The sequence below is a fragment of the Mumia spirodelae genome (genome assembly GCF_050632745.1).
In the GTDB taxonomy this organism is placed as follows: Bacteria; Actinomycetota; Actinomycetes; order Propionibacteriales; family Nocardioidaceae; genus Mumia.
In genome coordinates this window covers 610118-662927 of record NZ_JBODSD010000001.1, presented here as the reverse complement: position 1 = coordinate 662927, position 52810 = coordinate 610118, and the positions used below count along the sequence as shown (strand labels likewise).

Below are 52810 nucleotides of genomic sequence, written 5' to 3'. Positions count from 1 at the left end.
CGAGACCGCGAGCGCGTGCGGCGCCTCGTACGCGTCGACCGCGAGGTCGAGGTGCGCCTGCTGCGGCACACCGTCGGGCCACTGCGGCGGCTCGTGGTCGTCGACGCGCTGGAACGACAGGACGGACCCACCGCCCTCGAGCTCGGCCCACGCGTCGGTGCTGTGCTCGGCGACCCGGACGCCGAGGAGGCTCGCGTAGAAGTGCGCCAGCGCGAGCGGGTCCGGGCAGTCGAGCACGTACGCGCCCAGGCGGACGCCGGTGAGGCTCATACAGCGCAGCCCATCGCACGCGACGGGCGCAGCTTCGCGCCGGCACGGACCGGCCGGCGGCGGGTCGCGGCGCCGTCGCGGTCGACGGAGTCGCGGGCGGCGCGGGCCCGGCGGTGACGCTCCTCGCGCTCGAGGTTGTCCTGGGTGATCAGGTACGCGGCCCACGGATGCATGACGGCCTCCTCCATCGGTAACTGTCATCCACATTTTGCCAGTTACGGCCCTGGGGTGCAACCGGTGAACGAGTTATGGTGGTTGCATGAGCGAGTACGACGACGCCGGCGCGGATCCTGCCGACCGGGTGGTCGCGTTCCTCAACACGCTCGACGTGGAGGACGGCATCGACCAGCTGGCGACGACCGAGTCCTTCGCGACCTGGTCCGGCCGCCGGCAGAGCGACGCCGACGTCGCCGCGGCGCGCCAGCTGCGCGACCACCTGCGGGCCCGGGCCGCGGGCGAGCCGCCGGCGGGCGGGCCGCTGCGGGTGGGGGTCGACGTGGTCCTCGACGACGGCGCCACGCTCGCCGGGACCGACGTCGTGGCCGAGGTCGCCGCGGCCGCTGCCCGGCTCGCGATCGAGGGGCGGCTGGAGCGCGTGAAGATCTGCCCGGCCGACGACTGCCGGTGGGCGTTCTACGACCGTTCGAAGAACCGGTCGCGCCAGTGGTGCTCGATGGAGGTCTGCGGCAACCGCGCGAAGGTCCGCACGCACCGCGAGCGCAGCACGGAGGGGGTACGGGGCTGACGCCCCGCACCCCCGGATCCGTCCGCGGCGTCCAGGAGAGCCGGGTCGGGCTCACGGGCGACGCGGTCGAGCAGGGAGTCCGGGCTCACGACACGTCCGCGTGCTTCCGGACGCCCGCGACCACCTGGTCGAACCGCCCGCGGTCGAGGACCGCACCCTCGCGACGGACCTTCGCAGGGTCGACGGTGATCAGCCGGTCCAGCCGCACCTCGCTGGGACGCCCCTGCCGGTCCCAGCCGCCGGAGCCGATGTCGAGCCAGTAGCGGCCCCAGCGCGCCTCGTCGGCGGCGTCGCGGTCGTGGTCCTTGCTGGTGAGCGTCACGGCGAGGAGGGCTGCGCCGCGACGCCCGACGATCAGCACCGGCCGGTCCTTGCCCTGGCGCGGGTCGTCCTCGTACGGGACCCAGGTCCAGACGATCTCGCCCGGGTCGGGCTGCCCGTCGGGCTTCGGGGCGTACGTCATGTCGAGCCCCGTCGTCCTGCGCGAGGGGGTCAGCGTGGAGACGAGCCGGGTGAGCAGGTCGCGGGTCCTGGGCATGGCCCGAAGCGTAGTGCGGGTCGTGCCGGCCACCGGACTACCGTGGGAGGGATGACGACGCCCGACGCCACCCCGCGCACGCTCGCGGAGGACCTGCGCGCCCGCAGCGACGAGGCGCTGCAGGTCCTCCTGCGGGCGCGGCCCGACCTCGGGATGCCGCCGCCGGCGGACGTCGGCCAGCTCGCGTCGCGTGCCGCGTCGCGCCCGTCCGTGGCGTGGGCGCTCGACCGGCTCGACACCGCCCACCTGTCCACGCTGGCCGCGATGGCGCTCCTCGAGCCGCCGGTGACGCTGGACGCGCTGCGCCGGCAGGTGGACGCCGACGACGCCCGCATCGCCGCGATCGTCGCGCGTCTGCACGCGAGCGCGCTCGTCTGGGGGCGCACGGACGGCTGGAACGTCGTCAGGGAGGCGCGCGACGCGCTGCGGGCGTACGGACCTCGTGGACCGTACGCCGGTCCGCCGCCCGTCCGGACCCGCGAGGTCGACGACCGGCGGCGGCGCAACGCGAGCGCCGGCACGGTGATGGAGGTCCTGCAGCGGGTCGAGCACCTCCTCGGGTCGTGGGGAGACGCACCGCCGCCGGTCCTGCGCTCCGGCGGGCGCGGCGTCCGCGACGTGCGCAACGCCGCCACGTCGCTCGGGGTCGACGTGGAGCACGTCGAGTTCCTGCTGGGGATCGCCGAGGCGGCCCGGCTGCTCGGCCGAGCGCCCGACGAGGCCGCGGGCGAGGTCTGGGCACCGACGACACGGTTCGACGCCTGGCGGGACAGCCCTCCCGCCGTCCGGTGGGTGGAGCTCGCGAACGCCTGGCTGGGGGCCGCCGGACGCCGTGTGCGCAGCCAGGTGCTGCGCACGCTGTCCTCGCTCGACGGCGCGGCGTACGTCGACGTGGAGGAGGTCGTCGACGCCGTCGCGTGGGCCGTCCCCCGCGCCGACGAGGAGCGCGACGCCCTCGTCCGCCGCACGCTCGAGGAGGCGACCTGGCTGGGCGTCGTCGCGCTCGACGCGCTGAGCCCCGCCGGCGCCGGTCTCGGGCTGCCCGACGCGAGCGCGGTCGTGGAGGGCCTCCTCCCCTCGCCGGTCGACCACGTGCTGGTCCAGGCGGACCTCACCGCCGTCGCGCCGGGTCCGCTCGAGCCGTCGGTGCGCGACCGCCTCGAGGACGTCGCCGACGTCGAGTCCCGTGGCGGGGCGACCGTCTACCGGTTCACCGCCGAGTCCGTCCGCCGCGCGCTCGACCGCGGGTGGCCGGCGAGCGAGATCCACGCCTTCGTCGAGCAGGTGTCGGTGACGCCGATCCCCCAGCCGCTGACGTACCTCGTCGACGACACGGCCCGGCAGCACGGACGTCTGCGGATCGGCGACGCGACGGCGTACCTGCGCTCCGACGACCCCGCCGAGCTCGACGCGCTGCTGGCCGACCCCGTCCTCGGGCCGACGTTGCACCGGATCGCGCCGACGGTGGCGGTGAGCACCGTCCGCCACGAGGTGCTCGCGGAGCGGCTCGCGACGGCGGGACACCGGCCGGTCGGCGAGGAACCGGGCGGCGGCCTCCGCGTCCGCCGCCGCGACCAGCGCCGCGCCGAGGTCGTCGACGTCGACGTCCGGTCGATGACCGACCCCGCCGACGCCGTACGCGCGATCCGCGCCGGCGAGCTGGCTGCGTCGCTGCGTCCGCCGGAGGGTCGCGACGAGCAGCGCGGCTCCCTCGCGACGATGGCGCAGCTGCGCGAGGCCGCCGACGCGCAGCAGCGGATGTGGGTCGCCTACATGGACCAGGCGGGCACCCGGACGGAGCGGGTCGTCGAGCCGCTGCGGGTCGACGCAGGGTGGCTCACCGCCTTCGACCACCGGACGCAACGGGTGCAGCGCTTCGCGGTGCACCGGATCGTGCAGGTAGCGTCCGCTCCGTGAGCGAGCGCACCGACCTGCCCGATCTTCCCGACCTCCCCGCCGAGAGCTTCTACGTCCGCGAGGACGACCGCGCCTTCCGGTCGACCGCGGCGACCGAGAGCCCGTGGGACCTGCGGGCCCAGCACGGCGGACCACCCGCCGCGCTGCTCGCCAGGGCGATCGAGGAGGCGGTCGGCGACGAGCCCCTCGCCGTGGCGAAGGTCGACGTCGACTTCCTCGGCCCGATCCCGCAGGGGGTGTGCGAGGTGGCGGTCACCACGCTGCGGCCGGGGCGGCGGGTGCGCCTGATGGAGGCGACGCTGACCTCGAGCGGGCGCCCCGCCGTCGCTGCTCGCGCGTGGCTGGTGTCCCACGAGGACGGCCGGGCGCCGAGCACCGGGGCGCCGGCGCCCGCGCCGCCGCTGCCCGGGCCCCAGCCGCAGCTGCCGATGCCGGGCGCCCCGCCGGAGTGGGGGTACGGCCTCGCGATCGAGTGGCGCTACGTCAGCGGCGGGCTCGCCGGGCAGGCTCCGCGCGCGGAGGACGGCGCGACGCGGGTGTGGATGCGCGTGCGGGTCCCGCTGGTCGCGGGCGAGGAGATCTCGGGGCTGGAGCGGCTCATGGTCGTCGCCGACTCCGCGAACGGGATGAGCGCGAACCTGCCCTTCCGCGACTGGCTCTTCATCCCGCCGGGGCTGGGGGTGACGCTCCAGCGGCCTCCGGCGTCGGAGTGGGTGCACCTCGAGGCGGCGTCGTGGACCCAGCCTCGCGGGACGGGTGTCGCGCACGCGGTCGCGACCGATGCGGAGGGCCTCTGCGGGTTCGTCGCGCAGCCGCTCCTCGTCGCGCCTCAGGCGTGAGCCGGGGCTTGACGTGCATCACCCTCGCCTGGTCGGGGGGAACTTCAGCGAGGGTGACGACGCCGTAACGAGCATCTCTGCTGTTACTGATTACATCCTACCGACGGTTCCGTCATGTCCAAAGTGATCTGCGACTCTTACACGTCATCGGGGCGCCGGTACGATGGCGGGATGGATTTCGTCGGCTACGCCGAGCGCGCCGCCGTGCTCACCAACGCCTCGCTCGGCTCCCTCGAGGAGGTGCGGGGCTACCTCGCGGAGCGCGAGTGGCTGGTGCCCCAGGTGACCGACGCCGACGTCCGCAGGCTCCAGCGGTTCCAGCGCCGTCTCCGTCCCGTCTTCGAGCACGGCCGCGCGGGGCAGGGTCGCGAGGCGATCGCGGTGCTCAACGCCCTGCTCGCCTCGCACCGGATCACGCCGCTGATCGTGCCGACCGACGACGCCGGCACCGACGTCGGCGGGACGGCGAGCGGGTGGCGGCTCCACGTCGCCGACCGTGCCGCCTCGGTGGCGGACCTGGTGGTGGCGGAGTCCCTCATGGGTCTGGCTGTCCTCGTCTGCGACCTCGCGCCGGGCCGGCTCGGCGTCTGCGCCGCCCACGGGTGCACCAACGCGTTCGTCGACCTCTCCCCCAACTGCTCGCGACGCTACTGTTCCGAGCGGTGCTCCTCGCGGGCCAACGTCGCGGCCTACCGGGCGCGCAAGAAGGCCGGCTCCACCAGCGAAGGAATCGCATGACCGACGGACCTCTCATCGTCCAGTCCGACAAGACGCTGCTGCTCGAGGTCGACCACGAGCAGGCAGCCGCGTGCCGACGCGCGATCGCACCGTTCGCGGAGCTGGAGCGCTCGCCGGAGCACATCCACACCTACCGCGTCACGCCGCTGGGCCTGTGGAACGCCCGCGCCGCGGGCCACGACGCCGAGCAGGTCGTCGACGCCCTCATGGACTACTCGCGCTACCCGGTGCCGCACGCGCTGCTCGTCGACATCGCCGAGACCATGTCGCGCTACGGCCGGCTCCGCCTGGAGAACCACCCGGTGCACGGGCTCGTGCTCGTCACCACCGACCGTCCGGTACTCGAGGAGGTCGTCCGCGCGAAGCGGATCCAGGGCATGCTCGGGGGCCGCATCGACGACGACACGGTCGCGGTGCACCCGAGCGAGCGGGGCGCCCTCAAGCAGGCGCTCCTCAAGGTCGGGTGGCCTGCCGAGGACCTCGCCGGGTACGTCGACGGCGAGGCACACGCGATCAGCCTCTCCGACGGCGAGTGGCACATGCGGCCGTACCAGGCGGAGGCCGTCGAGTCCTTCTGGCACGGCGGCTCGGGCGTCGTGGTCCTGCCGTGCGGTGCCGGCAAGACGATCGTCGGCGCCGGCGCGATGGCCCAGGCGCAGTCGACGACGCTCATCCTCGTCACGAACACCGTGTCCGCACGGCAGTGGAAGGACGAGCTGCTGCGCCGTACGACGCTGACCGAGGAGGAGATCGGCGAGTACTCCGGCGCCAAGAAGGAGATCCGGCCCGTCACCATCGCCACGTACCAGGTGATGACGACCCGGCGGAAGGGCGTCTATCCCCACCTCGAGCTCTTCGACGCCCGCGACTGGGGCCTGATCGTGTATGACGAGGTCCACCTGCTCCCCGCGCCGATCTTCCGGATGACCGCCGACCTGCAGGCGCGGCGCCGCATCGGCCTCACGGCGACGCTGGTCCGCGAGGACGGCCACGAGGGCGACGTGTTCAGCCTGATCGGCCCGAAGCGCTACGACGCGCCGTGGAAGGACATCGAGGCCCAGGGCTACATCGCGCCGGCGGACTGCGTGGAGGTCCGCGTGACGCTGAGCGACTCCGAACGGATCGTGTACGCGACCGCGGAGGCCGACGTGCGCTACCGCCTGGCGGCCTCGACCGAGCGCAAGACCGACGTGGTCCAGCGGCTCGTCGAGGAGCACCGCGGGGAGCCGACGCTCGTGATCGGCCAGTACATCGACCAGCTCGACGAGCTGGCCGAGCGGCTCGGAGCCCCGGTGATCAAGGGAGAGACCTCGGTCAAGGAGCGCGAGTCCCTCTTCGCCGCCTTCCGCTCCGGCGAGATCGACCTGCTCGTGGTCTCGAAGGTCGCGAACTTCTCCGTCGACCTGCCGGAGGCGTCGGTCGCCATCCAGGTGTCGGGCTCGTTCGGGTCCCGCCAGGAGGAGGCTCAGCGGCTCGGCCGGCTGCTGCGTCCGAAGGGAGACGGGAGGACCGCGCGGTTCTACGCCGTCGTCGCGCGCGACACGGTCGACGCCGAGTTCGCCCAGCACCGGCAGCGGTTCCTCGCCGAGCAGGGCTACGCGTACCGGATCGTCGACGCGGCCGACGTGTAGCGCGACCGATGAGTTCGCCGGCGGGCCCGAGTCGACCCCGCATGGACACCCTCATCGACCTCCGCCCACCCGTCCACAACGTGTGCGCGCTCGTCGGCGCCGTCACCGACGAGGACCTTTCGCGCCCGACGCCGTGCCAGTACGACGTGGCGACCCTCCTCGACCACCTGGACGGTCTCGCGCTCGCGTTCACGCTGGCCGCGGCGAAGTCCGACGATCCGCGCCTCGCCGCTGCTCCGGCCCCGTCGGGCGGCGCCCTGGCTCCGGGCTGGCGCGAGCGGGTGCCGCAGCGGCTCACCGCGCTCGCGGAGGCCTGGCGCGATCCTGCCGCGTGGGAGGGCATGGCGACCGCCGGAGGAGTGACGATGCCGGCCGAGGTGGCGGGCGTCGTCGCGCTCGACGAGGTCGTGCTCCACGGCTGGGACCTCGCGCGCGCCACCGGACAGCCGTACGACGTCGACGCCGACACCCTCGCCGCGGTGCACCGCTTCGTCGAGGAGAGCGCGCAGCCCGAGCAGGCGGAGGCGCGCGAAGGGTTGTTCGGCCCCCCGGTCGCCGTCGGGGAGGACGCCCCGCTCCTCGACCGCGTCGTCGCGCTCGCCGGCCGGTCCCCAGCCTGGCCCGGCTGAGTCCCGACACCTGCCTCCGAAGCCTCCGGTGTCGCCTATCGGACGCCGACGAATGGCTTCCCTGTCCACGGGCTAACGGCAGGGACAGTCAGGAGTCCATCGCTTCGAGAGGAAGAAGACCATGACTCGACAGGCTGTTCACCGTGGCCTCGCGCTCGGCGCCGCGGCGCTGCTCGGAGCCACCACGCTCGGCTTCGCCGGCGCCTCGGCCGGAGCTGCCGCGGCACCGACCTGCCACGGCTTCCGCGCCACCATCGTCGGGACCAGCGGCGACGACGTGCTTCGCGGCACCAGCGGCCGCGACGTGATCGTCGGGCTCGGCGGAGACGACGAGATCTTCGGGCTCGGCGGCAACGACGTGATCTGCGGAGGTGCTGGAGAGGACACGATCGAGGGCGGCCGCGGCAACGACCGCATCTGGGGCGGCGCCGACGACGACGACATCGAGGGCAACGCCGGCCACGACCGCATCTGGGGCGGCGCGGGCGACGACGACCTCGAGGGCAACCGCGGCAACGACTGGATCTGGGGTGGCCGTGGCGACGACGACATCGCCGGCAACCGCGGCAACGACCGGCTGTGGGGCGGCCCCGGTGCCGACGAGCTCCGTGGCGGCCCGGGCCGCGACGTGCTCCGTGGCGGTCCTGGCCGTGACGTGCTGATCGGCGGACCCGGCCGCGACGTGCTCCGCGACTAGCGTCGCGAGCGCGCGCACGCGACCATCGGGGCATGGGTGAGCGGGAGAGCGCGGTGCACGTCGTGGTCCGAGGGCGTGTGCAGGGCGTGTTCTACCGCGCGTCCGTCCGGGAGCGCGCCGAGGCGTCCGGCCTGCGCGGGTGGGTCCGCAACACCGACGACGGTGCTGTCGAGGCCCTCCTGGCAGGTCCGGCCGACGCCGTGGAGGAACTCGTGACCTGGATGCAGCAGGGGCCGCCGGACGCGACCGTCTTCGACGTCGTCACGGAGCCGGCCGACGACCCGGGCAGCGGGTTCGCGGTCCGGTGAGCGGGGTCAGCCGACGAAGGTCGTGAGCCCGTGAGCGCGGAACTGGTCTCGGACGCGCGCGACCAGCTCGGCGCTCGGCGGCTCGGTGTCGGCCAGCGGGTACCAGAGGCCCAGACGGCCCCACTTGTCCCGCGCCATCTGGTGGAAGCGAAGCACCTCGACCCTGCTCACCTGGGGCCAGCGCTCGACGATCGCCGCGACGTTCTCGACGTTCTCCACCGCATCGGTGAGACCCGGCACGAGGACGAACCGCACCCACACCTCGGTCCCCCGGGCGGCGAGCCGGTCGCCGAAGTCGAGCGTCGGCTGCAGCGCCCGCCCGGTCGTACGGCGGTAGGCGTCCTCGTCGCCAGACTTCACGTCGAGGAGCACCAGGTCGACGTCGTCGAGCATCGCGTCGGTCGCGGCGCGGCCGAGGAAGCCCGAGGTGTCGATCGCGGTGTGGATCCCGCGCTCCTTCGCGCCGCGCAGCACCTTCGCGACGAACGCCGGCTGCATCAGCGGCTCGCCGCCCGAGAGGGTGAGCCCGCCGCCGGTCGCCGCGAAGACCCGACGGTAGCGGTCGACGCGTCCCAGGAGCTCCTCGGCCGTCACCGGGTCGCCGTCGCGCATCTGCCACGTGTCGGGGTTCTGGCAGTACAGGCACCGCAGCGGGCAGCCGTTCAGGAAGGCGGTCAGGCGCGTCCCGGGTCCGTCGACGGCGGTGACGAGCTCCCACGAGTGCATCGACCCGAGGTCGCCCGACCGCACGAGCGCGAGCCGCTCGCCGTGGTCGAGGCCGTCGCGGGCGGCGATGCCGGCGAGCGCCGCAGTCATCAGACCGCTCCGTGGAACGTCCGCGAGAGGACGTCGAGCTGCTGCTCCCGCGTCAGCCGGACGAAGTTCACGGCGTAGCCCGAGACGCGGACGGTGAGCTGCGGGTAGTTCTCCGGGTGCTCCATCGCGTCCTCGAGCGTCGCCCGGTCGAGCACGTTGACGTTCATGTGGAACCCGTCGGACCCGGTGTACGCGTCGAGGAGCCCCACGAGGTTCGTCACCTGCTCGTCCTTCGTGCGCCCGAGCCCCGCCGGCACCACCGTGCTGGTCAGCGAGATGCCGTCCTGAGCGTCGTCGTACGGCAGCTTCGCGACCGAGAGGGCGCTCGCGAGCATCCCGTGGGTGTCGCGCCCGTTCATCGGGTTCGCGCCGGGGGCGAAGGGCTCGCCGAGTCGGCGGCCGTCGGGGGTGTTGCCGGTGGCCTTGCCGTAGACGACGTTCGACGTGATCGTGAGGACCGACTGGGTGTGCAGCGCGTCGCGGTAGGTCGGGTAGGCCCGGACCTTCTCCATGAAGCGCCCCACCAGGTCGCGAGCGATGTCGTCGACGCGGTCGTCATCGTTGCCGAAGGTCGGGAAGTCGCCGGTCGTCTCGTAGTCGACGACGATCCCGCGCTCGTCGCGGACCGGGACCACCGTCGCGTACCGGATCGCCGACAGCGAGTCCGCGGCGACGGAGAGCCCCGCGATCCCGCAGGCCATCGTCCGCAGCACGTCCGAGTCGTGCAGCGCCATCTCGAGACGCTCGTAGGCGTACTTGTCGTGCATGTAGTGGATGACGTTGAGCGCCTCCACGTACGTCGCCGCGAGCCAGTCCATCTCGGCGTCGAAGCGGCGCATCACGTCGTCGAACACCAGCGGACCGTCGCCGACCGGGGCGGTGGCCGGGCCGACCTGCTTGCCCGTGATCTCGTCGCGGCCGCCGTTGATCGCGTACAGCAGCGTCTTGGCGAGGTTGACCCGAGCACCGAAGAACTGCATCTGCTTGCCGACGCGCATCGGGGAGACGCAGCAGGCGATCGCGGCGTCGTCGCCCCAGTGCTCGCGGATGTGGTGGTCGGACTCGTACTGGATCGCGGAGGTGTCGATCGAGACCTGGGCCGCGAAGCGCTTGAAGCCCTCGGGCAGGCGGTCGCTCCAGAGCACCGTCAGGTTCGGCTCGGGGGCCGGTCCGAGGTTGTAGAGGGTCTGGAGGTAGCGGAAGGTCGTCCGCGTCACGAGGGGCCGTCCGTCGTCGCCCATGCCGGCCAGCGACTCCGTGACCCAGGTCGGGTCGCCGCTGAACAGGGCGTCGTACTCGGGGGTGCGCAGGAAGCGGACGATCCGCAGCTTGATGACGAAGTCGTCGACGAGCTCCTGGGCCTCGGACTCGGTGATCAGGCCACGGGCGAGGTCGCGCTCGAGGTAGACGTCGAGGAAGGTGGCGGTGCGGCCCAGCGACATCGCGGCGCCGTTCTGCTCCTTGACCGCCCCGAGGTAGGCGAAGTAGGTCCACTGGACCGCCTCGCGCGCCGTCGACGCCGGTCCGGAGATGTCGAAGCCGTACGAGGCCGCCATCGCGACGAGCTCGCGCAGCGCGCGGATCTGCTCGCTGTTCTCCTCGCGGCTCCGGATGACGTCCTCGCTCGCCTGCTGCATGTCGAGGCCGGCACGGTCGACCTGCTTGGCCGCGATCAGAGCGTCGCCGCCGTACAGGGCCACGCGCCGGTAGTCGCCGATGATGCGGCCGCGCCCGTACGCGTCGGGGAGGCCGGTGATCACGTGCGACGAGCGTGCCGCGCGGACCGACGGGGGGTAGGCGTCGAAGACGCCCTGGTTGTGCGTCTTGCGGATCTCGGTGAAGACCTTCTTGAGGACCGGGTCGACCGGGTAGCCGTACGTCTCGAGGGCCGTCTCGACCATCCGCCAGCCGCCGTTGGGCATCATCGCGCGCTTGAGCGGGGCGTCGGTCTGGAGGCCGACGACCACCTCGCGGTCGCGGTCGAGGTAGCCCGGCGCGTGCGCCGTGATCCCGGCCGGGGTCTGCCAGTCGACGTCGTAGACGCCCTTCTCGCGCTCCTCGGGGAACATGGCGCTGAGCTGGCCCCAGAGCGCGGTGGTCCGCTCGGTCGGCCCGGCGAGGAACCCGGCGTCACCCTCGTACGGGGTGTAGTTGCGCTGGATGAAGTCGCGCACGTCGATGCCGTCGCGCCAGGGTCCGTCGACGAACCCTTCCCAGGCGCTGACCGCCGTGCTGTCGAGCTGGCTGTCGGTCGTGGTGGTCATGCCCATCCCCCTTGATGGCTGTTTCCCTCTCTTCCCAGTCAACTCCGGACATTTGTTGTTTGCACCACCAAATCGTGTCTGTTTGACCACACTGCGTTCTCGTCGCACGGATGTCGGGGCCCATCTGCGGCTGACCGGAACCCCCCGTATTTTGGACAGGTGCACCCCCGCATCCGGCTCGAGCTGGCGAAGCGCTGGTCGGAGCCACACCGCGAGCATCACGACACGGACCACCTGGCAGAGGTCATCCGCGCCGTGGACTCCCTCGCGTCGTCGGGCCTGGACTTCGACGTCGACGCCGTCCACGCCGCCGCCTGGTTCCACGACGCGGTCTACGACGTCCACCGCGCCGACAACGTCGAGCGCTCAGCCGCGCTCGCGCAGCACTGGCTCGGCGCGGGAGAAGGAGACCGGGTGGCCGAGATCGTGCTGGCGACCCGCGACCACGTCGCGCCCCCGGGCGACCTCGAGGCCGCCGTGCTCTGCGACGCCGACCTGAGCATCCTCGGCGCGGCCCCCGACCGCTACGACCGGTACGCCCGCGCGATCCGCACCGAGAACGCGCACGTGCCCGACGCGGAGTACCGACGGCTGCGCTCGCGGGTGCTGACCCGCTACCAGGCCCGGCCGCATCTCTTCGTCACCTCACCCGCCCGCGCCTGGTGGGAGTCACGCGCCCGGGCCAACACGACCCGGGAGCTGATCCAGCTCGGGCGGCCCGTCGCGGTGTAGCGCTTGGCCCGTCCGCTTAACCTGGACGCCGTGACGGAGTTCCTCCTGGAGGCGCGCGCGCGAGTGCTGCACGACCTCGACGCGTGCCGCATGGCCGACGCAGCGGCCGTCTCCGTCCTCGAGGAGGCACTGAGCCAGCGCGGCTGGTGGGTTTCGCAGTGGCCGGACGGTGCGCCGTACCTCGTCGGCCTCGTCGCGCAGGACGTCCAGGACGCCCTCCTCGACTCCGGCAGCCGGTGGCCCCGCTGCCAGGCGTGCGAGGAGACCGCCGAGCACACGCTCGGCGTGGAGCCCGAGCTCGGGGAGGACCCTCACTGGGTCTGCACCGAGTCGGGCATCGAGGTCGCCCCGCTCGGCGCCCTCCGTGCGCTCGACCAGCCGGCCGGCTGAGTCAGCGCCGGACCCGTCGCACGACCCACCAGACGATCGCGAGCGCGATGCCGCCGACCACGATCCGCGAGCCGTACCGGCGGGCGATCACCGGCAGCACCGTCGCCCCCAGGTCGAGCTCGGCGGCCTCCGAGGCGAGCGGATCGCCGGACGGCCCGCCGACGGGGCCCGGGGCCGGCACCGCCCGCGGAGGGGCGGACGGCTCCCGCACGTCCGCGGCGTGGCGCCCGGGCTCCGGCTCCGCCTCCGCGGCCGGCACCTCCTCCGGCGTCTCCTCCTCCGGAGGGGACGTCGCCGTCAGCCGGTCGCTGATGCACCCGACGAACTGCGACAGCAGCTTGTCGCTGACGTCCTGGATCACCCCGCGGCCGAACTGCGCCGGCTTGCCGGTGATGGCGAGCTCCGTCTGGACCTCGACCCGCGTCCCCTCACCGTCGGGGAAGAGCCGGGCGGTCACCTTCGCCCCCGCCGTGCCCTGCCCCCGCTTGTCCTTCCCCTTCGCGTCGATCACGACCCGACGCTCGGCCTCGTCACGCTCGACGTACGTCCCCGACCCCCCGTACACCAACGAGATCGGCCCGAGCTTGATCTTGATGGTGCCGGTGAAGTCGTTCTCGTCGACCACCTCGACGGTGGCCCCGGGCATGCACGGCGCGATGGACTCCAGGTCGTTGAAGGCGGCCCAGGTCGTCTCGATCGGTGCAGGGACGGTGAAGGTGTGCGTGAGGTCCATCAGGCACCAGCCGCCCGCACCACGGCCCGCCGAGTCAGGACGCGCGCGAGGTGGCGCCGGTAGTCCGCCGACCCGTTGAGGTCGTCCGGAGGCGTCGTGCCGTCGGCGACCGAGGCCACGGCAGCCTCGACCTCCTGGTCCACGGGGGCGACGCCGATCAGGGCCTGCTCGACGGACGTCGGACGGACGGGCGTGGATCCCATGTTGGTCAGGCCGAGGCGCGCCTCCGCGATCGTGCCGCCCTCGACGCGCACGGTCGCCGCGACCGCCACGATCGACCACTGCTGAGCGACGCGGACGAACTTCTCGTACGCCGCCGTCCACCCGGTGCGCTTCGGCACGCGCACGGCGGTGAGGATCTCGTCCTCGCCGACCGCGGTGGTGAAGAGGTCGACGAAGAAGTCCTCCGCGGCCACCGTCCGAACGCCCGACGGCCCGGCGATCTCGAACGACGCACCGAGGGCCAGCGCCGGCGCGGGCATGTCGCCCGCCGGGTCGGCGTGGACCAGCGCACCGCCGAACGTGCCACGGTGACGCACCTGCGGATCGGCGACCGTGCCCGCAGCCTCGGCCAGCAGCGCCGCGTGCTCGCGGACCAGACCGCTCGTCGCGACCTCGTGGTGCGGCGTCATCGCCCCGATCACCAACGCGTCGCCGTCCTCGCGGATGCCGCGCAGCCCGTCGATGCGCCCGAGGTCCACGATCAGCTCGGGCCCGGCAAGCCGGAGCTTGAGCACCGGGATGAGGCTCTGACCACCGGCCAGGACCTTGACGTCGTCGCCGCCCTCCGCGAGGAGCCGCACGGCGTCCTCGACGGTGCTCGGTGCCTCGTACTCGAAAGCTGTCGGAATCACTGCCCATCCCCCTGGTTCGTCGGACCCTCGTCCGTACCCGTCTGGACTGCGCCCGTCGACGCGACGTCGCGCTCGGCGACCTCGGGGCTGTTGACCGTCGGTGCGGCGGCCTCGGCCCCCCGGCCCTTGTCCGCTCCTTGCAGCGCTGCCCAGACGCGGCTGGGCGAGCATGGCATGAGGATGTCATCGACTCCGAGATGCCGCACGGCGTCGATGACGCCGTTGACGATCGCAGGCGTCGACGCGATCGTCCCCGCCTCGCCCACTCCCTTGACGCCGAGGACGTTCGTCGTCGACGCCGTCTCGGTGCGATCGGTGACGAACGACGGGAGGTCGGCCGCGCTCGGGACGAGGTAGTCGACGAAGGACCCGGTCACCAGCGTCCCGGCGTCGTCGTGAACCGCCTCCTCGAAGAGCGCCTGCGCGATCCCCTGCACCAGCCCGCCGTGGACCTGCCCCTCGACGATCAGCGGGTTGATCACGTTGCCGATGTCGTCCACGCAGACGTACTTGCGCAGCTTCACCTGCCCGGTCTCGGTGTCGACCTCCAGGGCCGCGAGGTGCGTGCCGTGGGGGAACGAGAAGTTCTCCGGGTCGAAGGTCGCGTCGGAGTCGAGGCTCGGCTCGATCCCGTCGGGGAGGTTGTGGGCTGCGAACGTCGCCAGGGCGATGTCTCCGAGCGCCACGCCCTGGTCGGTCCCGCGGACCGTGAACTTGCCCTCGGCGAACTCGAGGTCGTCCTCGGACGCCTCGAGGAGGTGGGCCGCGATGACCTTCGCCTTCGCGATCACCTTGTCGGCCGCCGCGACGACGGCCATGCCGCCGACCGCGAGCGAGCGGGAGCCGTACGTGTCGAGCCCGCGCTGCGCGATCGCCGTGTCCCCGTGGAGGACCTCGACGTTCTCGAACGGGACGCCGAGCCGGTCGGCGACGATCTGGCTCCAGGCCGTCTCGTGACCCTGGCCGTGCGGGCTCACACCGGTCACGACCTCGACGTTGCCGGTCGGGAGCATGCGGACCTGGGCGTACTCCCAGCCGCCCGCCCCGTAGTCGAGGGAGCCGAGCACCCGCGACGGCGCGAGGCCGCACATCTCGGTGAACGTGGAGATCCCGATGCCGAGCTGGACGGTGTCGCCCTCGTCGCGGCGCCGCTTCTGCTCGGCGCGCAGCTCGTCGTACCCGAACAGCTCGAGCGCCCGCGCGGTCGCCGCCTCGTAGTTGCCGCTGTCGTACTCGAGGCCGCAGACGCTCGTGAACGGGAACTCCTCGTGCGGGATCCAGTTCTTGCGACGCAGCTCGATTGGATCCATGTCGAGCTCGGCCGCCAGGTCGTCCATGAGGCGCTCGATCGCGAAGGTCGCCTCTGGCCTGCCGGCGCCGCGGTAGGCGTCGGTCCACGCCTTGTTGGTGAACAGGTTGGTGCACTCGAAGCGGTACGCCGGGATCTTGTAGATCGCGGGGAACATGAAGGCTCCGAGGATCGGCACGCCCGAGGTCACGAGCCCGAGGTAGGCCCCCATGTCCGCGAGCAGCTGCACCTTGAGGCCGGTGACCTGGCCGTCGCGCGTCGCGGACAGCGAGAGCCGCTGCACCTGGCCGCGGCCGTGGTGGGCCGCCATCAAGGACTCGGAGCGGGTCTCGGTGTACTTGCAGGGCTTGCCCGTGCGGCGCGCCACGATCATCGTGACGACCTCCTCCGGGGTCACCTGGAGCTTGCCGCCGAAGCCGCCGCCGACGTCGGGCGCGATCACCCGCACCTTGGACTCCGGGATGCCGAGCGTGAGCGCGAGCATCAGGCGGAGGATGTGCGGGACCTGGGTAGCCGACCACATGGTGGTCTGCTCGCCGGTCGGGTCCACGACGGTCGAGCGGGGCTCCATGAACGCCGGGATCAGGCGCTGCTGGTAGTAGGTCCGCTCGATCAGGACCTGGTCCTCCGCGCCGGCTGCCGCGAGCGCGTCCTCGACGTTGCCGCCGGTCCCCGCCTCGCCGGAGTCGAAGACCCAGAACGCCGACTTGTTGGTGCCGAGGTCGGGATGGGCGAGCACCTCGTCCTTCTCCGCCTCCTCCAGGTCGAGCACGACGGGAAGCTCGTCGTAGTCCACGTCGACCAGGTCGGCCGCGTCCTGGGCGGCGGTCTTGCTCCGCGCGACGACGACGGCGACGATCTCACCGGCGAACGCCACGTGGTCCACCGCGATAGACGGGTGGTGCGGTGACTTCTGCTCCGGCGTGATCGGCCACGCGTTGGGGAGCGTGCCGCACAGGTCCTGGATGTCGGCGCCGGTGTAGACGGCGACGACTCCGGGTGCCGAGGTGGCGGCACTGGTGTCGAGGTTGGTGATGGTGGCGTGCGCGAACGGGCTGCGGACCATCGCGAGATGGAGCATGCCCGGGAGCACGATGTTGTCGGTGTAGCGGGAACGCCCCGTGATCAGGCGCTGGTCTTCCTTGCGCTTGCGCGGGGTCCCGATCTCGGTGACGGTCATGCCGCACCTGCCTCGGACGAGCCGCCGGCCATCTCGCGGGCGCCGGCCTGGACGGCCTTGACGATGTTCTGGTAGCCCGTGCACCGACAGAGGTTGCCTTCGAGGTTCTCGCGCACCGTCGCCTCGTCCGGGTCGGGATGCTCGTTGGCGATGTCGATGGACTGCATGATCATGCCCGGCGTGCAGAACCCGCACTGCAGCGCGTGGGACTCGTGGAACGCCTTCTGCATCGGGTGCAGCTCCCCGTCCGCCGTGGCCACGCCCTCGATCGTGGTGACCTCGTGACCGTCGGCCTGGACCGCGAACATCGTGCACGACTTCACGCTCCGCCCGTCCAGGTGGACGGTGCACGCGCCGCAGTTGGTGGTGTCGCACCCGACGAGGGTCCCGGTCTTGCCGAGCTGCTCGCGGAGGTACTGGACGAGAAGGGTTCGGGGTTCGACGTCGTCGGTGTAGGACACCCCGTCGACGGTCACGGTGATCGGTTTCTTGGCCATGGATTTCACTCCGCTCGGCGTAGGACGCGCCCGACTGGTTGAAGCCTTTCCTACACCCGCGTGACGTGGATCACAACGCGATCGCAGATACTGCCGTCAGCAGCGCGCGGGGATCTCCTTGCCGAGAAGCACGACCGCAGATCTCTTCGGCGCCTCGACCGTCACGGGCTCGCCGAATCCTTCGTAGTCGATCGCGACCTCGCTCCCGAAGGACTGAAGCTGCTCCGCCTGTTCGGACGTGACCGCATCGGCCTCGACGAGCAGGTCGCGCGTCGTTTCGAGCGGCATCACCAGCTCGTCATAGCTGCCGTCGGGGCGGAGTGTGACGGCGACCGGGACGACGAGGCCGTCGAGCGCCTCGGGCATCGACGCAAGCAGCTTCTTGCCAAGGCTCGGGGCGCTCAGGGCCAGCGCATCGGCGAGCGGAAGGTCCATGAGCAGCCGTCCCCGTCGATCGACCTGCTGCGCGGAGGCCACCGGCTCGAGGAGCACTCCGACGTACTGGTCGCCCATCACGCCGATCGCCGCGGTCGGGAGGCCGCCCTTCTCCGCGGCCGCCGTCATGTCCTGCCGGCCCATCTTCATCCAGCATCCCGCGCCTGGCTGGTGGGGCACGGCCATGGTGAGGTAGGCGCCGCTCTCAAGCCCCCGGATCTCGACCCTGACGCGCTCGTCGCCCGCGCCTCCTGCCATCACCCACGAGGACGCACCTCGGAGGAGGTCCCAGCTGCCGGAGATCTCGATCTCTTCATCGATCGGAGGCGCGTACTCGAGTGCGTACGACCCCGTGGCCGCCTCGAGTGCCAGTGTGGCCGCCTCGTCCAGCCGCTCCTGCGCACGCTCCTGCGTGATCCACGGGCGTACCGCGGCGGTGGTCGGAGCGGCGCTGGGCTCGCTCGTCCGCTTCTCCGACGTCGTCGCCTCCCCGCACGCGGAGGCTATGAGGGCAAGGGCGTCACCCAGCTCGTCAGGCGGCGTGGGCACCGCTCGGCCCTGCGGCGGCCTCGCCTGTCGGCCCGCGCACCGGCCGCTCGGCGCGCAGGATGCGCCCGGACGGTAGGCGCCATCCGTACTCCGACGGTGGAGCACCGAGGTCGTGCATGGGCAGCGGCACCCGCTCCACGGGAGTCAGGTAGCCGTGCGACTTGAGCGCGTGATGGCGCCGGCACAGGGGCCAGATCTCGCTCCCGGACGTCCTGCCCTCAGGCCACGGCCGACGGTGGTCGAGGTCGCACTGGCTGGCCGGGACCGTGCACCCGGGCGCCTGGCACACGCCGTCGCGGAAGGCGACCGCCTTCGCAAGAACCGCCGGGGCGAAGCGGCCGAGGTAGGTGTGGTCGAGCACGCGTCCGGCGGGGTCGGTGATGAGCCGGTGCCAGAAGACGTTGGTGGTGGCACCCGAGGCGACGAGGTCACGGATCTCGCGTGCCGGCACGACCCACGACCCGTCGGCGCTCTCGGCCGCCGTCTCGTCGGTCGCACGGGTCAGGGCGTCGAGCGGGATCACCACAGCGATGTCGGCCGCGGGGCGCGCGACGGTGTCCTCGCTGTGGGTCGCCCACGCCGCGAGGAGGTCGGCCCGCTTCTGGGCGCGGGTGCGGCCGTCGTCCGGCTGTCTCGCCGCCTCCCGTCGCAGGCGTGCGTCGATCGTGGCCGCCTGCAGCGTGGGCAGCAGCGCCCAGAGCTCCGACATGCCGTCCTCGCCGTGACGGACGCTGACCTGACGATCCTCCCGTGCGCGAGCGGTGCGCTCGGCGTCGAGGTCGGGCTCGGCGCGGGCGACGAACCGGCGCAGCCATGCCTTGAGCTCGATCGTGGTGTGCGACTCCGCGTACGGCACGACCGCGGCGTCAAGTCGCTCGGCCGATGCGTCGGACGCGAGACGCCCCAGCGCTTCGACGACCAGCTGGACGCGGTAGCCGTCGACGCCGCCCGCCTGATGGCTGGCCCACACTCGAGGAAGCCTCTCGCGCGCCGCACGCGCCGTCGCGAGCCGCGCACGGAGCTGCCCCTCCGACAGCCCCGTCGCGACGGCGATCTCCATCCGCGTGGCACGCACGTGGAGCTGCTGCCTCAGCGTCGATCCGAGGGCGCCCGCCTCGCGGTTGCCCGCGTCGTCGGCCTCCAGCATCGCCGCGATCTCGGCTGCCTCCGCGCGGCAGCGCGCGCGGGACGCGTAGGCGAGGAGCCCGGGGTCGACCGCGTCGGAGGAGTGCATGCCTCCATCGTCTCGAGTCGGCTTCCCCCACGGGTCCCGCTGGTGCCACCCTGTGGACGAGCGCGCCGCGGCGAAGCCTGTGGACGAGTGGGGACATGCGCGAGCGGGAGCACAACCCGAGAATTCTCGACACCAACACGACACACTTCGCCGTTCCTGGACAGGAGCAGGGCATGGAGCCGATGTCCTCACCCTCGCAGCTGGCGCGTGAACAGCGCTTCCGCGAGATCTACGACGCGGCATACCTCGACCTGCTGCGCTTCATTCGCAGGCGGGCTCACCCTTCCCACGCCGAGGACGTCGCCGGAGACGTCATGCTGATCGCCTGGCGACGCCTCGACGACCTTCCCACAGAACTGCCCGACGCCCGGGCATGGCTCTTCGGCGCCGCGCGCAACGCCCTCCAGAACGCCCGCCGTGGCAGCGACAGGCGCAACGCTCTCGCTGTACGACTCGCCGAGAGCATGACCGACGGCGATGCGGGCAACCACTCCGAGCTCGTTGCCCAACGCGTCGACATCGCAGCAGCCTGGACACAGCTGAGCGCCTCCCACCAGGAGGCCATCGCGCTCACCGTCTTCGACGGGCTGACCACGCCCGAGGCAGCAACGGTGCTCGGCATCTCGTCCGCCGCCTACCGCCTGCGGCTCTCCCGCGCGCGCCGCGCCCTCCGACGTCACACCAGCTCCCACGCTGCCGACAGTCCCGCCCCGTCCGCCGCTCCTGAGGGGAGCCTCCCATGACGAAGCAGCCAGCTGGCGACATTTACACCGCACTGCGCAGCCTCGACGCTGCCCCCGAGACCTCCCTGAACGCCGCAGAACGGCGGTATGCCGACGACGCGTTCACCCGGATCGTGACAAGCCCCACCACCGTCCCACCGGCGAAGGAGCCGACGTGGCTGCGGCGTCGCTGGCGGCGACTGGTGCCGCTCGGCGCACTGGCCGCCGCCGGTACCGCAGCAGCTGCGCTGACACTCGGTGGCAGCTCAGCCTTCGCGTCATGGACGGCGAAGCCGGAGCCCCTCTCCGCGACGAAGAGCGCCGCCGCCGCGGACACCTGCCGTACAAAGCTCAAGATGTCCGACAGCGAGAACCAGTCCGTGCTGGCCGAGCGACGCGGAGGCTGGACGTACGTTCTCATCACCGCACCCAGCGGCGAGGCAACCTGCCTGATGCGCAACGCGACGGCCGGCCAGGACCCCGAGGGTCACGAGATCTTCGCCGACCTCGCGGAACCCACCCCGGTAACAACGCTGAGCCCTGACCAGATCGCCGAGACGGGCAGCACTGCCGTCGTCACCGACGAGGGCTGGTTCCGCAAGGGGTACCTGATCTGGATCTACGGGTATGCCGGCAAGGACGTCGAAGCCGTGACGGTCCGAACTCCGCTCGGAACCGACGTCGAAGCGACGGTCAAGAACGGACGATTCGCCGCATGGTGGCCCTCAGAAGCACCCAGTAGCAAGCGCCCCGACGTCATGGGCGCATGGCACTACACCGTCACCCTGAGCGACGGCAGCACGCTTTCGGCCGCCGGGCTAACCGCCGGCAGCTGAGCCGCGACGCGACCCCCGAGCCGCAGTCACTCCACCTCGTGGTGGATCCGCCCCTCGCGCGCGCTCAGCCGGTCCCCGTGCCCGCCCCACTGGAGCGCGATGATCTCCGCCGCGATCGAGACTGCGGTCTCCTCCGGCGTCCGCGCTCCCAGGTCGAGCCCGATCGGGCTGGACAGCCGCGCGATCTCGTCCTCGGTCACCCCCACCTCGCGCAACCTCGCGAGCCGGTCGTCGTGCGTCCGGCGCGACCCCATCGCGCCGACGAACGCCGGCCGGTGGGGCGGCTCGAGGCGCAGCGCGAGCTCGAGCAGCGGCACGTCGAACTTCGGGTCGTGGGTCAGCACGCAGACCACCGTGCGCTCGTCGACCAGGCCGGCCTCGACCTGCTTCGCGAGGTACTTGTGGGGCCAGGAGACGACGACCTCGTGCGCGTCGGGGAACCGGGCCGCGGTGGCGAACACGGGGCGGGCGTCGCACACCGTCACCTGGTAGCCCAGGAACGCCCCCTGCCGCGCCACCGCGGCGGCGAAGTCGATCGCGCCGAAGACGAGCATCCGCGGCTTGGGGGCGTACGAGGCCACGAAGACCCGCATGCCCTCCCCCCGCCGCTCGCCGTGCGGACCATAGGTCAGCGTCGCCGTGCGCCCGGCGGCGAGCAGGCCCCGTACGTCGTCGGCGACCGCGGCGTCGGCGCGATCGGAGCCCAGCGAGCCGGTGGCGTCCTCCGGGCGGACCACCATCCGGCGTCCGACCCAGCCGTCGTCCGGGTGCGCGATCACCGTCGCCACGGCCACCGGTCGTCCGGCCTCGATGTCGGCGGCGACGTCCCCGAGCTCCGGGAACGTCTCCTGCGAGACCGGCTCGACGAACACGTCGAGGATCCCGCCGCAGGTCAGCCCGACCGCGAAGGCGTCGTCGTCCGAGACGCCGTAGCGCTGGAGCACCGGAGCCCCCGCACCGACGACCTCCTGCGCCAGTTCGTAGACGGCGCCTTCGACGCAGCCGCCGGACACCGAGCCGTACGCACTGGCGTCGGGCGCGACGACCATCGACGCCCCGGCCGGCCGCGGGGCCGAGCGGAACGTCTGCACCACCGTGGCGACCCCGGCCGTCTCGCCGGACTTCCACGTCTCCATGAGCTCGTCGAGCACGTCGCGCATGTGATCCAGACTACGTCGGCGTCCCGAGCCGCGAGGTCGTCATGACCGCACACGGATCAGCGGCCGACCTCGTCGAGAAGTGCCTGGAAGGCCGCCAGAGAGTGCCCGGCGACCAGCGCGTCGAGGTGCGGGTGGACGGCCGCGATGCCGCCCTGCACCGGGGCATAGCCGGGGCGGCCACGGTGCGGGTTCGCCCACAGCACCCGGTACGCCAGTCGTTGCAGGCGCTCGACCTGGGCGCCGAGGAGCACGGGGTCGCCGCGCTCCCACCCGTCGGAGGCGATGACGACGACCGCTCCGCGCGCCATGCCCCGCTGACCCCACCGGTCCACGAACGCGCGCAGCACCTCACCGAGCCGCGTCCCGCCGGACCAGTCCGGCACGGTCTGACCGGCGGCGGCGAGCGCGTCCTCGGGGTCGCGCAGCCGCATGGCCGCCGTGACGCGGGTGAGCCGGGTGCCGAGCGTGAACACCTCGACCTGCCGGGGCGACGCGCTGACCAGCCGGTGCGCGAGCCGCAGGAGGCTGTCGGCGTACGCGCTCATCGATCCCGAGACGTCGACCAGCAGCACGATCCGGCGCGGTCGGCGCCGGGGGGCCCGGAAGCGCAGCGGGCCGGGCTCCCCCGCCCTGCGGAGCTGGTCGCGCAGCGTGCGGGTCGGGTCGAGGTCTCCCCGGCGGTGAGGCGTACGACGGGGGCTGCGGCGCAGCGGGACCTGCACGCGAAGCCGCTCGAACATCCGCGCCACCGCCACGCGCTCGGAAGCCGAGAGCGTCGCCACGTCGCGGTGGCGCAGCGTCTCCGTGCCGCTCGCGATCATCGCGACCTGCTGGTCGTCGCCCGCCTCGCCCGAACCCTCCTCGGCGTCCTCCAGCCCTGCCTGCACCACGACGCGGGGCGGCGCCTGGCTGCGCGTCCGCAGCCGCGGCTCCTCGGGAGAGAACCAGGCTGCGAACACCTTGTCGTACGTCGCCACGTCGTCCGGCTCGGCGCACAGCGTGGCGCGCCCCGCCCAGTAGACGTCGCGTCGTCGGTCAGGCCCGAGGATGCTGACCGCCTCCACGAAGGCCTGGGTCCTGTCCGCGGTCACGCCGGTCCCGGCCTCGCGCAGCGCCTGCGCGAAGCCGACGAAGATCGCGACGTCGGCCATCGGCTCAGGCGAGCATCGACGCGAGGGACTCGCGGACGCGGTCGATGTCCTCGCGGTACTTGCAGACCGCGCCGATCGTCGCGGCCGCGGTGACGAGGTCGAGCTCGTCCCGCTCGAGGCGGTCCAGCGCCGCCGTCCAGTCGAGCGTCTCCGCCACACCGGGCGGCTTGAGCAGGTCTCCACGGGCGCGGAGCTCCTGGACCACGGTGACGACCTGCTCGGCCAGCCGCTGGGAGACCTGCGGCATCCGCGTCCGGACGATCTCGACCTCGCGCGCCATCCCCGGGTGCTCGATCCAGTGGTAGAGGCAGCGGCGCTTGAGCGCGTCGTGCAGCTCGCGGGTGCGGTTGGAGGTGAGCACGACGATCGGCGGCACGGTCGCGCGTACCGTCCCGAGCTCGGGGATCGTCACCTGGTTGGTCGACAGCACCTCGAGGAGGAACGCCTCGAACTCGTCGTCGGCCCGGTCGATCTCGTCGACGAGCAGGACCGCGGGCGCCTCGCGCAGCGCACGGAGGATCGGCCGGGCCAGCAGGAACCGCTCGTCGAACAGCGACTGCTCGACGGCGTCGGCGTCGACCTGTGCCCGGTCGGTGGTCGCCTCGACGGTCCGCAGATGCAGGATCTGCCGCGGGAAGTCCCAGTCGTACAGCGCCTGCGTCGCGTCGATGCCCTCGTAGCACTGCAGGCGGATCAGCGGCACGTCGTACGCCTGCGCGATCGCCTCCGCGAGCGCGGTCTTGCCGGTGCCCGGCTCGCCCTCGAGCAGGAGCGGGCGCTGCATGGCGAGCGCGAGGTACGCGATGGTGGCCAGACCCTCGTCCGCAAGGTAGCCGACCTCGTCGAGGTCGCGGACGAGGTCGTCGCTGCTGCGGGGCTGCTTCACACCGCCAGCCTATTCCGGTCCCGGCGAGCCGGTGGGCGTGTCCTGGTCGCGCCCGGTGGCGAGGTCGCCGCACTCGATCCCGACCGCGTCGTGCTCGGCGAGGTAGCGACGTCCCCCCTCGTCCCCCGACAGCGTCGCCGCCATCGCGGACCAGTGGTCCCGTCCGATCAGCACCGGGTGCCCGGGGCGGCCGTCGTACGTCGCGCGGGCGAGCGTGGACCTCCGGTCCTCGGCAGCGTCCACGTGGCCGCGGACGCGGCGTACGACCTGGGGGCCGACGTCGGGCAGGTCGACGAGCATGACGAGCGCTGCGTCACCGGCGGGCCGGTCGACGAGGTGCTGCAGCCCCGCGCGCAGCGACGCGCCCATGCCCGCGCCCCAGTCGTGAGCCTCCACCAGGGCCGGCACCGGCCGGACGTCCTCGACCACCGCGCGCACGCGACCCGCCGCCGCACCGACCACGACGAGCACCTCGTCGCACCCCCCGTCGCGCAGGACACCGACCGCACGACGGACCCACGGCTCCCCGTCCGCGGTCTCGACGAGCGCCTTCGGCAGGCCCATCCGGCGACCCTCGCCCGCGGCCAGGACGACACCCGTCACCCGCGCTCGCTCCGCCATGCCGCCAGATCCTGCCATCTCGTCCGGCCCCGTGGGGTCGTGACGCACACTGAGGGCGTGACCGCAGCTCTCGATCCGCAGGACGTGCTCTCCCACCTCGACGAGGAGCGGATCGCCGCGGACCTCACCGCGCTCGTCGCCCTCGCCCCGGTCGACGGCACGGTGGGCGAGGTGGCGGCCAGCCACTGGTGCGCGGACCGGCTGGCCGAGCTCGGCGCCGACGTCGACCACTGGGAGATCGACCTGCCCACGCTGCGCCAGGAGCCGGACTTCCCCGGCATGGAGGTCGAGCGGTCCGCGGCGTGGGGCACGGTCGGGATCGTCCCCGGAGACAGTGGCGGCGTCCCGGCGCTCGCGCTGTCGGGGCACGTCGACGTCGTCCCGCCCGGCGACCCGGCGCTGTGGTCGGACCACGACCCGTTCACGGTGCGCGAGCGCGACGGACGCTGGTACGGCCGTGGTGTCTGCGACATGCTCGGCGGCACGGCGGCGGTCCTCGGGGCCGTGCAGGCGATCCGTTCGAGCGGCGTCCGCCTCGCGCGGCCGCTCGCCGTCCACACCGTCATCGGCGAGGAGGACGGCGGCCTCGGCGCGTACGCGACCCTGCGGCGCGGCCACACCGCGGACGCCTGCGTGATCGCCGAGCCCACCGCCGGGTCCGTCGTGACGGACAACGCCGGCGCGCTCACGTTCCGGCTGGAGGTGAGGGGCAAGGCGGCGCACGGCTCGATGCGCACCAGCGGGATCAGCGCGCTCGACGCCCTCGACACGGTCCGAGCCGCGCTGCGCGACCTCGAGGCGCAGCGCAACACCGACGTCGGCGAGCGCTTCGCGCACCTGGTCCTGCCGTTCCCGATCTCGATCGGCACCGTCCACGCCGGCGACTGGGCGAGCACCGTCCCGGACCTGTGCATCGCCGAGGGCCGGTACGGCGTGCGCCCGGGCGAGTCGGTCGCCGCCGCGCAGGCGGTCCTGCGTGCCGCCGTGGCAGAGGCGTCGGACGGCGACCTCTGGCTGCGCGACCACCCGGTGACGGTCTCGTTCCCGGGCGGCACCTTCGCCCCCGGGCGACTCCCCGACGACCACTCCCTGCTCGGGATCGTCCAGGACGCCGCCGAGGCCGCGGGGTCGTCCCGGCCGGCCGCGACGGGTGCGCCGTACGGGTCCGACCTGCGGCTCTACGGCGCGGCGGGGGTGCCGACGGTCCAGTACGGCCCGGGCGACATCGCGCACGCGCACGCCGTCGACGAGCACGTCGAGGTCGCCGACGTGATCGCGTGCGCGCGGGCGTACGTCCTCACGGCGCTGCGGCTGTGCTGCTGACCTCGATCGCGAGGAACGGTCGGGCACCACCGTCGGTGCCGGGCTGGAGCGAGAGACGCGCCTCGGCCCCGCCCGCGGGTTCGGAGACCGACCACGCGCCGGACGAGCCGGGGTCGGGGCTGCCCAGCCCGAGGTCGCCCGCCCAGTCCTGGACGACCGTCGTGGCGGCGGTCCTCGACATCATCTGCCGGTTGATCCGGACCGACGTGACCGTCCCGTCCTCGGTCCACACCGTCACCGCGTCGGCGTCGGAGGCGAAGTGCGTCCCGTCGGGGAGCACCAGCGCGACGCGGTCCGAGCTGTAGTCGTACACGCCCGGGAAGCCGGGCATCTCCTCCTTGTCGAGCGACGCTGCGCTGATCGGCTCGCGGAGGTCGAGCTCGAGCGTGTCCGGGTCGCTCGAGAACCGTACCCAGACCAGCGTCGCCACGACGGCGACCGCGACCAGGGCGAGCAGCGACGCGCCGGTCCACACCAGCGGCCGCGAGCCCCGTCGCTGGTTCGCGAGCGCGCCGAGGACGAGCAGGGCCATGCCGGACAGCGCGAGCGCCAGCAGCACGAGGCCCGCCAGGGCGATGAGGATCCCGGCGGCGAGCCCTGAAGGCCCCACGGCCTAGTAGCGGTCGCCCTTGCGGCGGTCGAGCATCCGACGCACGCGAGCCTCGTCCTGCCCGAGGACCTTGGACAGGAGCTGGACCCGGTAGACGTACGCCAGGACGACGACCCCGATGATGATCAGCAGCCAGAGCATGGGGCCAGCGTACTGGTCCGGGTTAGCCTCGTACGATGCGTCGCCTCACCTCCCTGCTCGCCGCCGCCGCCCTCGCCGCGTCCGCGGGCACCGCTGCGGCCGCGGTTCCCGGTGCTCCGGCGCGGCCGACGGTGGCCGAGGGGGCCGGGGCCCGCGCGGCCGCGACCCCCGCACCGCTCGCGGGCCGCACGATCGTGATCGACCCCGGGCATCAGCTCGGCAACAGCCGCTTCCCCAAGCGCATCAACCGGCTCGTGGACGCGGGCGGGCTGCGCAAGCCCTGCAACACCACCGGGACGGCGACCGCGAGCGGCTTCGCCGAGGCGACGTTCGCGTGGCGGGTGGCGACGCGACTGCGCGACGCGCTGCAGGCCCAGGGGGCAACGGTCGTGATGACGCGCTCCCTCAACAGCCGCCATCGCTGGGGACCGTGCGTCGACGTGCGAGGGCGGATCGGCAACAAGGGGTACCGGGGGCGGTCCCGCGCCGCCGACCTCAAGATCAGCATCCACGGCGACGGCGCCGCCCGGTCAGGACGCGGCTTCCACGTGATCGTGACCAAGAAGCGCGGCACGGTCGTCCGCTCGCTGCGGCTCGGACGGCTGACCCGCGCAGCGCTCGACGACGCCGGGTTCCGCCGGTCGACCTACACCGCCGGGGGACGCGGCATCGTCCGCCGCAGCGACCTCGGCACGCTCAACCTGAGCAGGATCCCGACGGTGATGGTCGAGCTCGGCAACATGCGCAACCCGCGCGACGCGCGCACGATGCGGTCGAGCGCCGGACAGCGCCGGTACGCGCAGGCGCTGGCCGCCGCGGCCCGGCGCGCGCTCCAGCCGTGAACGTCCAGGTGGAGGTCCGGCGTACCGACGCGCTCGACGAGGCCGCGCTGAAGGAGGTCCGGGCACTCCTCGACCTCGCGTTCGAGGGCACGTTCAGCGCCGAGGACTGGCAGCACACGCTCGGCGGGCACCACGCGCTCGCCCGCGACGGCGGCACCCTCGTCGCGCACGCGGCGGTCGCGCCGCGGACCTTGTGGATCGGGCCGCCATCGGGCGCCACGGCGTACACGACGGGGTACGTCGAGGGCGTGGCCGTCCGGTCGACCCACCGTCGCTCGGGGCTCGGGACCGTCGTGATGCGCGCCGTCGAGCAGGTGCTCGACCGCGACTTCGAGCTCGGGGCGCTGTCGTCGTCGACGATGGGGCTGAGCTTCTACCGCGGGCTCGGCTGGTCGCCGTGGCGCGGCCCGACGTACGTCGCCGCACCGGGGGGACGGGAGCGCACGGCGGACGACGACGGAGCGGTGTTCGTCCGGACGACGCGGACCGCTCTCGACCTCGACGCCCCGATCACCTGCGACTGGCGCGACGGCGACGTCTGGTGAAGTCGCAGCGCTGAGCCGGGGCGTACGTCGGTGGCGCGCCGTAGGCTGCCGCCGTGGCCGCCACGCACCGCATCCTGCACCTGTCCGACACCCACGTCAGCCGCACCGGCCCGGACGAGGACGGCGTCGACGCCGTCTCCGCGCTGGAGCGGATCCTCCACGACGCACGCCACGTGCCCGACCTCGACCTCGTCCTCGTCACCGGCGACATCGCGGACGACGGGTCGTACGAGGGGTGCGTCGCCGTCCGCGAGCTCGTCGGCGCGTTCGCGGACGAGCGTGGCGTCCCGCACGTCTACACGACCGGCAACCACGACCGCCGCGACGCCTTTTCGCGGGCACTCGGCTCGGGGCACCTCGGGCCGGACGGGCGTGACCGCGGGAGGCTCGCCGGTGGGTCGAGCGGCAAGCGCGCCGCGGTGAGCGAGGTGGACGGCCTTCGGGTGATCACGCTCGACTCGCTCGTCCCGGGCTCCGTGCACGGAGAGCTCGACGGCGGTCAGCTCGCGTGGCTGCGCGGCCAGCTCTCGCGGCCGGCACCTGAGGGCACGGTCGTCGCCCTCCACCATCCGCCCCTGCACGTCGCGTGGTCGCCGTTCATGCGCCAGGACGGCCTCCGGGACGGCGAGCGTCTCGGCGAGGCCGTCGCCGGCACCGACGTCCGGGCGGTGCTGTGCGGGCACTTCCACCTGCAGCTCTCCGGGACGCTGGGCGGCGTGCCGGTGTGGACGACACCGGGCGTCGTCACCCGCAACGACCGCACGTGCCGCCCCGAGCAGATCCGCGGCGTGCTCGGCGCGTCCGCGACCGTCGTCGACCTGGGCGGCCCGTTCTCTCCGACGTTCGTCACGCTGCACGCACGTGATCCGCGTGCCGGTGAGCAGGTCTACCTCGTCGACGCGATGTCGGGGGTCGACGTCGCGTCCGAGTGACGCGGCGGCATCCCGGCCTCCATCGCCGTCGCGACGGCCAGGGCCTCCGTCCCTCCCTCGGCACGCATCCCGGCGACCACGCCGGCGCGGTCGGCGTCCGACCGGTTCTGGCTCAGCTTGGCCTTGCCCTCGACGGACGCGACGCGCACCTCGATGCCGACGATGCCGCGCAGCTGCCCGTCGACGTACGCCTCCGGCGCGTCGGTCACCGCCCACGGCTCCTCCCGCGGCTGCTCGTGCTGCTCGGTGAGGCGGGTGACGGCGTCGCGCAGCCACGCCGGGTCCTCGTGGACGTGGACCGTGCCGCGCAGCTCGACCCGGCTGTAGTTCCACGTCGGCACCACGCGGCCGTGCTCCGCCTTCGCGGTGTACCACGACGGCGAGACGTACGCCTGCGGCCCGCTCACCACGACCAGCACCGGTGAGCCGTCGACGATCGTCCGCCAGTGCGGGTTGGCGATCGCCATGTGCGCGACCACGCGGCTCTCCTCGCGCAGCCAGACCAGCGGCAGGCGCGTCGCATACGGGACCCCCTCCGCGTGGACGGTCACGAGGTCACCGGCACCGCTGGCGGCGATCAGGGCGTCGATCGCGGCGGCGTCGTCGAGGGCGTTGAAGCGGGGCACGTACACGGCTCCACGGTACGGCGCTGCAGGACGACGATTCGTTTCGGCCTCGGACAGGTGGGAACGAATCGTCGCGCGCATTCTGCAGAACGCGGGAACGAACCGAAAGGCCACCGGATAACGTCTCTTCGATCATGACCCATGAAGAGCGCTCTGACTTCGAGGCGTTCGTCGACGCGCAGTGGATCCCTATGTTCCGGCTCGCTCACGCGCTGACCGGCAACCGGAACGACGCGGAGGACGTCGTGCAGACCGCATTCGCTAAGGCGTACACAGCGTGGGAGCGCGTTCTCAGTGCCGAGCGTCCCGACGCGTATGTGCGCCGCATGGTCGTCAACGAGGTGCGCGACGGATGGCGTCGGCGGTGGCGTCACGTCGAGCACTCGGTGTCGGTCGTACCCGAGCACGCGAACCACAGCCACACGCACGACGACGCCGTCGCCACGTCCGACGCGGTGTGGCGTTGCCTGCAGCGCCTACCGGCGAAGCAAAGAGCCGTCATCGTCCTTCGCTACTACGAGGACCTCAGTGAGCGCGATACCGCCGAGGCGCTCGGGGTGCCCGCCGGCACTGTCAAGAGCCGCGCGAACGCCGCGATGAGGACGCTGCGGGCAGAGCTCACGACCCGAGGGCGCGGGCTCGATCTCGAAGACTGTGACCCCGCCACGAAACCGACGTTCGACCTCGGAGGGAGGTCCGCATGACACTCGAAGAACTCGTCCGCGACTCGATCGCCGACCACACGACCGGCCCGGTGCCGCCTCCGGACCTGGCCGCGATCACGAGGCGGCGTCGGAGCCGTTCCCACCTCGTGCCGCTCGTCACCGCAGCCGCAGCAGTCACGGTGATCATCGCGGGGATATTTCTCACTCCGAAGGTCTCGCACACCGACGCACCGCCTGTGCCCGCGACGAGCGCGCCGTCTTCGACCCCAACAGCGGTCCGGACCCTTCTCAGGCCGCAGGGAGACCTTCACATCAGCCTCGTCGGCAGCGACAAAGTCTCGATTGGCGGTGCTCTTCACGCACTGGCGCTCCCGGGCGGCGAGGCCCTCACTGCCGCCACGCCCTACGGGCTCGTCTCGATCGGTGACGACCTTCGGCCGGTCTTGGTCCGTCCGGACGGGACGGAAGTCTCGCTCGGTGGTCGCGTGTCTGACAGTACGTGGCGCCCTACGCTCGTCGCCGATCCCGACGGCAACCTGGTCGCGTGGACCAGCATGGAGAACTCACGGCTGACCGGTCACGTGTACGACCTGGGGCAATTGCGAGAGACGGCATTGCTGAACAACGCCGCCACGCTGATCGGGATGGATTCAGGAATGGTCGTCGAGGAGGTTCCTGATGGCGGCGGAAGTTCCTACCGGGTGTGGGACGCCTCCGGCTACGGCGGGTTCGAACGCCTCCTCAGCGCTGGCCGCGTCGCCGTCGTCGGAGTTGCCGGCCGCACGATCTTTTACGTCGGACCGGGCTCGCTCGCGATCTCCGACGTGTCGGGGGGCGCACTCACGGGATGGCGGACGCACAGGCTGTCCGACAGCCTGCAGAACCGGTCGCCGAGTGACTGGGTGATCGCGCCAGACGGCCGGACTCGGCTCATCTCCGGGCCTTCGGTCGGCGAAAGCGGACCAGCACCCGAAGCCGTCGTCGCCATCGACGTCGCCAGCGGGGCCCGAACGGAGCTGTTCCTCTCGCCCAACCGTGTCGGAAACCCGAGGCTTGGCCACGACACCGACGGCACCCCGATGGTGCTCACCCGCATTGCCGGTGGAGACGGGTGGGCGCTGTACGACTGTCCCATGCCCGGCGGCGACTTGAGAGGTGCCAGCTGCTGGCTTCGAGAGTCGGGACTCCAGGATGCGTCGTTCCCCGGCGACACCGGATATCAAGCGCCGTGGCCGGCGAGCGAGGGGGACGGCTGAGGCGCCCGTCCGGTACGGCGCTGCGGAACGACGACGCCCCGCCGGTCCGAGGACCGACGGGGCGTCGTACGTGGTGCGTGAGCGGGAGGCTCTGGGATCAGAAGCCCATGCCACCCATGTCGCCCATGTCGCCACCCGGCATCGCCGGGCCGGCCTTCTCAGGCTTGTCGGCGACGACGGCCTCGGTGGTGAGGAAGAGCGCCGCGATCGAGGCTGCGTTCTGCAGCGCCGAGCGGGTCACCTTGGCCGGGTCGAGGATGCCCTCGGCGATGAGGTCGACGTACTCGCCGGTCGCCGCGTTGAGACCGTGGCCGGCGGGGAGGCCCTGGACCTTCTCCGCCACGACGCCGCCCTCGAGGCCGGCGTTGACCGCGATCTGCTTCAGCGGAGCGGTCGAGGCCGAGCGCACGATCTGCGCACCGGTGGCCTCGTCACCGTCGAGCTCGAGCTTCTCGAACGCCGCAGCGGTGGCCTGGACGAGCGCCACGCCGCCACCGGCGACGATGCCCTCCTCGACGGCAGCCTTCGCGTTGCGGACGGCGTCCTCGATGCGGTGCTTGCGCTCCTTGAGCTCGACCTCGGTGGCCGCGCCGACCTTGATGACCGCAACACCGCCGGCGAGCTTCGCCAGGCGCTCCTGCAGCTTCTCGCGGTCGTAGTCCGAGTCGGAGTTCTCGATCTCGGCGCGGATCTGGTTGACCCGGCCGGTGATCTGGTCCTCCGAGCCACCGCCGTCGACGATGGTGGTCTCGTCCTTGGTCACGACGACCTTGCGGGCCGTGCCGAGCAGCGTGAGGTCGGCGTTCTCGAGCTTGAGGCCGAGCTCCTCGCTGATGACCTCGCCACCGGTGAGGATCGCGATGTCGGTCAGCATGGCCTTGCGGCGGTCGCCGAAGCCCGGGGCCTTGACGGCGACGGACTTGAACGTGCCACGGACCTTGTTGACGATCAGGGTGGCCAGCGCCTCGCCCTCGATGTCCTCGGCGATGATCAGCAGCGGCTTGCCCGACTGCATGACCTTCTCGAGCACCGGCACGAGATCCTTGACGTTGCTGATCTTGGAGTTGGCGATGAGGATGTACGGATCCTCGAGCACCGCCTCCATGCGCTCCGGGTCGGTGTAGAAGTACTGCGAGATGTAGCCCTTGTCGAAGCGCATGCCCTCGGTGAGCTCGAGCTCGAGCCCGAAGGTGTTGCTCTCCTCGACGGTGATGACGCCTTCCTTGCCGACCTTGTCCATCGCCTCGGCGATGATCTCGCCGACGGTCGGGTCAGCAGCGGAGATCGCGGCCGTCGAAGCGATCTGCTCCTTGGTCTCGATGTCCTTGGCCATCCCGAGCAGCTGCGCGCTGATCGCCTCGACGGCCTTCTCGATGCCGCGCTTGAGCGCGATCGGGTTGGCGCCGGCCGCGACGTTGCGCAGGCCCTCGCGCACGAGCGCCTGGGCCAGCACGGTGGCGGTGGTGGTGCCGTCGCCCGCGACGTCGTCGGTCTTCTTGGCGACCTCCTTGACGAGCTCGGCGCCGATCTTCTCGTAGGGATCCTCGAGCTCGATCTCCTTGGCGATGCTCACACCATCGTTGGTGATGGTCGGAGCGCCCCACTTCTTCTCGAGGACGACGTTGCGGCCCTTGGGGCCGAGGGTCACCTTCACGGCGTCGGCGAGGGTGTTCATCCCGCGCTCGAGGCCGCGACGGGCTTCCTCGTTGAATGCAATGGTCTTCGGCATGTCTCCCGCGATTCCTCCGCGTAGAGGTGGATGGCCCAGGGGATGCCCGCGACGGACGGCCCGTGTCCACGACGAACCCTTCTCGCCGCGACCTTCGGACCTCATCGTCCTGGCCCGTTCGTACGTTGGCACTCGTGAGAGACGAGTGCTAATGCCCTTTTTAGCACTCGGACCCAGCGAGTGCAAAGAGTGGGCATCAGCCGAGGTCGGCGGCGAGCTCCTGGAGGACCTCGAGCACCCGGCGTACGGCGGCGCGTTCGGCACGGTCGGGCCGCGCCAGCGCGAAGACGTGCCGGCCGGCACGCACGCCGTCGAGCCCGAGCAGCGTGACGCCCTGGGCCTCGGCGGCCCGCCGCCACAGCCTCGGGAGCAGCGCGATGCCCTGCCCCGCGGCCACGAACGCCGCCACGACGTGATTGTCCAGGAACCGCTGCACGACGCGGGGCGACTGCCCGTCGACCGCGAGCATCGGCAGCAGCAGGTCGAACGGGTGGCCCACCGGGACACCGATCCAGGGCTCGCCGACGAGGTCCTCGGGGCGGACCCTTCCCCGTCCCGCGAGCGGGTGGTCCCGCGCCACCGCGACGTCGAGCGGCTCGCGCAGGAGCGGTGTCACCTGCAGGCCCGTCGTCACCGGGTCGGGAACCGCGACGACCGAGTGGCCGAGGACGAGGTCGTGGTCCGCGGCGGCGCCCGCCAGCTCGTACTCGGCGAGATCGAGGTCGCTCAGCCGCACCGTGATCCCAGGTGCCCGCTCGGCGAGCCGCCCCGCGAGCGGCGCGAGCAGCATCTCGGCACCGCTCGGGAACGCGGTGACGGTGACCTCGCCACTGACACCGCCCCGGAACTCCTCGAAGCGCGCCCGCGTCCGGGCGACCACCTGCGCGATCTCGACGGCGCCCTCGGCCAGCAGCCGACCCGCGTCGGTGAGCCGTACGCCCCGCCCGTCGCGCTCCACGAGCACGGCGCCCATCTCGCGCTCGAGCGCCTTGATCGACTGCGAGATCGCCGACGGAGTCCGGTACGTCGCGTCGGCGACCGCCGTGATGCTGCCGCGCTCGGCCAGCTCCCGCAGGACCGCCAGCTTGTCGACGTCGAGTCCGGAGCCGTTCGGCGTTGCGCTCATTGAAGCAACGCTACAACGTCGCGGTAGGAATAGTCGCTTGTGCTTCAAGGACACGCAGCCCCACCCTGGGACGCGTGACCACCCGCGACCGCTCCCTCGCCGTCCTCGTCGCGATCACCTGGGGACTCAACTTCATCGCCATCCACGCCTCGCTCGAGCACTTCCCGCCGATGTTCTGCGTGGCGCTGCGCTTCGGCCTGATGGCGATCCCCACGATCCTGCTCGTGCCGCGGCCCGACGTGCGGCTCCGCTGGCTGATCGGGTACGGCGCGGGGTTCGGGATCGCGCAGTTCGTCTTCCTCTACGCCGGGATGCGCGCGGGCATGCCGGCCGGACTCGCGTCCCTGGTCCTCCAGGCATCGGCACCGTTCACCGTCGTCCTCGCCGGCATCCTGCTCCGCGAGCGGCTCAGCGGCCGCCAGGTCCTCGGCATCCTCATCGCGATCGCGGGCCTCGCGGGAGTCGCGTGGCACCGCTCTCAGACCGCCGCGCTCCTGCCCGTCGTGCTCACGCTGCTCGGCGCGCTCGGCTGGGCGTTCGGCAACCTCGCCAACCGCCAGGCCCGTCCGTCCAACCCGCTGCACCTCACGCTCTGGATGTCGGTGGTGCCGCCGCTGCCGATGCTCGCGGTGTCGCTGCTGGTCGAGGGTCCGGACCGCATCGGCGACTCGCTCACGACCGCTTTCACGCCCGAGGCGCTGCCTGCCGTGCTGGGCATCGTCTACACCGTCGTCATCGGCACCGTCGTCGGGTCGGGCCTGTGGACGATGCTCATGGCGCGCTACCCCTCCAGCACGGTCGCCCCGTTCTCGATGCTCGTGCCCGTGGTCGGGATGAGCGCCAGCGCGCTGGTCCTGCACGAACGTCTCGACCCCTTCGAGCTCCTCTCGGGTGCGCTCGTGATCGGTGGGGTGCTCCTCGGCTCGTCCCGCAGCCGCCGCGGCCGCAGACGTCAGGACCCGACGCCGCGCCCAGAGCCGGTCGCGACCGTCGGGTCCTGACGGCGGGTCCTGCTGCGGTCAGCCGGGGACGACCTCGTGCGCCTCCCGGCCCTTGGGCCCGTCGACGACCTCGAAGCTCACGGCCTGCCCGTCCTCGAGCGTCTTGTAGCCGTCGACCCGGATCTTGGAGTAGTGGACGAACACGTCGTCCTGCCCGTCGATCGCGATGAAGCCGTATCCCTTTTCCGCGTTGAACCACTTGACGGTGCCCTGCGCCATGAACACTCCAGATGTTCGTGAGACCCCCTGCACGGGCCTCGGAGTGCGACGAACCTACCGCAGCGGAAGGTCACTCGGGGAGGCCCTCCGAGCCGGGGTCCACCGGTGCTCCGAGCACCCGCCCGCGAGCCGTGGGACGGTGTGCCCATGAACGACGACTACCTCGCCGTGAACCGCGCGATGTGGGACGACAGAGCACCGGTCCATGCGGGGTCCGCGGACTACGACCTCCGCCGCTACCGCACCGATCCGGCGGCGCTCAGCGACGTCGTACGGTTCGACCTTCCGCGCCTCGGCGACGTCTCCGGGCTGCGGGCCGTCCACCTGCAGTGCCACATCGGGACCGACACCCTGAGCCTCCACCGGCTCGGCGCCGACGTCGTCGGGCTCGACCTCTCGCCGGCGTCGCTCGCGCATGCCCGTGAGCTCGCGGCGCAGACCGGAGCGGACGTCGCGTACGTGGAGGGTGACGTGTACGACGCCGTCGACCTCCTCGGCGCCACCTCGTACGACCTCGTCTACACCGGCGTCGGCGCGATCATCTGGCTCCCCGACATCGACCGGTGGGCCCGCGTCGTCGCGGAGCTGCTCGCTCCCGGAGGACGCCTCTTCCTCCGCGAGGGCCACCCGATGCTGATGGCGTACGACGTCGTCGACGGCAGGCCCGAGCTCGCGTACCCGTACTTCCACCAGCCGGCTCCGCTCGCCTTCACCTCGACCGAGACCTACGTCGAGACCGAGACGTCGCTGCAGGCCCTGCCGAGCCTCGAGTGGACCCACGGGATCGGCGAGGTCGCGACCGCCCTCCTCGACCACGGCATGACCGTGACCGGGCTGGCCGAGCACGACTCCGTCCCGTGGGTCGCGCTCCCGGGACTGATGGAGCCGCACCCGGACCATCCGGGTGAGCACCGCATGGCCGACCACCCGGAGAGGATGGCCGCCAGCTACACGCTCCAGGCGGTCAAACCGTGACGGTCAGCAGCCCCCGGCGACCGCGGGGATGATCGAGACCTGCTGCCCCGAGGGCACGGTCGTGCCCAGCCCGTCGGCGAACCGGACGTCCTCCGTGCCCACGTAGACGTTGACGAAGCGGCGGATCGCCCCGGTCTCGTCGACGACGCGTGCCTTGATGCCGGGGTACGCCGCCTCCAGCGCCTCGATGACGCCGGCGACGTCGTCGCCCTCGACCGTCACCTCGGAGTCACCCTTGGTGTAGGTGCGCAGGATCGTGGGGATGCGGACGGAGACGCTCATGATGTCCTCTCAGACGAGACCCGCGGCGGTGAACGCGGGGTAGGTCGGGTCGATCGTGGCCGCGGGGCCGACGCGGTCGGCGATGGCGTCGAGCGTCTTGAGCCCGTCGCCGGTGTTGAAGACGACCGTCTCCGCGTCGGGGTCGAGCTGGCCGGTCGCGAGCAGCTTCTTGAGCGTCGCGATCGTCACGCCGCCCGCCGTCTCGGCGAAGATGCCCTCGGTGCGGGCCAGGAGCTGGATGCCGTCGCGCACCTCGTCGTCGGAGACGTCCTCGACGGCTCCGCCCGTACGACGGCAGGTGTCGAGCACGTACGGGCCGTCGGCGGGGTTGCCGATCGCCAGCGACTTGGCGATGGTGTCGGGCTTGACCGGGCGGACGACGTCGTGCCCCTCGCGGAACGCCTGCGCGACCGGCGAGCAGCCGGTGGCCTGGGCGCCGAAGATCTTGTACGGCGTCGCCTCGACCAGGCCGAGCTTGCCGAGCTCGGTGAAGCCCTTGTCGACCTTGGTGAGCTGCGAGCCGGACGCGACCGGGATGACGACCTGCTCGGGGAGGCGCCAGCCGAGCTGCTCGGCGGTCTCGTACGCGAGGGTCTTGGAGCCCTCGGCGTAGTAGGGGCGGACGTTGACGTTGACGAACGCCCAGCCCTCCTCCTCGCCGGCGATCTCGCTGGCGAGCTTGTTGACGTCGTCGTAGTTGCCGCGCACGGCGACGAGCGTGCCGCCGTACACCGCGGTCGTGAGGATCTTGGGCCGCTCGAGGTTCTCGGGGATGAAGACGACGCTCTTGATGCCGGCGCGGGCGGCGGCCGCGGCCACGGCGTTGGCGAGGTTGCCCGTCGAGGGGCACGCGAGCACCTTCATGCCCAGCTCGCGGGCGGCCGAGAGGGCGACGGCCACGACGCGGTCCTTGAAGGAGTGCGTCGGGTTGCCCGAGTCGTCCTTGACCCACAGGGTCTTGATGCCGAGCTCGCGGGCGAGGTTGTCGGCCTTGACCAGGCGCGTGAAGCCCGGGTCGGTGTTGGGGAACGCCGCGATGTCGGCCGGGACCGGCAGCAGCGGCTGGTAGCGCCAGATGCTCTTCGGCCCTGCCTCGATCTGCTCCCGGGTGATCGCCGGGAAGTCGTACGCGACCTCGAGCGGGCCGAAGCACTCGAGACAGGCGTAGTGGGGACCGAGCTCCTGATGGGCGCCGCACGCGCGGCACACAAGGCCGGTCGCGTTGCCGAAGGCGCCCTCACGGGCCGTCGTACAGTCAGGGTTTTCCAGCGTGCTCGCGCTCACGAGGCCTCCTCGTCATCTTCCCTGCGCGCGACTCTCGCCACAGGACGGATTTGGCACCATGCCTTGTCGGCGGCCTCGCGGGATCGCGAGCTCACGTCAGGTGGTTGCCGGGGCTTCGTCGGGCCGTGTCCCTCCGCCCCTCGTGATGAGCTGCGTCAAGCGTACGTGGCCGTCTCACATACCGTCCACTCGGTCCAGCATTCGGACAACCGGTCGGCAGGTGCGGGCGGGTCAGCGACGCCAGCGCGGCGGGTTCCGCCGGTAGTCGCCGTCGGAGAGCACCGCCAGCCGCTCGAACGGGTTGTACGACCAGTGGTCCCCCGCGACGACGTACGACGCGCCGACACCGGCGACGTACAGCGGCAGCATCACCGGGCCCAGGCACCACGCGTACTGGGTGCAGTGCCGGTCCTCGTGCTGCAGCAGCAGCGGCCTGCGCGCGAAGCGCTCCTCGCCGTGGCGCGACACGATCACGCTCCCGACCGTGAACGCCGAGGCCGCCGGGAACCCCCAGCGGTACGCCGTCGCGACGTACGTGCCGCGCCCGCGCCGGCGTACGTCCGCCCCGCCGACCTTCGCGACCAGCAGGCCCAGCGGCGTCGTGAGGTTGACCCAGTTGAGCACCGTCCGCACGCGCGTCCACGGCGTGTGGGGCAGCAGCGGCACCTTCGGCGTCGTCGTCATCGGTCCCCCCGGACCCGCTCAGCAGCCGAGCGCGTCGGCGAGCCGCTCCAACCAGCCCGCCAGCTCGTCCGGTCCGTGGACCACGAGGTCGGCGCGCGGCATCAGCGCCTGCTGCTCGTCGGAGGCGACGGCCACCAGCATCACGTCGGCCTCGCCGTGGTCGCGCATGCCCTTGAGCGCCGCGTACGCCGGCAGGTCACCGAGGTCGTCGCCGGCGTACACGATGGTCCGCATCCCGGTCTCCGCGACGAGCGTGCGCAACGCCGCGCCCTTGTCGACGGACGGGTCGCGGACCTCGACGACGTAGCGCCCGGGCTCGGCCGCGAGACCGTGGCGTCGCGCGAGGTCGGCGACCGGCCCCTCGAGCAGCCCCTGCGCGGCACCCGGGTCGTCGAGGAGACGGGTGTGCAGCACGACGGCCCGCCCCTTGTCCTCGATCCGCACCTCCGGCAGCCCGAGCGAGTCGAGCAGCGCAGGGAGGGCGTCGCGCACCTCGGCGACCGCGGCCGGCGGCGGCGGAACGGACTCGGCACCGGTGTCGGCGTCCCACCGCTCCGCGCCGTACTGGCCGAGGATCGTCAGGTGGCTCAGTCCGTCGTGCTCGGCGAACCGTCCGAGCCGCAGCGCCGTGCGCACCGGGCGACCCGTGACGACGGCGAGCTTGCCGACGCAGGGGCCGATCCGCTGGAGGGCGTGGACCGAGCGCTCGCTCGCGTGCGCCTGCTCCGGGTCGTCGACGATCGGCGCGAGCGTCCCGTCGAAGTCGAAGGCGAGCATCGCCTGCCCGGGATCGCCCAGCAGCGCCGCCAGAGCGGCGGCTCCGGCATCGGTGCGAGGGTAGGGCTCGAGCACGGCGGGAAGCGACATGCGCACCATCATCCCAGCCCGATCCTCACGTCGACACAGGTCCCGCACCCTACGATGAGCGCGTGACGTCGCGCCGTCCGATCGCCGTCGTCCTCGGCGTGATCGCGGTCACGGCCGTCCTGCTCGCGTGGCTCCCCCTCGGGCTCGCCACCGCGGTCGCGGTGGTGGCGACCGGCGTGCTCCTCCTTCTCGCGCGCCGCCTCGGACTCACGTCGTACGACCTCGCGCTCGACCGCGCGCACCTCGGCCGCGGCGCCCGCTGGGCGGGGGTGATCGTGCTCGTCGTCGCGGCGGGGTACGCCCTCGTGTACGCCGTCCCGCTCACCCGCGACCTGCTCCGCGACGACCGTGCGCCGCAGTCCCTCGGCGCGCTCGCGGTCGCCGTCCTCGTGGTGATCCCGCTGCACACGGTGATCCTGGAGGAGATCGCGTTCCGCGGGGTGCTGTGGGGCCTCGTCGCCCGTGACTCCGGAGCCCGCACGGCGACGGTGGTCTCGTCGCTGGCGTTCGGTCTCTGGCACCTCGGGTCCGCGGCGGGTGCGCTGGAGGGCAACCGGAGCGTGGCCGAGTCGGTCGGCGGCTCGCCGCTGGTGACGGTGCTCGGCTTCGCCGGGGTGGTCGCGGTGACGTCGGCGGCCGGCGTCGTCCTCGCGGTGCTGCGCGAACGCAGCGGGAGCCTGCTGGCGCCCATGGCCCTGCACTGGGCCGCGAACGCGGCGGGAACGGTCGCCGTCTTCCTTGCGACCTAGTCCGGGTCCGCCTCCGTCACGAGAGCCCGCAGCTGCTGGGACCGTGCGGTCGTCCAGTCCGGAGTGCGCAGGATCGTCGCCCACGCGTCGACGTGCTCGCCCGCGTAGTTGTGGCCGTACCCCGCCGGCACCTCCGTCCCCAGCGCCATGTCAGCGGTGACCTGCCAGAACGTGACGAGCGGGATCCACCGCACCGACGGCAGCACGTCCGGTCCGCGCTCCTCCTCGAGCCAGCCCGGCCGCGAGAACACCAGCTGCTCGTTCCACCAGACGATCGGGTCGGAGGCGTGCTGGAGGTAGAGCACGCGCGTGCCGTCCCACGGCTGGCCCTCGGGCGGGATCGGCTGCGAGGTACGCCGCGCGAACCGCACCCGCGCGCCGTCCTGGTAGACGGGCAGCACCTCCGGCGTCCCCGCCTCGCGGTCACCGACGAACCGGCCCCACAGCGGGTTGAAGCTGGGCGGTCCGACGAAGAGCGCGCCGCTGGTCCGGTTCGCGATGTCGTACGCCCCGCTGAACGCCGCCTCGCCGCCGAACGAGCCGAGGCTCTCGCCGAACACGTAGAGCTCGGGCCGCTGGTCGACCGGCTGCGCGGTCCAGTGCGCGTAGACCGCGTCGAAGAGCTCTCGGCCGGAGTCCTGCGCCTGCTCCTGGTCGACGAGGTAGGAGATCCACGACGGGAAGGACGAGTACTGCATGGCCACGATCGCGGTGTCGCCGTCGCCGAGGTACTCGAAGCTCGACGCCGAGGTCTCCTCGACCCACCCGGAGCCGGTCGTGGTGACGACGAGGAGCCGGCGGCGCTCGAAGGCGCCCGCGCGCTCGAGGTCCTCGACCGCGAGGGCAGCGCGCGACGCCACGTCGTCGGCGGACTCCAGCCCGGCGAACACCCGGACCGGCTCGGTGGCAGGACGTCCGGTGAATGCGGCGACGTCGGCGGCCCGCGGTCCAGACGAGGCGAACACCCGGCCCTCCCTCCCGAGCGAGTCCCACGGGATCAGCGAGTCCTCGCTGCCCGACCGCTCCGGCTCGTCGGGCTGGACCACGCCCGCGGGCGTGATCGTGTTGCGGTAGGAGAACACCTCGTCGGCGGTGGCCCGCAAGCGCTCGAAGAGGACGCCGTCGATCGCGGCGACCAGCAGCCCGACCACGACGACGAGGCCGATCACCTTCGAGGCGCGCTCGCCCAGCGCCCGGTCGAGCAGGCGCACGAGACGGCGGTAGACCCAGCGGACCCCGCGCCCGAGCTGGACGAGCAGGACCGTGACCACCATCCACAGCACCGGCACGACGAGCAGCCAGGCGAGGGGCTCCTTCTCCATCCCCATGAGCTCGCGGATCTCGTCCTGCCAGAACCGGCCCAGCACGAGGGAGGCGACCACCGCGACCACGGCGACGCCGAGGAAGATCCACCACGAGCGTCGCTGCGGCTCGTGCGCGTCACGGTCCACGAGCTCGCGCCAGACGTACGCGACCAGCACGCCCACGCCGTACCCGAGCGCGGACGTCACCCCCGCGACGAGTCCCTGGAAGACCGACGGCCGAGGGAGCAGCGACGGCGTGAACGCGAGGCAGCCCAGCAGCAGCGCGCCGTACGAGCCGGGGAGCGTGTAGCGGATTCCCAGGGGAAGGCGGGGTGTCTCGGGCACGCCGACAGACTAGGGCGCGCCCTGGCGGCTACGGGGCTCCGGTCAGGATCACCGTGAGGCGGTCGAACTTCATCGGCTCGATCGCCGGACGGACACGGTCGATCTTGAGGTCGGCCGCGAGGCTCTTGGCCTGGTCCTCGAGCTTCTTCGGGTAGTACACCGTGCTCTCGGGGATGCGGCCGTACCAGTTGTCGACACCGACGACCTTCCACCCCGCGTCCTCGACCCGCGCGGCGGTGGCGTCGGCGAGGCCCGTGACGCCGGAGTTGTTGTAGACCTCGACGAAGGCGCGCGGCACCTCGGCGGTCGTCGGCGCGGGAGTCGTCGGCGCCACGGTGGCGACCGGCTCAGGGGTCGGCTCGACGGTCGGTGTCGCCGACGGCGGCGAGGCGGCCGGCGCCGGGTCGTCGGGGTCGTTGCCGACCAGCAGCCCGATCGCCGCGACGGCCAGGACGAGCAGCGCGCCCAGCAGCGCCACCGACGGGATCGCCCGCGGGGCGACGCGGGTCCGCTGCGTGACGCGCCGGCGCTCCTCGGTGGGGCGGTCGTCCACGCGGGGTTCGGTCACGGGGCCTCCTAGGCGTCGGCGTCCAGGCGGCGGACGGAGCGGGAGCGGCGCCGGCTCGCGCGCATCCGGCGGAGCCGCTTGACGAGGAGGGGGTCGTGGGCGAGAGCGTCCTCGCGGTCGATCAGCGCGTTGAGGACCTGGTAGTAGCGGGTCGCGGAGAGCCCGAACTCCGCCCGGATCGCCTGCTCCTTCACGCCGGCGTACTTCCACCAGCCGCGCTCGAAGCCGAGGATCGCCTCCTCGCGCGCGGTGAGCCCTCCAGCGGGCGCGGCGTCGTGGTCGCGGGAGGAGAGGGCGGGGTCCATGCCCCCATCGTAGGTCGGCGAATCACACCGGTGGCATTCACCGCGCCCGGCGTGGCGGGACCGCCCGCGGACGCCATGATGGCGTCATGACGTCCTCCCTCCGCTGGGGCATCCTCGCCACCGGCGACATCGCGCACTCCTTCGCCCGCGACCTCGCACTGGTCGACGACGCCGTGCTGCACGCGGTCGCGTCACGCTCGCCGGCACCGGCCCAGGCCTTCGCGGACGAGTACGCGACCGCCGCCTCCACGCCCGTCGCGTACGGGTCGTACGCCGAGCTGCTCGCAGACCCCGACGTCGACGTGGTCTACGTCGCCACCCCGCACGGCCGGCACACCGAGGACGTCCTCGCCTGCTTCGACGCCGGCAAGGCCGTCCTCTGCGAGAAGGCGCTCACGCTGACGGCGGCGTCCTCCCGGCAGCTGGTGGACGAGGCCCGGCGCCGCGGGCTCTTCTTCGCCGAGGCGATGTGGATGCGGACCAACCCCAACATCCGCCGCGTCCGCGCGATGGCGGCCGAGGGTGCGTGCGGGACGATCGCGCACGTGCGGGCGGACCTCGGGTTCGTGGCGCCACCCGACAAGGCGCGGCTCTGGGACCCGGCGCTCGGCGCGAGCGCGCTGCTCGACGTCGGCATCTACCCGCTGACCTTCGCCTACCTGATCCTCGGCCGGCCGGCCGAGCTCCGCGCTGTCGCCACCCTGAGCGACCAGGGCGTGGACCTCGCCGGCGGGGCGACGCTGCGCTACGACGACGGCGCGATCGCGTCGATCAGCTGGACCCAGCTCGGCTGGCCCGACACCCGTGCCTCGGTCGCCGGGGACGGTGGCCGCCTCGAGCTGCCGTCGCCGTTCCACCACCCGCACTCGTTCACCTACGCCCGCAACTGGGAGGCCGACGAGCTCGCCGAGCCGGTCGTCGGGGCCGGGTACGCCCACGAGATCGCGGAGGTCGGCCGGTGCCTGCGCGAGGGACTGACCGAGTCGCCGCTGCTCCCGCTGGACGAGACCGTCGAGATCATGGAGCTGATGGACGAGATCCGGACCCAGGTCGGGGCGACCACCGGCTGACCGTGTCCACGTCACGCCCTCACGTCTGCCGGGGCGGGGGGTTCGCGGATAGGGTCGACCCATGACTGACGCACGCGGTTCCGGCACGGTGGTCAAGAACCTGCGAGGGCACGAGGAATCCGCGTCGTTCGTCGTCGTCGCCAACCGCCTGCCGGTCGACCGCGTCCAGATGCCCGACGGCTCCGACGCGTGGCGCACCTCCCCCGGCGGGCTCGTCACCGCGCTCGAGCCCGTGCTGCGCAAGCAGGGCGGCGCGTGGATCGGGTGGACGGGGGCCGCCGACGAGCAGCTCGACCCGTTCGAGCTCGAGGGCATGCAGCTCTTCCCGCTGCCGATCGGCGCCCAGGAGGTGGAGGAGTACTACGAGGGCTTCTCCAACGCGACGCTCTGGCCGCTCTACCACGACGTCATCGCCACGCCGGAGTTCCACCGCGAGTGGTGGGACGCGTACGTCGCCGTGAACCGCCGCTTCGCCGAGTACGCCGCCGCGATCGCGCAGAAGGACGCCATCGTCTGGGTCCAGGACTACCAGCTCCAGCTCGTGCCCCAGATGCTGCGCGAGATGCGCACGGACCTGCGCATCGGGTTCTTCCTCCACGTGCCGTTCCCGCCGGCCGAGCTGTTCACCCAGCTCCCCTGGCGGCGCCGCATCCTCGAGGGCCTGCTCGGGTCCGACCTCATCGGCTTCCAGACGACCGGTGCCGCCCAGAACTTCGTGCGGCTCGTCCGGCAACGGGTCGGGCACAAGACCCACCGCGACACGATCTACCTCGACGACGGCCGCACGGTGATGGCCAAGGCGTGCCCGATCTCCATCGACTCCCACTCGTACGAGGAGCTCGCGCGGCGCCCCTCCACCCAGGCCCGCGCCGACGAGATCCGCGCCAGCCTCGGCAACCCGAAGTTCGTCCTGCTCGGCGTCGACCGGCTCGACTACACCAAGGGCATGCCGCAGCGGCTGCGCGCGTTCGGAGAGCTGGCGCAGGAGGGCGTGCTGGACCCGGCGGACGCCGTCTTCGTCCAGGTCGCACCTCCCTCGCGCGAGCGCGTCGACCAGTACCGCCGCCTCCGCGACGAGATCGACCGGCTCGTCGGACGCATCAACGGCGACGTCGGACGCATCGGCCAGCCCCCGATCACGTACCTCCACTCGTCCTACCCGCGCGACGAGATGGCGGCCCTCTACCGCGCCGCGGACGTCATGGTCGTGACGCCGCTGCGCGACGGGATGAACCTCGTGGCCAAGGAATACGTCGCCTGCCGCTACGAGGAGACCGGCGCCCTGGTCCTCAGCGAGTTCGCCGGCGCCGCCGCCGAGCTCAAGCAGTCCTACCTGGTCAACCCGTACGACATCAACGGCATGAAGGCCACGATGCTCAAGGCCATCACCGACCCGCCGAAGGAGAAGGCGAAGCGGATGCGCGCGATGCGCCGCCAGGTGATGGAGCACGACATCGACAAGTGGGCGCAGAGCTTCCTCCAGGACCTCGAGACGATCCGGGAGCCGCACGGCAAGCGGACCCGGCCGGTGGCCTGAGGCGTTCGTTAGGGTCGATGCATGCGACCGAGTCAGTGGTACGAAGCCCAGGACATGTTCGGCGATCACGTCACCCTCACGCAGCTGCGACCGCACCACGCGGAGGGGGTGCTGGCGGCCTCGAGCGACGACGACGTCTTCGCCTGGATGTCGTTCGACCGGCCGAAGACGCTGACGGAGGCGGAGGCGGTCGTCGCCCGCTACCTCGCGATGCCCGACACCAACGCGTGGGCCCAGGTCGACACGAAGTCGGGTGACCTCGCCGGCATCACGACGTACTACGAGATCAACCCGGAGCGTCGCTCCCTGATCATCGGAGCCACCTGGCTCGGCGAACGTTTCCAGCGCACCGGCATCAACACCGAGTCCAAGCTCATGCTCCTCACCCACGCCTTCGACACCCTCGGCGCCGTGCGCGTCGCGTGGGAGACCGACGAGCGCAACGAGCAGTCGCAGGCCGCGATCGAGCGACTCGGAGCCACCCGCGAGGGGCTGCTGCGCAAGCACAAGCCGCGCAAGGACGGCTCGTGGCGCAACACGGTGCTCTACAGCGTCGTCGACGACGAGTGGCCGCAGGTCCGCGACACCCTGCGGGCCGCCCTCGAGCGCTGAGGTCCGCTCAGCGCCGCGGCGCGGCCGCCAGCGTGCGCTGGGCGGCGAGGGCGAGGATCAGCGCGAGCCACGCCGCGGTGACCGTCACGCCCAGCGCGGGAGCGTACCCGCCCTCGTCGGCGAGGCGCCCCGCGATCGTCGACCCGATGGCGTAGCCGATGCCGGTGGCGCCGGCGAGCAGCGTCATGGCCTGCCCGACGCGGCTGATCGGGACGATCCGCTCGCCGAGGGTGAAGTTGCTGATCATGTACGGCGCCACCGCGAAGCCGAGCACGAGCACGACCGCGACCAGCCCGGCGAGGCTGTGCACGAGCACCAGCGGCGCGGACAGGACGGCGAGGGCGGCGGCTGCGGCGAGGATCCGCTTCTCGAAGCCGATCCGGGCCGGCACCCACGCCATCGACAGCCCGGCGACGACCGACCCGACGCCGAGCGTCGCGTGCACCAGTCCCGAGACCCCGGGCATGCCCTCGGCGGTCGCGAGCGCGGTCGCGCCCGTCTGCACCGACCCGAAGAGCACGCCGACCAGCAGCTGCGCCCCGACCAGGACGACGAACGCCGCCGAGACGATCGCGCCCTTGGCGACGTGGGCCGCGTGGCGCGATCCGCGGACGAGGGTCGCGGTCGGGTGGAGCGCGAACCAGCCGCCGAAGACGACGAGCAGCCCCGCGGCGACCAGCAGCGCGCCTGCGGGGTCGACGAGGACGGCCACCGCACCGACGAGGGCGGGGCCGAGCACGAACGAGGCCTCGTCGGCGGCACCCTCGTACGAGAACGCGGCGTCGACGAGCTGCGGCGACTCCCGTCCCGCGCGCCCGGTGATCGGGCGCCAACGGACGCGGGCGAGCGGGCCGACCTGGGGCATCGCGGCACCGGTGAACGCGGCCACGGCGACGAGCAGGGCACCGGCGGCGTCGGCCTGGGTCAGGACGACGAGCGCCGCGAGCCCGGCGGCACCGGCGAACGACTGGGTCAGGACGACGGGGCGCTGGCCGATGCGGTCGGCGAGGGCGCCGGCGACCGGGGAGACGACGGCGTTCGCGATGGCGAGCGCGCCGGCCGCGAGGCCGCCGAGGGTGTAGGCGCCGGTCGCGGACGACACCAGGAGCAGCGTGCCCATCTGGCTCATCGCCAGTGGCAGGCGTCCCAGGAAGGCGACGACGACGTACGCAGGACCGACGAGCGAGAAGAGTCGCCGGTACGCGGTGAGCGGTGACACGGGGGTTCCTCAGGGTAGGACGACACTGGCGCGCCTACCCTCCACCAGAACGCGCCAGGAACCCTGAGCCCTTCGATTGTATCGGGGATGTAAAGCGGTCCGCGACCTTGCGCGGTCAGGCGTGCCTCACCGACCGTCCCCGGCACCGACGAGGTCGACCTGCACAGTGCTGCCGACCGGGACGACCGACCCGGGGCCGGGTGTCACCCGCACGCGGTCGAAGGACCGCTTGGTCGCGCCGTCGACGGCGCGCACCCGGGCGACGAGGCCGGCCCGGGTGACCCGTCGCTGGATCTCCTCGAGGTCGACGGGCGCCGAGACGCCGGGCGCGCCGTCGTTCATCGACAGCGTGACCTCCGGGACCGCGACCTCGTCGGCCGGCAGGACGCGCAGGCTCGCGAGGACGCGGTCGACCGCAGCCGACGAGCCGCGCACCACGATCCGCACGTCCTGGTCGGGCGCGAGGACGACCGCCGTGTCGACACCCTCGTCGGTGCTGCGCGAGACGCCGAACGCGACACCGTCACGGGTCGCGTCGATCACCGGGTCGTTGTCGTCGTGCGGGAACGCGGCGAGGGAGTCGATCCGCACCACGGTGAGGTGCGGCGTCGGCGCGGGGGCGCACGCCTGGAACACGCCGATGCTGAAGAAGTAGCCGTCCTGGCTGAGCGTGCCGCAGGTCGGTCGCTCCCACTGCCACGACGTCGGAACCGTCACGACCAGGCGGCCGCGTCCGATCTCGCGGCCGGAGGCTGCGGGAGACACACGGAGGGGGTCCTCCGGTGCGAGGCGCGTCCCGGCGTCCGGCGACGCCTCGTCCACCTTGGCGGTGACCCCGGGTCGGCTCCGCCCGGTGTCCGCCGCGTCCGGCGTCGTACGGTCGCCGAGCCCCGAGAGCGCGACACCCGCCACGGCCACGACCGTCGCCGCCACGAGCACGGCCAGAACCGGTGCCGTCCTGCTGCGCGGGGCCGGTCTGCCTCGCGACCGCTTCTCCCAGCGCTCGAGCAGCGCGTCCTCGTCGGGCGCCCGCGACGCGAGCGCGTCGAGCCTCCGCCGCAGCTCGTCGTCGTTCATGACCGGCTCCCCTCGTAGGGGTCGGTCAGGTCCTCGCGCAGCCGCGCGATGCCGCGGGCGAGGAGACTGCGGACCGTGGCCGGCCGGCAGCCGAGCGCCTCGGCGATCGTCGCGTCGTCGAGGTCCACCCAGTAGCGCAGCACGATCGCCTTCCGTTGTCGGTCCGTCAGCCGGTCGAGACCCCGGCGCAACGCGTCGGCCTCCTCGAACCCCACGCCCTCGCCCGGGTCGGCGTGCAGCGACGCCTCGTACGGGACCTCGACCGGGCGCCGCCTGCGCCACCGGCTGCGCTGGAGGTTGGCCATGATCGTCGCGACGTAGGCCTTGGGGTCGTCCGCGCTCGAGACCGTCGACCAGGAGCGCCACAGGCGTTCGCAGGTCTCCTGGGCCAGGTCCAGGGCGTCCTCGCGCGAGCCGGCGAGAAGGTAGGCCAGACGGACCAGCCAGGTGGCGTGGTCGCGCACGAACGCGTCGGCGTCCGTGACCCGGGGTGAGTCCGTCATGGTCACACATCATGGACGCTCGCGCGGACGGATGTGTTGCAGGCGTCCCGGGGCGCGTCGCGGCGGCTCGCCCGACCGGCCCGCGTGCGCCAGACTCGCCGTCATGAGCGGAACCGACCAGCGCTTCGTCCTCGCGAACGAGCGGACCTACCTGGCCTACGTCCGGACCGCGCTCGCGCTGATGGCCGCTGGCGGGGCGATCCTGCAGCTCGGCGACATCCTCGGCGGCGAGGACAGCACCCGCCTCGTGGGAGCCGGCATCCTCGTCGTCGGCATCCTCGTCGCGGTGCTCGGCTACGTCCGCTGGCGCGACAACGACAGGCGCATCGCCGAGGACCTGCCGCTGCGCACCACACCGATCCCCTTGATGCTCGGGATCGGCGTCGTCGCCTTCGGCGTCGTGGTGCTCGTGCTGTCCCTGGTCTGAGTCCCACTACGCTGACGTCCGTGCCCGCACCGCTGTCCGAGCTCGTCGCGCCCGACTGGGCGGAGGCCCTCTCCCCCGTCGCAGACCAGGTCGCCGCGATGGGCGACTTCCTGCGCTCCGAGATCGCCGCCGGGCGGGGCTACCTGCCCGAGGGCAGCAACGTCCTCCGCGCGTTCGCCGAGCCGATGGCGTCGGTCAAGGTGCTCGTGGTCGGCCAGGACCCGTACCCGACGCCCGGGCACGCGGTCGGTCTCTCGTTCTCGGTCGCCCCGCACGTCCGGCCGGTGCCGCGCAGCCTGATGAACATCTTCGCCGAGATGCGGACCGACCTCGGCGTCTCCGAGCCGACCTCCGGCGACCTCACCCCTTGGTCGAAGCAGGGGGTCCTGCTGCTCAACAGGGTCCTGACGGTCGAGCCCGGCCGCCCGGCGAGCCACCGGGGCAAGGGCTGGGAGGCCGTCACCGAGCAGGCGATCAAGGCCCTCGTGGCCCGCGACCAGCCCCTGGTCGCGCTGCTGTGGGGCCGGGACGCGCAGTCGCTCCAGCCGTGGCTGGGTGACAGCCCGGTGATCGCGTCGCCTCACCCGAGCCCGCTGTCGGCCTCGCGCGGGTTCTTCGGCTCACGGCCGTTCAGCCGCGTCAACTCTGCCCTGGAGAGCCTCGGCAGCGCGCCCGTCGACTGGCGCCTTCCGTGACGACGTTGACTGATGCCCTAGCCTCGGTCGCGTGACCCGAGACCGCTCCGCCGTCCTTGCCAGCGGATTCAGCACGCTCGCGCGATGGTCGTGGCAGCTGATCGCCATCGCCGCCGGCCTCTTCGTCGTCGGCTGGATCATCGGCAAGTTCTGGATGATCGGCTACCCCGTGATGCTCGCGCTGATCGTGACGACGCTGCTCGGGCCGCCGGCCGCGTGGCTGCGCGCGCGGGGCGTGCCGGCCGCACTCGCCGCCGTCGTCGTCGTGCTCGGCTTCCTCGCCGTGCTCACCGGCGTGGTGGCCGTGCTCGCGCCGCAGGTCGCGGGCCAGGCCGGCGACATCGCCTCGGAGGGCGCCCGCGGTCTGCAGGCGATCCAGGACTGGGTGCAGGACGGTCCGCTCGGTGTCACCGAGAACCAGCTCGACAACGCGATCCAGACGCTCCAGGACAAGCTCCGCGACAGCGCCGACGTGATCAGCGCCGGCGCCCTCTCCACCCTCGGCGCCGCCACCAACGTCATCGTCAACACGGTGCTCGTGCTGATGCTGACGTTCTTCTTCGTCAAGGACGGCCACAAGTTCCTGCCGTGGCTGCGCCGCACGCTCGGCGGTCGCGCCGGGCGCCACATCACCGAGGCCGGCAGCCGCGCGTGGAGCACCCTCGGCGGCTTCATCCGGACGCAGGCGCTGGTCTCGTTCGTCGACGCGGTCTTCATCGGGCTCGGCCTCGTGATCCTCGACGTCCCGCTCGCGATCCCGCTCGCCGTGATCGTCTTCTTCGGCGGGTTCATCCCGATCGTGGGTGCGTTCGTGACCGGCGCCCTGGCCGTGCTGGTCACGCTGGTCACCAACGACTTCCGCGACGCGGTCATCATGCTGATCGTGATCGTCGCCGTCCAGCAGCTCGAGGGCAACGTCCTCTCCCCGTGGCTGCAGGGCAGGGCCATGGACCTGCAAGCGGCGGTCGTCCTCCTGGCGATCACCGCGGGCAGCTCGCTGTTCGGGATCACCGGCGCGTTCCTCGCCGTCCCCGCGGTGGCGACGGCCGCTGCGGTCCTCCGCTACGTCAACGAGCAGATCGCCCTGCGGGCCGACGGGCCACCAACGAGCGTGCCGCCCGACGACGGTCCTGACGAGCCGCTCGGCGACGCCCCTGCCAGGGCGACTCCCCGCGACGCCGGCCCGGAGGCCTCGCCGGCCTGACGGCTCACGGTCTGCGGAGCGGGCCCGGCGGTGCCACCATGGCGCTCGTGCCTCGCGCGCGCCGTCCTGCCGTGATCGTGGCCGCGACCGTGCTCGCGGCCGTGGCGTCGTCGTGCGGGACCCCGTCCCCCGAGGCGTTCCTCTCGCAGTCCGACAAGGCCCTCGAGGACGCGAGCAGCGCCGTCGCCACCACGGGCACGGCGCTGGACCAGCTCCGCTTCCACAAGCTGCCCGTGCCGTACGGGAGGGTGGTCGTCACCGAGCAGGAGGAGGCTCTCGGCTCCACCCAGCAGTCCTACACCGCCTCCCAGCCGCCGGAGAGCGAGCAGGCGGTCTACGACTCCACCTCCGACCTCCTCGAGGACGCGTCCGGCCTCGTCACCGAGGCGCGGATCGCGGTCCAGCGCGGCCAGCGCAGCACGTACGCGAGGATCCGCGCCGACCTCGCCGAGGTCGGGTCGCAGATCGCCGAGGCCCGTGAGGAGATCGCGACGGCGGAGGCCGCAGGGTGAAGGGCCTCTTCGCGGTCGCGCTCGGCATCCTCACTGCCATCGGCGGCTTCGTCGACATCGGCGACCTCGTCACCAACGCCCAGGTCGGTGCGCGCTTCGGGCTGTCCCTCGCCGTCGTCACGCTCCTGGGCGTGCTCGGCATCTGCGTGTTCGCCGAGATGTCCGGACGGGTGGCCGCCGTGAGCGGACGCGCCACCTTCGACCTCGTCCGCGAGCGGCTCGGTCCGGGCGTCGGCCTCCTCAACCTCGTGGCGTCGATGGGGGTGACGCTGCTGACCTTCGTGGCCGAGATCGGCGGCGTCGCGCTCGCCCTCGAGCTCGCCAGCTCCGTCTCGTACCTGCTCTTCGTCCCGGTCGTCGCGGTGCTCGTGTGGATCGTGCTGTGGCGGGTGAAGTTCGACGTGCTCGAGAACGTCTTCGGCCTCCTCGGGCTCGCCCTCATCGTCTTCGCCGTCGCCCTGTGGCAGCTCGGCCCGGACTGGGGCCAGATGGTCTCCGAGGCGGTCACCTTCGCGAAGCCGCAGGACGAGACGTGGACGGTCTACGCGTACTACGCCGTCGCCCTGTTCGGCGCGGCGATGACGCCGTACGAGGTGTTCTTCTTCTCCTCCGGCGGCGTCGAGGAGCACTGGTCGGTCAAGGACCTGCGGACCATGCGGTTGAACGTCTTCATCGGGTTCCCGCTCGGCGGCCTCCTCTCCCTCGCGATCGCCGGGTCCACCAGCGTCCTCTTCCAGCCCGAAGGCGTCGACGTGTCCACGCTCGGCCAGGTCGGGATGCCCGTCGCCGAGGCGCTCGGCACGATCGGCGTCGTCGTCGTGCTCGTCGGGTTCTTCGGCGCCACGTTCGGCGCGGCCTGCGAGACCGGCCTGTCGGTCGGCTACAGCATCGCGCA

The 52810-nt window shown here is 72.4% G+C and carries 60 protein-coding genes and 1 riboswitch (2 of these 61 cut by a window edge); of the genes, 29 read left to right on the top strand and 31 right to left on the bottom strand.

Going from position 1 to position 52810, the window contains the following annotated elements; translation table 11 throughout:
• Together ACQSSQ_RS03285 and ACQSSQ_RS03280 are read right to left on the bottom strand one after the other, a co-directional pair.
• Positions 1 to 270, bottom strand: partial view of a VOC family protein gene (locus ACQSSQ_RS03285; protein ID WP_431325604.1) — the 5' portion only. It extends 120 nt beyond the left edge of the window; the window shows 270 of its 390 coding nt (coding positions 1–270); the start codon lies at positions 268 to 270; the stop codon falls past the left edge of the window.
• On the bottom strand, positions 267 to 443 hold the full coding sequence (locus ACQSSQ_RS03280) for a hypothetical protein (RefSeq protein WP_431325603.1): 177 nt from the start codon (positions 441 to 443) through the stop codon (positions 267 to 269). The genes ACQSSQ_RS03285 and ACQSSQ_RS03280 overlap by 4 nt, the downstream gene beginning before the upstream one ends.
• A gap of 86 nt (positions 444 to 529) precedes the next feature.
• Between ACQSSQ_RS03280 and ACQSSQ_RS03275 the strand changes: the two genes are divergently transcribed.
• Positions 530 to 1015, top strand: a complete 486-nt coding sequence (locus tag ACQSSQ_RS03275) for a CGNR zinc finger domain-containing protein (protein WP_431325602.1) — start codon at positions 530 to 532, stop codon at positions 1013 to 1015.
• An 85-nt stretch (positions 1016 to 1100) separates the two neighbouring features.
• Here ACQSSQ_RS03275 and ACQSSQ_RS03270 read toward each other — a convergent pair whose 3' ends face one another.
• The gene (locus ACQSSQ_RS03270; RefSeq protein WP_431325601.1) at positions 1101 to 1553 is read right to left on the bottom strand and encodes a type II toxin-antitoxin system PemK/MazF family toxin; all 453 of its coding nucleotides are present in this window, start codon (positions 1551 to 1553) and stop codon (positions 1101 to 1103) included.
• Positions 1554 to 1604: 51 nt separating this feature from the next.
• Between ACQSSQ_RS03270 and ACQSSQ_RS03265 the strand changes: the two genes are divergently transcribed.
• The 7 genes from ACQSSQ_RS03265 to ACQSSQ_RS03235 all read left to right on the top strand — a co-directional run bounded on the left by ACQSSQ_RS03265 (position 1605) and on the right by ACQSSQ_RS03235 (position 8312).
• A complete protein-coding gene (locus ACQSSQ_RS03265; RefSeq protein ID WP_431325600.1) occupies positions 1605 to 3470 on the top strand; it encodes a helicase-associated domain-containing protein in 1866 nt (621 codons plus the stop codon).
• The gene (locus tag ACQSSQ_RS03260) at positions 3467 to 4309 is read left to right on the top strand and encodes a thioesterase family protein (RefSeq protein ID WP_431325599.1); all 843 of its coding nucleotides are present in this window, start codon (positions 3467 to 3469) and stop codon (positions 4307 to 4309) included. Before ACQSSQ_RS03265 ends, ACQSSQ_RS03260 begins: the two co-directional genes overlap by 4 nt.
• Before the next feature lie 171 nt (positions 4310 to 4480).
• Entirely contained in the window at positions 4481 to 5047 is a 567-nt protein-coding gene (locus ACQSSQ_RS03255; RefSeq protein ID WP_431325598.1) for a CGNR zinc finger domain-containing protein, read from the top strand.
• The gene (locus ACQSSQ_RS03250) at positions 5044 to 6678 is read left to right on the top strand and encodes a DNA repair helicase XPB (protein WP_431325597.1); all 1635 of its coding nucleotides are present in this window, start codon (positions 5044 to 5046) and stop codon (positions 6676 to 6678) included. Before ACQSSQ_RS03255 ends, ACQSSQ_RS03250 begins: the two co-directional genes overlap by 4 nt.
• A gap of 41 nt (positions 6679 to 6719) precedes the next feature.
• The gene (locus ACQSSQ_RS03245) at positions 6720 to 7307 is read left to right on the top strand and encodes a TIGR03086 family metal-binding protein (protein WP_431325596.1); all 588 of its coding nucleotides are present in this window, start codon (positions 6720 to 6722) and stop codon (positions 7305 to 7307) included.
• Positions 7308 to 7428: 121 nt separating this feature from the next.
• On the top strand, positions 7429 to 8004 hold the full coding sequence (locus ACQSSQ_RS03240; RefSeq protein WP_431325595.1) for a calcium-binding protein: 576 nt from the start codon (positions 7429 to 7431) through the stop codon (positions 8002 to 8004).
• Positions 8005 to 8036: 32 nt separating this feature from the next.
• Positions 8037 to 8312 (top strand): acylphosphatase, encoded by a 276-nt coding sequence (locus ACQSSQ_RS03235; RefSeq protein WP_431325594.1) that lies wholly within the window; start codon positions 8037 to 8039, stop codon positions 8310 to 8312.
• Positions 8313 to 8318: 6 nt separating this feature from the next.
• Here the strand turns inward: ACQSSQ_RS03235 and pflA are convergent, their stop codons facing one another.
• Both pflA and pflB read right to left on the bottom strand, forming a co-directional pair.
• On the bottom strand, positions 8319 to 9128 hold the full coding sequence (pflA, locus tag ACQSSQ_RS03230; RefSeq protein WP_431325593.1) for a pyruvate formate-lyase-activating protein: 810 nt from the start codon (positions 9126 to 9128) through the stop codon (positions 8319 to 8321).
• Positions 9128 to 11392, bottom strand: a complete 2265-nt coding sequence (gene pflB, locus ACQSSQ_RS03225) for a formate C-acetyltransferase (protein ID WP_431325592.1) — start codon at positions 11390 to 11392, stop codon at positions 9128 to 9130. The genes pflA and pflB overlap by 1 nt, the downstream gene beginning before the upstream one ends.
• Before the next feature lie 159 nt (positions 11393 to 11551).
• On the opposite strand from pflB, the gene ACQSSQ_RS03220 reads away from it, so the two are divergent.
• Together ACQSSQ_RS03220 and ACQSSQ_RS03215 are read left to right on the top strand one after the other, a co-directional pair.
• A complete protein-coding gene (locus ACQSSQ_RS03220; RefSeq protein WP_431325591.1) occupies positions 11552 to 12124 on the top strand; it encodes an HD domain-containing protein in 573 nt (190 codons plus the stop codon).
• Between the two features lie 30 nt (positions 12125 to 12154).
• Positions 12155 to 12514 (top strand): DUF8819 family protein, encoded by a 360-nt coding sequence (locus tag ACQSSQ_RS03215; protein ID WP_431325590.1) that lies wholly within the window; start codon positions 12155 to 12157, stop codon positions 12512 to 12514.
• 1 nt (position 12515) lies between these two features.
• Here ACQSSQ_RS03215 and ACQSSQ_RS03210 read toward each other — a convergent pair whose 3' ends face one another.
• The 6 genes from ACQSSQ_RS03210 to ACQSSQ_RS03185 form a co-directional block, all read right to left on the bottom strand.
• A complete protein-coding gene (locus ACQSSQ_RS03210) occupies positions 12516 to 13247 on the bottom strand; it encodes an SRPBCC family protein (protein WP_431325589.1) in 732 nt (243 codons plus the stop codon).
• Entirely contained in the window at positions 13247 to 14101 is an 855-nt protein-coding gene (locus ACQSSQ_RS03205; protein ID WP_431325588.1) for an FAD binding domain-containing protein, read from the bottom strand. The genes ACQSSQ_RS03210 and ACQSSQ_RS03205 overlap by 1 nt, the downstream gene beginning before the upstream one ends.
• Positions 14098 to 16590, bottom strand: coding sequence for a xanthine dehydrogenase family protein molybdopterin-binding subunit (locus tag ACQSSQ_RS03200; RefSeq protein WP_431325587.1), 2493 nt, complete (start codon positions 16588 to 16590; stop codon positions 14098 to 14100). The genes ACQSSQ_RS03205 and ACQSSQ_RS03200 overlap by 4 nt, the downstream gene beginning before the upstream one ends.
• Positions 16587 to 17087 (bottom strand): (2Fe-2S)-binding protein, encoded by a 501-nt coding sequence (locus tag ACQSSQ_RS03195; protein ID WP_431325586.1) that lies wholly within the window; start codon positions 17085 to 17087, stop codon positions 16587 to 16589. Before ACQSSQ_RS03195 ends, ACQSSQ_RS03200 begins: the two co-directional genes overlap by 4 nt.
• Positions 17088 to 17183: 96 nt before the next feature.
• On the bottom strand, positions 17184 to 18071 hold the full coding sequence (locus ACQSSQ_RS03190; protein WP_431325585.1) for a hypothetical protein: 888 nt from the start codon (positions 18069 to 18071) through the stop codon (positions 17184 to 17186).
• Positions 18055 to 19305, bottom strand: a complete 1251-nt coding sequence (locus ACQSSQ_RS03185; RefSeq protein ID WP_431325584.1) for an HNH endonuclease signature motif containing protein — start codon at positions 19303 to 19305, stop codon at positions 18055 to 18057. Before ACQSSQ_RS03185 ends, ACQSSQ_RS03190 begins: the two co-directional genes overlap by 17 nt.
• Before the next feature lie 95 nt (positions 19306 to 19400).
• Between ACQSSQ_RS03185 and ACQSSQ_RS03180 the strand changes: the two genes are divergently transcribed.
• Together ACQSSQ_RS03180 and ACQSSQ_RS03175 are read left to right on the top strand one after the other, a co-directional pair.
• A complete protein-coding gene (locus tag ACQSSQ_RS03180; protein ID WP_431325583.1) occupies positions 19401 to 20048 on the top strand; it encodes an RNA polymerase sigma factor in 648 nt (215 codons plus the stop codon).
• Positions 20045 to 20863: a hypothetical protein gene (locus ACQSSQ_RS03175; protein ID WP_431325582.1), complete on the top strand. Its 819-nt coding sequence runs from the start codon at positions 20045 to 20047 to the stop codon at positions 20861 to 20863. The genes ACQSSQ_RS03180 and ACQSSQ_RS03175 overlap by 4 nt, the downstream gene beginning before the upstream one ends.
• 26 nt (positions 20864 to 20889) lie before the next feature.
• Here ACQSSQ_RS03175 and ACQSSQ_RS03170 read toward each other — a convergent pair whose 3' ends face one another.
• Genes ACQSSQ_RS03170 through ACQSSQ_RS03155 form a run of 4 tightly spaced genes read right to left on the bottom strand, consistent with a single transcriptional unit; the run spans position 20890 to position 24681 of the window.
• A complete protein-coding gene (locus tag ACQSSQ_RS03170) occupies positions 20890 to 22023 on the bottom strand; it encodes an XdhC family protein (protein WP_431325581.1) in 1134 nt (377 codons plus the stop codon).
• A 56-nt stretch (positions 22024 to 22079) separates the two neighbouring features.
• A complete protein-coding gene (locus tag ACQSSQ_RS03165) occupies positions 22080 to 23174 on the bottom strand; it encodes a vWA domain-containing protein (RefSeq protein ID WP_431325580.1) in 1095 nt (364 codons plus the stop codon).
• 4 nt (positions 23175 to 23178) lie between these two features.
• A complete protein-coding gene (locus ACQSSQ_RS03160) occupies positions 23179 to 24060 on the bottom strand; it encodes an AAA family ATPase (protein ID WP_431325579.1) in 882 nt (293 codons plus the stop codon).
• Between the two features lie 9 nt (positions 24061 to 24069).
• Positions 24070 to 24681: a nucleotidyltransferase family protein gene (locus ACQSSQ_RS03155; protein ID WP_431325578.1), complete on the bottom strand. Its 612-nt coding sequence runs from the start codon at positions 24679 to 24681 to the stop codon at positions 24070 to 24072.
• A 57-nt stretch (positions 24682 to 24738) separates the two neighbouring features.
• Between ACQSSQ_RS03155 and ACQSSQ_RS03150 the strand changes: the two genes are divergently transcribed.
• The gene (locus tag ACQSSQ_RS03150; protein ID WP_431325577.1) at positions 24739 to 26004 is read left to right on the top strand and encodes an ArgE/DapE family deacylase; all 1266 of its coding nucleotides are present in this window, start codon (positions 24739 to 24741) and stop codon (positions 26002 to 26004) included.
• Here ACQSSQ_RS03150 and ACQSSQ_RS03145 read toward each other — a convergent pair.
• Both ACQSSQ_RS03145 and ACQSSQ_RS03140 read right to left on the bottom strand, forming a co-directional pair.
• Complete coding sequence (locus ACQSSQ_RS03145) at positions 25979 to 26614, bottom strand: hypothetical protein (protein WP_431325576.1); 636 nt, start codon at positions 26612 to 26614, stop codon at positions 25979 to 25981. The two genes, ACQSSQ_RS03150 and ACQSSQ_RS03145, sit on opposite strands and share 26 nt — an antisense overlap.
• 3 nt (positions 26615 to 26617) lie before the next feature.
• Entirely contained in the window at positions 26618 to 26755 is a 138-nt protein-coding gene (locus tag ACQSSQ_RS03140) for a hypothetical protein (RefSeq protein WP_262848336.1), read from the bottom strand.
• 35 nt (positions 26756 to 26790) lie between these two features.
• On the opposite strand from ACQSSQ_RS03140, the gene ACQSSQ_RS03135 reads away from it, so the two are divergent.
• Genes ACQSSQ_RS03135 through ACQSSQ_RS03125 form a run of 3 tightly spaced genes read left to right on the top strand, consistent with a single transcriptional unit; the run spans position 26791 to position 29074 of the window.
• Complete coding sequence (locus ACQSSQ_RS03135) at positions 26791 to 27597, top strand: N-acetylmuramoyl-L-alanine amidase family protein (RefSeq protein ID WP_431325575.1); 807 nt, start codon at positions 26791 to 26793, stop codon at positions 27595 to 27597.
• The gene (locus ACQSSQ_RS03130) at positions 27594 to 28142 is read left to right on the top strand and encodes a GNAT family N-acetyltransferase (protein ID WP_431325574.1); all 549 of its coding nucleotides are present in this window, start codon (positions 27594 to 27596) and stop codon (positions 28140 to 28142) included. Before ACQSSQ_RS03135 ends, ACQSSQ_RS03130 begins: the two co-directional genes overlap by 4 nt.
• Positions 28143 to 28195: 53 nt before the next feature.
• Positions 28196 to 29074: a metallophosphoesterase gene (locus ACQSSQ_RS03125; RefSeq protein WP_431325573.1), complete on the top strand. Its 879-nt coding sequence runs from the start codon at positions 28196 to 28198 to the stop codon at positions 29072 to 29074.
• Here the strand turns inward: ACQSSQ_RS03125 and ACQSSQ_RS03120 are convergent.
• Positions 29029 to 29706 (bottom strand): FMN-binding negative transcriptional regulator, encoded by a 678-nt coding sequence (locus tag ACQSSQ_RS03120; RefSeq protein ID WP_431325572.1) that lies wholly within the window; start codon positions 29704 to 29706, stop codon positions 29029 to 29031. The two genes, ACQSSQ_RS03125 and ACQSSQ_RS03120, sit on opposite strands and share 46 nt — an antisense overlap.
• A 128-nt stretch (positions 29707 to 29834) precedes the next feature.
• On the opposite strand from ACQSSQ_RS03120, the gene ACQSSQ_RS03115 reads away from it, so the two are divergent.
• On the top strand, positions 29835 to 30404 hold the full coding sequence (locus ACQSSQ_RS03115) for a SigE family RNA polymerase sigma factor (protein WP_431325571.1): 570 nt from the start codon (positions 29835 to 29837) through the stop codon (positions 30402 to 30404).
• The gene (locus tag ACQSSQ_RS03110; RefSeq protein ID WP_431325570.1) at positions 30401 to 31621 is read left to right on the top strand and encodes a hypothetical protein; all 1221 of its coding nucleotides are present in this window, start codon (positions 30401 to 30403) and stop codon (positions 31619 to 31621) included. The genes ACQSSQ_RS03115 and ACQSSQ_RS03110 overlap by 4 nt, the downstream gene beginning before the upstream one ends.
• Before the next feature lie 97 nt (positions 31622 to 31718).
• On the opposite strand, the gene groL is transcribed toward ACQSSQ_RS03110, so the two are convergent.
• A complete protein-coding gene (gene groL, locus ACQSSQ_RS03105; protein ID WP_431325569.1) occupies positions 31719 to 33350 on the bottom strand; it encodes a chaperonin GroEL in 1632 nt (543 codons plus the stop codon).
• Positions 33351 to 33546: 196 nt separating this feature from the next.
• Positions 33547 to 34476 (bottom strand): LysR family transcriptional regulator, encoded by a 930-nt coding sequence (locus ACQSSQ_RS03100; RefSeq protein ID WP_431325568.1) that lies wholly within the window; start codon positions 34474 to 34476, stop codon positions 33547 to 33549.
• Between the two features lie 74 nt (positions 34477 to 34550).
• Here ACQSSQ_RS03100 and ACQSSQ_RS03095 point away from each other — a divergent pair, with 74 nt between their 5' ends.
• Positions 34551 to 35477 carry an EamA family transporter gene (locus ACQSSQ_RS03095; protein WP_431325567.1) on the top strand — a complete coding sequence of 309 codons (927 nt, stop codon included), beginning with the start codon at positions 34551 to 34553 and terminating at the stop codon, positions 35475 to 35477.
• Positions 35478 to 35495: 18 nt separating this feature from the next.
• Here the strand turns inward: ACQSSQ_RS03095 and ACQSSQ_RS03090 are convergent, their stop codons facing one another.
• The gene (locus ACQSSQ_RS03090) at positions 35496 to 35696 is read right to left on the bottom strand and encodes a cold-shock protein (protein ID WP_431325566.1); all 201 of its coding nucleotides are present in this window, start codon (positions 35694 to 35696) and stop codon (positions 35496 to 35498) included.
• A gap of 147 nt (positions 35697 to 35843) precedes the next feature.
• Here ACQSSQ_RS03090 and ACQSSQ_RS03085 point away from each other — a divergent pair, with 147 nt between their 5' ends.
• A complete protein-coding gene (locus ACQSSQ_RS03085) occupies positions 35844 to 36671 on the top strand; it encodes a class I SAM-dependent methyltransferase (RefSeq protein ID WP_431325565.1) in 828 nt (275 codons plus the stop codon).
• A gap of 3 nt (positions 36672 to 36674) precedes the next feature.
• On the opposite strand, the gene ACQSSQ_RS03080 is transcribed toward ACQSSQ_RS03085, so the two are convergent.
• From ACQSSQ_RS03080 to otsB, 4 genes are all read right to left on the bottom strand, one after another.
• Entirely contained in the window at positions 36675 to 36953 is a 279-nt protein-coding gene (locus ACQSSQ_RS03080; protein ID WP_431325564.1) for a MoaD/ThiS family protein, read from the bottom strand.
• A gap of 9 nt (positions 36954 to 36962) precedes the next feature.
• Entirely contained in the window at positions 36963 to 38237 is a 1275-nt protein-coding gene (gene thrC / locus ACQSSQ_RS03075) for a threonine synthase (RefSeq protein ID WP_431325563.1), read from the bottom strand.
• 9 nt (positions 38238 to 38246) lie between these two features.
• Positions 38247 to 38389, bottom strand: a riboswitch (SAM riboswitch).
• A 79-nt stretch (positions 38390 to 38468) separates the two neighbouring features.
• Positions 38469 to 38921 (bottom strand): hypothetical protein, encoded by a 453-nt coding sequence (locus ACQSSQ_RS03070; RefSeq protein ID WP_431325562.1) that lies wholly within the window; start codon positions 38919 to 38921, stop codon positions 38469 to 38471.
• Positions 38922 to 38939: 18 nt separating this feature from the next.
• Positions 38940 to 39788: a trehalose-phosphatase gene (otsB, locus tag ACQSSQ_RS03065; RefSeq protein WP_431325561.1), complete on the bottom strand. Its 849-nt coding sequence runs from the start codon at positions 39786 to 39788 to the stop codon at positions 38940 to 38942.
• A 62-nt stretch (positions 39789 to 39850) separates the two neighbouring features.
• Here otsB and ACQSSQ_RS03060 point away from each other — a divergent pair, with 62 nt between their 5' ends.
• The gene (locus ACQSSQ_RS03060; RefSeq protein WP_431325560.1) at positions 39851 to 40537 is read left to right on the top strand and encodes a CPBP family intramembrane glutamic endopeptidase; all 687 of its coding nucleotides are present in this window, start codon (positions 39851 to 39853) and stop codon (positions 40535 to 40537) included.
• Here the strand turns inward: ACQSSQ_RS03060 and ACQSSQ_RS03055 are convergent.
• Genes ACQSSQ_RS03055 through ACQSSQ_RS03045 form a run of 3 tightly spaced genes read right to left on the bottom strand, consistent with a single transcriptional unit; the run spans position 40534 to position 43059 of the window.
• Positions 40534 to 42186 (bottom strand): alpha/beta hydrolase, encoded by a 1653-nt coding sequence (locus tag ACQSSQ_RS03055; protein WP_431325559.1) that lies wholly within the window; start codon positions 42184 to 42186, stop codon positions 40534 to 40536. The two genes, ACQSSQ_RS03060 and ACQSSQ_RS03055, sit on opposite strands and share 4 nt — an antisense overlap.
• Positions 42187 to 42214: 28 nt before the next feature.
• On the bottom strand, positions 42215 to 42754 hold the full coding sequence (locus tag ACQSSQ_RS03050) for a LytR C-terminal domain-containing protein (protein ID WP_431325558.1): 540 nt from the start codon (positions 42752 to 42754) through the stop codon (positions 42215 to 42217).
• Between the two features lie 8 nt (positions 42755 to 42762).
• Positions 42763 to 43059 carry a DUF3263 domain-containing protein gene (locus tag ACQSSQ_RS03045; RefSeq protein WP_431325557.1) on the bottom strand — a complete coding sequence of 99 codons (297 nt, stop codon included), beginning with the start codon at positions 43057 to 43059 and terminating at the stop codon, positions 42763 to 42765.
• An 86-nt stretch (positions 43060 to 43145) separates the two neighbouring features.
• Between ACQSSQ_RS03045 and ACQSSQ_RS03040 the strand changes: the two genes are divergently transcribed.
• From ACQSSQ_RS03040 to ACQSSQ_RS03030, 3 genes are all read left to right on the top strand, one after another.
• Complete coding sequence (locus tag ACQSSQ_RS03040) at positions 43146 to 44129, top strand: Gfo/Idh/MocA family protein (protein ID WP_431325556.1); 984 nt, start codon at positions 43146 to 43148, stop codon at positions 44127 to 44129.
• Positions 44130 to 44190: 61 nt separating this feature from the next.
• Entirely contained in the window at positions 44191 to 45666 is a 1476-nt protein-coding gene (locus ACQSSQ_RS03035; RefSeq protein WP_431325555.1) for an alpha,alpha-trehalose-phosphate synthase (UDP-forming), read from the top strand.
• Between the two features lie 21 nt (positions 45667 to 45687).
• Positions 45688 to 46278, top strand: coding sequence for a GNAT family N-acetyltransferase (locus ACQSSQ_RS03030; protein ID WP_431325554.1), 591 nt, complete (start codon positions 45688 to 45690; stop codon positions 46276 to 46278).
• Between the two features lie 7 nt (positions 46279 to 46285).
• On the opposite strand, the gene ACQSSQ_RS03025 is transcribed toward ACQSSQ_RS03030, so the two are convergent.
• From ACQSSQ_RS03025 to ACQSSQ_RS03015, 3 genes are all read right to left on the bottom strand, one after another.
• On the bottom strand, positions 46286 to 47497 hold the full coding sequence (locus ACQSSQ_RS03025; RefSeq protein ID WP_431325553.1) for an MFS transporter: 1212 nt from the start codon (positions 47495 to 47497) through the stop codon (positions 46286 to 46288).
• A 126-nt stretch (positions 47498 to 47623) separates the two neighbouring features.
• On the bottom strand, positions 47624 to 48574 hold the full coding sequence (locus ACQSSQ_RS03020; RefSeq protein WP_431325552.1) for a hypothetical protein: 951 nt from the start codon (positions 48572 to 48574) through the stop codon (positions 47624 to 47626).
• Positions 48571 to 49077 (bottom strand): sigma-70 family RNA polymerase sigma factor, encoded by a 507-nt coding sequence (locus ACQSSQ_RS03015; RefSeq protein ID WP_431325551.1) that lies wholly within the window; start codon positions 49075 to 49077, stop codon positions 48571 to 48573. Before ACQSSQ_RS03015 ends, ACQSSQ_RS03020 begins: the two co-directional genes overlap by 4 nt.
• A gap of 103 nt (positions 49078 to 49180) precedes the next feature.
• Here ACQSSQ_RS03015 and ACQSSQ_RS03010 point away from each other — a divergent pair, with 103 nt between their 5' ends.
• The 5 genes in view from ACQSSQ_RS03010 to ACQSSQ_RS02990 are tightly spaced (at most 38 nt apart) and all read left to right on the top strand, a layout consistent with a single transcriptional unit that may run on beyond the window.
• On the top strand, positions 49181 to 49504 hold the full coding sequence (locus ACQSSQ_RS03010) for a YidH family protein (RefSeq protein ID WP_431326768.1): 324 nt from the start codon (positions 49181 to 49183) through the stop codon (positions 49502 to 49504).
• A gap of 11 nt (positions 49505 to 49515) precedes the next feature.
• Positions 49516 to 50199, top strand: a complete 684-nt coding sequence (locus tag ACQSSQ_RS03005; RefSeq protein ID WP_431326767.1) for a uracil-DNA glycosylase — start codon at positions 49516 to 49518, stop codon at positions 50197 to 50199.
• Positions 50200 to 50230: 31 nt separating this feature from the next.
• On the top strand, positions 50231 to 51403 hold the full coding sequence (locus tag ACQSSQ_RS03000; protein ID WP_431325550.1) for an AI-2E family transporter: 1173 nt from the start codon (positions 50231 to 50233) through the stop codon (positions 51401 to 51403).
• A 38-nt stretch (positions 51404 to 51441) separates the two neighbouring features.
• Positions 51442 to 51915 (top strand): hypothetical protein, encoded by a 474-nt coding sequence (locus tag ACQSSQ_RS02995; RefSeq protein ID WP_431325549.1) that lies wholly within the window; start codon positions 51442 to 51444, stop codon positions 51913 to 51915.
• A protein-coding gene (locus ACQSSQ_RS02990; protein WP_431325548.1) for an NRAMP family divalent metal transporter crosses the window boundary here: on the top strand, positions 51912 to 52810 show its 5' portion. It continues 334 nt past the right edge of the window; 899 of the gene's 1233 nt are visible here — the first part of the coding sequence; the start codon lies at positions 51912 to 51914; its stop codon lies beyond the right edge, outside the window. The genes ACQSSQ_RS02995 and ACQSSQ_RS02990 overlap by 4 nt, the downstream gene beginning before the upstream one ends.

What these genes read in the sequence shown, in the direction of transcription:
- ACQSSQ_RS03240 (WP_431325595.1), top strand. Translation starts at nt 7,429, where the DNA reads ATGACTCGACAGGCTGTTCACCGTGGCCTCGCGCTCGGCGCCGCGGCG.
- ACQSSQ_RS03170 (WP_431325581.1), bottom strand. Translation starts at nt 22,023, where the DNA reads ATGCGCGACGTGCTCGACGAGCTCATGGAGACGTGGAAGTCCGGCGAG.
- ACQSSQ_RS03115 (WP_431325571.1), top strand. Translation starts at nt 29,835, where the DNA reads ATGACCCATGAAGAGCGCTCTGACTTCGAGGCGTTCGTCGACGCGCAG.
- ACQSSQ_RS03200 (WP_431325587.1), bottom strand. Translation starts at nt 16,590, where the DNA reads ATGACCGTCACCGAGATCGGGACCCCGCGCAAGCGCAAGGAAGACCAG.
- ACQSSQ_RS03180 (WP_431325583.1), top strand. Translation starts at nt 19,401, where the DNA reads ATGCGCGAGCGGGAGCACAACCCGAGAATTCTCGACACCAACACGACA.
- ACQSSQ_RS03110 (WP_431325570.1), top strand. Translation starts at nt 30,401, where the DNA reads ATGACACTCGAAGAACTCGTCCGCGACTCGATCGCCGACCACACGACC.
- ACQSSQ_RS03010 (WP_431326768.1), top strand. Translation starts at nt 49,181, where the DNA reads ATGAGCGGAACCGACCAGCGCTTCGTCCTCGCGAACGAGCGGACCTAC.
- ACQSSQ_RS03140 (WP_262848336.1), bottom strand. Translation starts at nt 26,755, where the DNA reads ATGCTCTGGCTGCTGATCATCATCGGGGTCGTCGTCCTGGCGTACGTC.
- ACQSSQ_RS03245 (WP_431325596.1), top strand. Translation starts at nt 6,720, where the DNA reads ATGGACACCCTCATCGACCTCCGCCCACCCGTCCACAACGTGTGCGCG.
- ACQSSQ_RS03270 (WP_431325601.1), bottom strand. Translation starts at nt 1,553, where the DNA reads ATGCCCAGGACCCGCGACCTGCTCACCCGGCTCGTCTCCACGCTGACC.
- ACQSSQ_RS03275 (WP_431325602.1), top strand. Translation starts at nt 530, where the DNA reads ATGAGCGAGTACGACGACGCCGGCGCGGATCCTGCCGACCGGGTGGTC.
- ACQSSQ_RS03085 (WP_431325565.1), top strand. Translation starts at nt 35,844, where the DNA reads ATGAACGACGACTACCTCGCCGTGAACCGCGCGATGTGGGACGACAGA.
- ACQSSQ_RS03020 (WP_431325552.1), bottom strand. Translation starts at nt 48,574, where the DNA reads ATGAACGACGACGAGCTGCGGCGGAGGCTCGACGCGCTCGCGTCGCGG.
- ACQSSQ_RS03250 (WP_431325597.1), top strand. Translation starts at nt 5,044, where the DNA reads ATGACCGACGGACCTCTCATCGTCCAGTCCGACAAGACGCTGCTGCTC.
- ACQSSQ_RS03100 (WP_431325568.1), bottom strand. Translation starts at nt 34,476, where the DNA reads ATGAGCGCAACGCCGAACGGCTCCGGACTCGACGTCGACAAGCTGGCG.
- pflB (WP_431325592.1), bottom strand. Translation starts at nt 11,392, where the DNA reads ATGACCACCACGACCGACAGCCAGCTCGACAGCACGGCGGTCAGCGCC.
- ACQSSQ_RS03045 (WP_431325557.1), bottom strand. Translation starts at nt 43,059, where the DNA reads ATGGACCCCGCCCTCTCCTCCCGCGACCACGACGCCGCGCCCGCTGGA.
- ACQSSQ_RS03265 (WP_431325600.1), top strand. Translation starts at nt 1,605, where the DNA reads ATGACGACGCCCGACGCCACCCCGCGCACGCTCGCGGAGGACCTGCGC.
- groL (WP_431325569.1), bottom strand. Translation starts at nt 33,350, where the DNA reads ATGCCGAAGACCATTGCATTCAACGAGGAAGCCCGTCGCGGCCTCGAG.
- ACQSSQ_RS03175 (WP_431325582.1), top strand. Translation starts at nt 20,045, where the DNA reads ATGACGAAGCAGCCAGCTGGCGACATTTACACCGCACTGCGCAGCCTC.
- ACQSSQ_RS03210 (WP_431325589.1), bottom strand. Translation starts at nt 13,247, where the DNA reads ATGGACCTCACGCACACCTTCACCGTCCCTGCACCGATCGAGACGACC.
- ACQSSQ_RS03080 (WP_431325564.1), bottom strand. Translation starts at nt 36,953, where the DNA reads ATGAGCGTCTCCGTCCGCATCCCCACGATCCTGCGCACCTACACCAAG.
- ACQSSQ_RS03155 (WP_431325578.1), bottom strand. Translation starts at nt 24,681, where the DNA reads ATGGCGGAGCGAGCGCGGGTGACGGGTGTCGTCCTGGCCGCGGGCGAG.
- pflA (WP_431325593.1), bottom strand. Translation starts at nt 9,128, where the DNA reads ATGACTGCGGCGCTCGCCGGCATCGCCGCCCGCGACGGCCTCGACCAC.
- ACQSSQ_RS03040 (WP_431325556.1), top strand. Translation starts at nt 43,146, where the DNA reads ATGACGTCCTCCCTCCGCTGGGGCATCCTCGCCACCGGCGACATCGCG.
- ACQSSQ_RS03195 (WP_431325586.1), bottom strand. Translation starts at nt 17,087, where the DNA reads ATGGCCAAGAAACCGATCACCGTGACCGTCGACGGGGTGTCCTACACC.
- ACQSSQ_RS03280 (WP_431325603.1), bottom strand. Translation starts at nt 443, where the DNA reads ATGCATCCGTGGGCCGCGTACCTGATCACCCAGGACAACCTCGAGCGC.
- ACQSSQ_RS03030 (WP_431325554.1), top strand. Translation starts at nt 45,688, where the DNA reads ATGCGACCGAGTCAGTGGTACGAAGCCCAGGACATGTTCGGCGATCAC.
- ACQSSQ_RS03235 (WP_431325594.1), top strand. Translation starts at nt 8,037, where the DNA reads ATGGGTGAGCGGGAGAGCGCGGTGCACGTCGTGGTCCGAGGGCGTGTG.
- ACQSSQ_RS03165 (WP_431325580.1), bottom strand. Translation starts at nt 23,174, where the DNA reads ATGGCCGACGTCGCGATCTTCGTCGGCTTCGCGCAGGCGCTGCGCGAG.
- ACQSSQ_RS03035 (WP_431325555.1), top strand. Translation starts at nt 44,191, where the DNA reads ATGACTGACGCACGCGGTTCCGGCACGGTGGTCAAGAACCTGCGAGGG.
- ACQSSQ_RS03070 (WP_431325562.1), bottom strand. Translation starts at nt 38,921, where the DNA reads ATGACGACGACGCCGAAGGTGCCGCTGCTGCCCCACACGCCGTGGACG.
- otsB (WP_431325561.1), bottom strand. Translation starts at nt 39,788, where the DNA reads ATGTCGCTTCCCGCCGTGCTCGAGCCCTACCCTCGCACCGATGCCGGA.
- ACQSSQ_RS03090 (WP_431325566.1), bottom strand. Translation starts at nt 35,696, where the DNA reads ATGGCGCAGGGCACCGTCAAGTGGTTCAACGCGGAAAAGGGATACGGC.
- ACQSSQ_RS02995 (WP_431325549.1), top strand. Translation starts at nt 51,442, where the DNA reads ATGGCGCTCGTGCCTCGCGCGCGCCGTCCTGCCGTGATCGTGGCCGCG.
- ACQSSQ_RS03015 (WP_431325551.1), bottom strand. Translation starts at nt 49,077, where the DNA reads ATGACGGACTCACCCCGGGTCACGGACGCCGACGCGTTCGTGCGCGAC.
- ACQSSQ_RS03135 (WP_431325575.1), top strand. Translation starts at nt 26,791, where the DNA reads ATGCGTCGCCTCACCTCCCTGCTCGCCGCCGCCGCCCTCGCCGCGTCC.
- ACQSSQ_RS03255 (WP_431325598.1), top strand. Translation starts at nt 4,481, where the DNA reads ATGGATTTCGTCGGCTACGCCGAGCGCGCCGCCGTGCTCACCAACGCC.
- ACQSSQ_RS03185 (WP_431325584.1), bottom strand. Translation starts at nt 19,305, where the DNA reads ATGCACTCCTCCGACGCGGTCGACCCCGGGCTCCTCGCCTACGCGTCC.